The sequence below is a fragment of the Bryocella sp. genome, assembly GCF_058498515.1.
On sequence record NZ_JBMHYI010000047.1, the window covers coordinates 229255 to 286925 of the forward strand.

Below are 57671 nucleotides of genomic sequence, written 5' to 3' on the forward strand. Positions count from 1 at the left end.
GCCCCTTCCACATAATCAAAACATTCGCGCGCAATCTCGTATTTGCGCCCGAATGGAGCAGTTTCGATGCCTCAAAAGTCGGGCCAGCGGCACAACCCAACGAACGCGACTTCGGCCAGCAGTCTCACGCCCGATAACTCCGAGGTCCGTCTCTCCACCGGCATCGAAGGCCTCGACGACATCCTCAATGGCGGCATTCCCAAGGGCCATCTCTACCTCGTCGAGGGCGACCCTGGCACCGGTAAAACCACCCTCGCGCTGCAGTTCCTCCTCGAAGGCGCACGCATCGGCGAAAAGGGTATCTACGTCACCCTCTCCGAGTCGAAGCTCGAGCTCGAGCAGGTCGCCCGCTCCCACGGCTGGGACATCTCCCCCATCACCATCTACGAGATGATCCCCTCCGACGAGGACCTCAGCGCCGAAGCCCAGTACACGGTCTTCCACCCCTCCGAGGTCGAGCTCGCCGACACCATCACCGCCATCCTCAAGCAGATCGAAATCGTCGATCCGCAGCGCGTGATCTTCGACTCCCTCTCCGAGTTCCGCATGCTCGCGCGCGATCCCCTCAAGTACCGCCGCCAGATCCTCGCGCTCAAGCGTTACTTCGCCGGCCGCAACTGCACCGTGCTCCTCCTCGACGACCGCACTGCCGAGGGCAGCTCCAACGATCTCCAGCTCCAGAGCATCGCCCACGGCGTCATCAAGATGCAGAGCCTCGAGCGCGACTTCGGCATCAAGCGCCGCCGCCTCGAGGTCCACAAGCTCCGCGGCTCGCACTTCCGCGAGGGCTATCACGACTACACCATCCGCACCGGCGGCCTCGCTACCTACCCGCGCCTCATCGCCTCCGAGCACATGCCAGGCTTCGAGCGCAAACCCATCCTCAGCGGTCTCCCGCAGCTCGACGATCTCCTTCGCGGTGGTCTCGACTCCGGAACCAGCTCGCTGCTCATCGGCCCCGCAGGCTGCGGCAAATCCACCATCGCTCTGCGCTACGCCTACACCTCCGCGCTGCGCGGTGAGAAGGCCGTCATCTTCACCTTCGATGAGTCCCTGAGCACGCTCATCGCCCGCGCCGAACATCTCGGGATGGATCCCGCCCCGCTCCTCGCCAACGGCACCCTCGAGATGCATCAGGTCGATCCCGCCGAGCTCTCGCCCGGTGAGTTCGTCTCCCGCATCCGCCGCATGGTCGACGAAGACGGCCTCCGTCTTGTCGTCCTCGACAGCATGAACGGCTTCCTCAACGCCATGCCGCACGAGCAGTTCCTCGCCATGCAGCTGCATGAGCTGCTCGCCTACCTCGGCCAGCAGGGCATCGCCACGCTACTCACGCTCGCGCAGCACGGCTTCATCGGCGCCACCAACTCGCCCATCGACGTCAGCTACCTCGCCGATACCGTGCTGCTCTTCCGCTACTTCGAGCGCGCCGGAGCCATCCGTCAGGCCATCTCCGTCCTCAAGAAGCGCAGCGGCTCCCACGAGCGCACCATCCGCGAGCTCATCTTCGCCGAGGGAACCATCCAGGTCGGGCCCCCGCTCGATGAGTTCGAAGGCGTCCTCACCGGAACGCCCACCTACATCGGCAAGAACGGAACAAACGGAAACGAGACCTCTCCTGAACCCGGCAAGTGACAAATCGCTCCGGGAGAGTCGCACCATCATCCTCGCCCCCGTCGGCAGGGACGCCCAGTTGATGGCAAGCTTCATGGAGAAGCTTGAGAAGCCCTGCCGCATCGTCAACTCCGTCGCTGAACTCTGCGAGGAGATCACCGCCGGCGCCGCCGCAGCCATCGTCGCCGAAGAAGCCTTCCGCGGCAGCTCCATCGACGTTCTCCAACCCGTCCTCTGCGAGCAGCCCCAGTGGTCGGACTTCCCGCTCCTCCTTCTCGTCGCCGGTGGCCGCGTCACCGCCGAAAGCGAGCGCTTGCGCAAGCTGCGCCTCCCCCTCGGCAACGTCCTTCTCCTCGAGCGCCCATTGCGCCCCGAAACCCTCGTCAGCACCCTCGACATGGCGCTGCGTGGACGTGCCCGCCAGTACCAGATCCGGGACCAGATGCAGCAGTTCGAGCGCGCCCAGGAAGCCCTCCGCCGCTCCGAAAAGCTCGCCGTCACCGGCCGCCTCGCCGCTAGCATCGCGCATGAGATCAACAACCCGCTCGAAGCCGTCACCAACCTCCTCTATCTCGTCCGCACCGAAGCGCCGTCGGAAGAAGCCCAGCGCTATCTCAAGCTCGCCGACCAGGAGCTGGCCCGCGTCGCGGAGATCACCAAGCACACCCTGCGCTTCTACCGCGAGCCCAATCAGCCCATCCAGGTAGACCTCGTCGCCGTCGTGGACTCCGTCCTCACCCTCTATCAATCGCGTCTCGTCGCGGCCAAGGTTGCGGTTGAAAAAGAAGTGCGCGCCGCATCGCTCTCCATCCTCGCCAGCCCCGGCGAGCTGCGCCAGATCGTCGCCAACCTCGTCGGCAACGCACTCGACGCCATGCGCCACGGCGGCCGCCTTCGCCTCCGCATCGCCGTTGCCTCCAACGCAAAGGACGGCCAGCCCAGGGCGCGCCTCTCCATCGCCGACACCGGCCACGGCATCCCCGCGCACATCCTCCCCACCATCTTCGAACCCTTCATCACCACCAAGGGCGAAACCGGCACCGGACTCGGCCTCTGGGTCAGCGATGAGATCGTGAAGAAAAACGGCTGGTCCATGCGCGTACACAGCCGCACCCGGTCCGGCTGCTCCGGCACGGTCTTCTCCCTGCTCATGCCAGTCTCCCTTGGCTGAAGCCGGTCTTCACGCCTGATGCCGCCATCGCGCCTGCGGCTGCCACGCGAGATCCTGCATCGAACCTCACTGGAGACACGATGCCCGAAATCTTAGACAAGCTCGCCACCAGCCCTTCAACCACTCCCGCGCAGGACGCCGCCCGCATCGCACTCGGCCTCGCACTCACCTTCGCCGGCGTCTCGCACCTCACCTTCGCGCGCAAGGACTTCCAGGCCCAGGTCCCACCCTGGCTGCCAGCCGATCCCGACACCGTCGTCCTGCAGTCCGGCATCGGCGAGATCGCCCTCGGCGTCGCGCTCATCGCTCTGCCAAAACAGAAAGCCCTGCTCGGCTGCGTCGCCGCAGGAGTCTTTGCGGCCATCTTCCCCGGCAACATCGCGCAGTACCGCGGCCGCCGCAACGCCTTCGGCCTCGACACCGACAACAAGCGCCTCACCCGGCTCTTCTTCCAGCCCGCCCTCATCGCCTGGGCCCTATGGTCCACCGGAGCTGCCACCGCCAAGGGCTCCCGCTGACGCACGCGGCCAATCCGGCCGCTACCACGCGTCGTCTTAGATCGCAATCACCAGCCCTTTGCACCACATCCACCTTCAGGGCAGGGAACGCTCCTGACCTCTCAGGCAAAATCAAAGCGGTCGTATTCATCTGGGAGACCGCTGCACAAGCCCCCGTTTTGTCAGGGCGGGACTTCAGTCCCGCCGTACGTGGAGTGGTTGCAATGCGGCTTTAGCCGCTGAGGCAATGCTCGGGACTTGATCAGAGTCTTCCTAAATGCTTACCCGGGGGACAGACCGCAGTGCGAATGCAGCTCGGAAATCTGCTGGTTCTGGCCAACCTGATTACCCCTGCGCAGTTGAACGATGCGCTCGAGCGCCAGATTGGTCAGAGCGGCCGCCTCGGAGACCACCTCGTCGCCGCCGGCTACATCACCGAGCAGGCATTGACTGCGTTCCTCGCTAAGTTCCCCCCCGAGCCCAAGACCGTCGAAGCCACAGGCCTCGAGGCGACGGACCTCACTGAGCTCCTCATCAAGCAGATCTACTCCTTCCGCCTTCGCTCCCCCAGCGAGTTTGGCGACGCCATCAAGCTGCCCGGCTACATGATCACCGACCTCGTCCGTGCAGCCGTCGAGCGCAAGCTGCTCTACGCCAAAGGCGTGCGCTCCGACAACACCGCGATCATGACCTACGACCTCACCGAAGAGGGCAAGCGGTTCGCGATCGATGCGATGCAGCAGTCGCAGTACAACGGTCCCGCTCCGGTAACGCTCGAGCAATTCAACCGGCAGGTCAACCTGCAGAAGATCACGGATGAAGTTGTGACCTTCCAGCTCGTGCGCGAGCGCATTGGCGACCTCAATATCGCCGAAGAACTCCTCGAACAGGCCGGCCCCGCGCTCAATTCCGGCCGCGCCATCCTGCTCTACGGCCCGCCCGGCAACGGCAAGACCACCTTCGCGCTTCGCCTCTCGGACGTCTTCCGGGATATCGTGTACGTCCCCTACGCCGTCACAGTCGAGGGCCAGATCATCCGCGTCTTCGATCCCAGCGTCCACATCGCAATCAAGCTGGGCTCCGACGCAGAGATGCGCGCACCCTCCATCCTTCGCGGCGAGGAAGTCGACGCCCGCTGGGTCGCCTGCAAGCGGCCCTTCATCGTCGCCGGCGGCGAGCTCACGCTCGAAATGCTCGACCTCCGCTACGATCCCGTCTCCAAGCTGTACGAGGCCCCGCTGCACATGAAGGCCCTCGGCGGCTGCTTCGTCGTCGACGACTTCGGCCGGCAGCTCGTCAGCCCCGCCAATCTCCTCAACCGCTGGATCGTGCCCCTCGAGAACCGCATCGACTATCTCAAGCTGCATACCGGCAAGAGCTTCAGCATTCCGTTCGACGAGCTCGTCCTCTTCTCCACCAACCTCGATCCCGAAGACCTCATGGACCCGGCGTTTCTCCGCCGCCTCCCCTACAAGATCGAGATCGGTGCTCCCTCCGTGGAGCTCTTCAAGCAGATTCTCGCCAAGGAAGGCCTGCGGCATGGCATCCAGATCGACGAGGAGATGCTCAACGCCATCGTCCATCGCATCCAGGTAGAAAAGCAGCTCGATCTCGCCGCCTTCCAGCCGCGATTCATCCTCGATCAGGTCGCCGGCTCCTGCCGCTTCGCCGAAGAGCCCGTCTCCCTCAACCCGAGATACCTCAAATACGCCATCAACAATCTGCGCGTCACACGCGTAAATACCGAGGGGAGTTGAGATTCTCCCATCGTCACGGGCCTATACGGGGGTTCATCAGAAGAGTCTGCGCCGCAGCCAGAACGCCACGTTGACCAGCCCGATCAGCGCCGGCACCTCGATCAACGGTCCCACCACTCCCACAAACGCCTCGCCGGAATTCAACCCGAACACCGCCACCGCCACCGCAATCGCCAGCTCGAAGTTATTCCCCGCCGCGGTAAACGATAGCGTCGCGGACTGCGCATAGTCCGCGCCCAGCCGCTTCCCCATCCAGAAGCTCACCAGGAACATGATCAGGAAGTACACCACCAGCGGCACCGCGATCTTCACCACATCCAACGGCAGTCGCACAATCAAGTCGCCCTTGAGCGAGAACATCACAAGGATCGTGAACAGCAGCGCAATCAGCGTCAGCGGACTGATCCGCGGCACAAATCTCGTCCGATACCACTCCTCACCCTTCGCCCTGAGGAGCAGGTACCGCGTCACAAATCCCGCCGCGAATGGGACGCCGAGATACAGCCCCACGCTCTTCGCAATCTGCCCGATGCCGATAGGCACCACGCTCCCTTCGAGCCCGAACCACTTTGGGAGCACGGTGAGAAATGCCCATGCATACACGCTGTAGAAGAGCACCTGGAAGACGCTGTTGATCGCCACCAGCCCCGCAACATAATCCGTATCGCCCTCGGCCAGCTCATTCCACACCAGCACCATCGCGATGCAGCGCGCGATCCCGATCAGGATCAACCCGCGCATGTATGCCGGTTCGCCGCGCAGGAAGATCACCGCCAGCGCAAACATCAGTACCGGTCCAATCACCCAGTTCTGCACCAGCGACAGCGCCAGGATGCGCTTGTTGCGAAACACCTCGCCCAGCTTCTCGTAACGAACCTTCGCCAGCGGAGGAAACATCATCACGATCAAGCCGATCGCAATCGGAAGGTTCGTCGTCCCCGATTGAAAGCGGTTCACAAACGCCGCAGAACCCGGCACGAAGTGTCCGAGGCTCACGCCCACAGCCATCGCTAGAAAGATCCACAGCGTCAGGAAGCGATCCAGGAACGATAGCTTCTTGCGCTGCGCCGGCGCGCACACATTGCCTTGCATCGTGACACCCATTAGCAAGCCTCGCAGCACGGCTCAGAGACATCCGCCGGAATCGGCGCACCATCCAGCGCGTATCTCGCAGGCGAGCAGCAGGCCTTCGCGAGACGCGTCCGGTCCGCCTGCATCGCCTTCTCTTCCTTCAACGACTCCAGCGTCTGCCGCAGCACCTGCGCCGCCCCGATGTGTTGCGGCATGGCAATCCTGTAATGCATCCACTTGCCCTCGCGCCGAGCCGCAACGATGCCCGCGTTCCGCAGATACGCCAGGTGCCGCGAGATCTTCGGCTGTGGCGCGCCCAGGATCTCCACCAGGTAACACACACACACCTCCTGCTCTCCCATCAGGTTGAGCAGCCGGAGACGCGTCGCATCCCCGAGAGCCTGGAAGAACTGCGGCAGATCGAATTGCTTGGTCCGTGCCATGAGCCTATGTATACGCCTTGACGAATACGTGCGCAAGACATACATTCACTTTGACGAATATGTCGGAGGCTCACCAATGGCAGAGATTCTCGAATCCGTCCGCTCGAAGTATGGCGCCGTGGCACAAAGCACGCTCTCCAGCAACGACGCTGGAGTGAAAGCCGTGGCGGAAGCCTTCGGCTATACCGCCGCCGAGCTGACCTCCATCCCCGCCGAAGCCAACATGGGCCTCTCCTGCGGCAATCCAACCGCCACCGCCCACCTTCGCCCCGGTGAGGTCGTCGTCGACCTCGGCTCGGGCGGCGGCCTCGACGTCTTCCTAGCCGCCAGCATGGTGGGCCCAACGGGCCGTGCCATCGGCATCGACATGACGCCCGGCATGATTGAACGCGCGCGAGCCAATGCGGTGGCCGGCGACTACACCAACGTCGAGTTTCACCAGTCCACCATCGACAAAATCCCCTTGCCCGATGCTTCGGTCGATTGCGTCATCTCCAACTGCGTGCTGAACCTCGCGCCGGACAAGCCCACCGTCTTTCGTGAGATCGCCCGCATCCTCAAGCCCGGCGGCCGCCTCGCGGTCAGCGACATCGCGCTGAAGAAAGATCTTCCCGAAGCCCTCGCCCAAAGCATGGCCGCGTATGTTGGCTGCATCGCCGGTGCCATCCACATCGACGAGTACCGCGACGGCCTCCTCGCTGCCGGCTTCGAGCACGTCCAGATCGTCGACAGCGGCGCCGACCTCAACGCCTACGCCAAGGTCGAAAACCAGTCCGGCTGCTGCTCTCCTTCGATGTCGGAACGCGCCTGCTGCTCACCGGGTTCAGATCCAACCACGCTGCACGCCGACCTCTACGACCTCCTGAGCAAGCACGATGTAAACGCTGCCGCCGCCAGCGTGAAGGTCTACGCCATCAAGCCCAAAGCAGGAGCAGCGTCAACTGCCACGGCACCCAGCTGTGCCCCAAACTGCTGCTCCTAGCAGGAGACATCATGCTCAACGTAATCTTCGCGTGTGTGCACAACGCCGGCCGCTCCCAGATGGCCGCCGCCTTCTTCAACCAGCTCGCCGATCCTCGGAAGGCCCACGCCATCTCCGCAGGCACCGAGCCCGGTGAGCGCGTCCATCCTGAAGTACAGGCCGTCATGCAGGAGGTCGGCATCGACCTTAGCCAGGCCAGGCCGCAGAGACTCACCGAAGACCTCGCTGCCGGCGCGCAGCTCCTGATCACGATGGGCTGCGGCGACAAGTGCCCCTATGTCCCCGGCCTTCGCCGTGACGACTGGCCCCTCCGCGACCCCAAGGGCCTTCCCCCCGAAGAGGTCCGCACCATCCGCGATGACATCAAGGCCCGCGTGCAGGATCTTCTCAACCGTGAAGCGCTGAGTGAGCCCTGACACGGTCCCCACACAAACATTCGTCCCTCGGGGGCAATGAGAAGTTGGGCCGTTTCAAAGCCCCGTCATCTTCAACGCCGCCTCCGGCAGCCGCGCGCCCTCTACCGGGAGCAGCGCCGCCGCCTCGCTGATCTGAGCAACTTCGCTCGCCGTAAGCTCCACCTCGATCGCGCCGAGATTCTCCTCCAGCCGGTGCCGCTTCGTCGTCCCCGGAATCGGCACGATCCACGGCTTCTGCGCCAGTAGCCACGCCAGCGCAATCTGCGCCGGAGTCGCTCTCTTGCGCTCCGCCGCGGCCTTCACCACCTCCAGCAGAGCCATGTTGGCCTTGCGGGCTTCAGTCGAGAACCGCGGGACCATGTTGCGAAAATCCGTCGGATCGAACTTCGTCGTCTCATCGATCGCTCCCGTAAGAAACCCCGCGCCCAGCGGACTGAACGCCACAAACCCAATCCCCAGCTCCTCGAGCGCCGGCAGTAACTCCGCCTCCGGCCCTCGCCAGAACAGCGAATACTCGCTCTGCACCGCGCACACCGGCTGCACTGCATGCGCGCGGCGAATCGTCTCCACGCCCGCCTCCGACAAGCCGAAGTGCTTCACCTTGCCCTCCGCGATCAACTCCTTCACCGCGCCCGCCACGTCTTCAATTGGCACATTCGGATCCACCCGATGCTGATAGAAGAGATCGATGTGGTCCGTGCGCAGCCGCTTCAACGCGGCCTCCGCCACCGCCTTGATGTGCTCCGGCCGGCTGTTCGTTCCGCTCCGTCGTTCTCCCGTCTCCATGTCGATATCGAAGCCGAACTTGGTCGCAATCACCACGTCCTTGCGGATCGGCTCCAGTGCCTCACCCACCAGCAACTCGTTGGTGAACGGCCCATACGCCTCCGCCGTATCGAACATCGTCACGCCAAGGTCGTGCGCCGCGCGGATCAGCGTCACCATCTCCCGTGTATCCGCCGGCGGCCCATAGCCCGAGCTCATGCTCATGCAGCCCAGCCCCAACGCGGACACTTCCAACCCACCGCTTCCAAGCGTTCGCATCGTCATAGGCTTTCTCCTGGGCTCGACCGTCCGGCTAAACCTCGTCGCGAAAGCTTCCGCTCCCAAAACGAAGACCATACCCGCAGCCAATCGTTCCCCATGGAGTGGGATGCAGTCCACGCCTGCGCGGAACTCTCCGCCTTCGCTCTGCGTCCATTCACTACACCACGCGCCGCGTCTCGCCATCCATGCGCTCGCTGCTGCATCATGGAGCCACCTATGCCGCCCCGTCTCTCCGCTCTGAGTCTGCCCATCCTCGCCCTCAGCCTCGCCGCTGTTGCGGCCGCTCAAGACAGCCGCACCGTCACCGAGCCCGTCATCCCCTCCGCCTGCGCCACGCTCGACGCCCATCTCACCTCCATCAACGACGGCAGCTACAACACGCTCTCTCCCGCCGACGAGCACAAGCTCGACACCGAACGCATCCAGAAGGCCATCGACGCCTGCGCCCACGGCAAAGCCGTCGTCCTCGCCTCCCACGGCGCAGCCAATGCCTTCGTCAGCGGCCCCCTCGAGCTTCGCGAAGGTATAACTCTCGTCGTCGCCCGCAACACCACCCTCTTCGAAACCCTTGACCCCGCGATCCTCGAAACCTCGCCCGGAAGCTGCGGCGTCATCAGCGCCGACAAGGGCCGCGGCTGCAAGCCCCTCATCTCCGTCAGCCATGTCAAAGACGCCGCCATCATGGGCGATGGCGTCATCGACGGTCGCGGCGGTGAGTTCATCCTCGGCACCAAAACCTCCGCCTGGGACCTCGGCCAGATGGCCACCGCAGGAGGCCCCGGCGTCAGCAACGGCGGCGGTCAGAAAGTAAGTCGCCTCATCGTCGCCGACCATGCTGATAACTTCACCCTCTACCGCATTACTCTGCGTAACTCGCCTAACTTCCACGTCAGTTATAACGCCGGCGACGGCTTCACCGTCTGGGGCGTCAAGATCGACACCGTCCATCGCATCGCGAACTCCGCCCACCCGCTCTCCCGCAACACGGACGGCATCGATCCCGGCAACGGCGCGCGCAACGTCACCATCACGCACTCCTTCTTCCGCGAAGGCGACGACAACATCGCCCTCAAGGGCGGCACAGGCGGCATCGCCAACGTGAGCATCACGCACAACCACATGTATTGGGGCCACGGCATGTCCATCGGCTCCGAAACCAACGGCGGCGTCAGCAAGATCCGCGTCTCCGACCTCACCCTCGACGGCACCGACTCCGGCATCCGCATCAAGTCCACCGGAGCCCGCGGAGGCCTCGTCCACGACGTCCTCTACGACGACGTCTGCATCCGCAACTCCCCCCGCCCCATCGACATCACCGCCGCCTACGCCGCCAACGGCCCCGTCAAAGGCAACTCCCCACCCACCTTCCAGGACATCACCCTCCGCAACGTCACCGTCTCCGGCGGAGGCCACATCTTCCTCGATGGCTACGACGAAACCCACCGCGCCCAGCTGACTCTCGACGGAGTCTTCCTCACCGACGCCGCGAATCCCCCAAACTACACCTACACCTTCGACCACGCCGATATCACCTTCGGCCCCCACGGCAGCAACCTCCATCTACCCGAAGGCGTCGACGCCACGGTCAAAGTGTTGCCCTCAGACAGCGCACCCAGACCTGACAACTGCACCGCTCGCTTCGTTCCCTTCCCCGCGAGCTAAACAGGCGCGCATTTGGCACAATACATGGAGCATGCCACTCGACCTCACATCGTTCGCCATCAAGTGGCAGCAGACGCAGCTCACAGAGAAGTCCGCGTATCAGCAGCACTTTCGCGATCTTTGCGAAGCCCTTGGCGTGCCGCATCCCACAGAAGACGACATGGTGGGTGGCAATTACACCTTCGAAAAGCACGTTACCAAGGTCGGCGGCGGTTCCGGCTTCGCCGACGTCTGGAAGCGTGACGCCTTTGCCTGGGAGTACAAGCTCCCAGGCGGAGACCTCAAGAAGGCATACAAACAACTCAACGAGTACCACGAGGACCTCGGTAACCCGCCGCTTCTGATCGTCTGCGACTTCAAGCGCTTCGAAGTCCACACCAAGTTCGACAGCCAGCGCACCCGCATCTACGCCTTCGATCTCGAAGAGCTTCGCCTCAACAAGCCAGTTCCAACATCCGCCGTGCTCCCGCAGGATGTCCTCCGCTACGTCTTCGGCGACCGCAACATGCTACGTCCCGAGGCCGTCACCGAGCGCGTTACCCGCGACGCCGCCACCGACCTCCTCAAGCTCGCCCAGCAACTCGAACTCGAGCGCGCCGCCAGCCCCACGCCGCACACCAAGGAGCAGATCGCCCACTTCCTCATCCGCATCGTCTTCTGTCTCTTTGCGGACTCCATCGGTCTCATCCCCAACAACGTCTTCCGCAAGCTCGTCGAGTCCAGCCGCACCTCCCGCATCAACTTCAATAAGAAGCTCCCCATCCTCTTCGAGGCCATGGGCAACGAGGGCAGCTTCTTCGGTGCCGACGACATCCCCTGGTTCAACGGCGGCCTCTTCGAGCAGACACCCGAAGCCATCGAGCTCAACAACGCCGACTGCGACATCCTCCGCCGCGCCGCCAAACACGACTGGTCCCAGATCGAGCCCTCCATCTTCGGCACACTCTTCGAGCGCTCCCTCGACGCCGCCAAGCGCTCCATGATCGGCGCGCACTACACCTCGCCCGAAGACATCCTCCTGCTCGTCGAACCCGTCGTCATGACGCCGCTGCGCCGCCAGTGGGCCTCCACGCAGGCTGCGATCGAAGACGCACTCAACACAGAGCAAGCACCGTCCGCCGCTGCAACAGCTTCGGGTGGCCCATCCTTTCCGGCATCATCGGAAAGGGTGGGGTCGGGAGCGGCGAAAACGGTTGGCAGCCGACGCATTCAGACCGCCCTCCGTGCCAATCGCCCCGCCAACAAGCTCCTCACCGACTGGGCGGCCGAACTCCAGAAGGTCCGCGTCCTCGACCCTGCCTGCGGCTCCGGCAACTTCCTCTACATCGCCATGAAGCAGCTGCTCGACCTCTGGGAGACGGCCCGCGCCTTCGGCCTCAAACACGGCCTCATCCTCCCGGTCGAATCCATGCCCACCCCCGCCCAGCTCTACGGCATCGAGCTCGACTTCTACGCCCACGAAATCGCCTCTGCCGTCGTCTGGATCGGCCTGCTCCAGTGGAAACGCGACCATAGCTATAACGATCAGCCCAAACCGATCCTCCACAAGCTCGACAACATCGAGCATGACGACGCCATCATGCGATATGACGAGGAGAACAAACCCTACGAACCAGAATGGCCGAGCGCCGACTATATCGTCGGAAATCCGCCATTCCTTGGAGGTAAGCGGCTACGTACCGAGCTAGGACTCGTTTATGTGGACGACCTTTTCTTACTCTACGAAGGCGAGGTGCCTAAAGAGGCGGATCTTGTGTCCTACTGGTTCGAGGTGGCCCGGCGACAAATAGCGTCCAAGAAGGCAAAGCGCGCAGGGCTACTCGCTACGCAGGCGATTAGAGCGGGAGCTAATCTTCGCGTTTTGGAGCGAATAAAGAATTCAGGTGACATCTTCTTTGCATGGAGCGATAGACCCTGGGTTCTTGCAGGCGCGGATGTACGTGTCTCAATGATTGGCTTCGACGATGGTGCGGAAAAGGTTCACTTGTTGAACGGGGCGATATCTGAGGTCATCAATGCGAATTTGAGTTCGGAAGCAAATGTGGCAAGTGCGTTTCGACTCACGGAAAACCGTCCGTTTTCGTTTATGGGAACGACGCAGGTCGGAGCGTTTGAACTTTCAAGCGACGACGCTCGGAAGATGTTGAATGCACCGTTGAATCCTAACGGCAAAGCTAACTCTGATGTAGTCCGGCGTTGGGTTAACGGAATCGACGTGACCCGCAGGGATCGGGGACTTCACGTCATCGATTTCGGGGATAACATGAGCGAATCTGCGGCCGCTTTGTACGAACTGCCGTTTGAATACGCCAAGCACCATATACGTCCCTCACGCGAGAAGAACAATCGCGAAACCTACCGAAAAAAATGGTGGCTTCATGGTGAAGCTAGGCCACAGCTCCGAAAAGCAATCAAGCCTCTCCATAGATTCATTGTTACACCGGGAGTGGCGAAGCATCGGATGTTCGCATGGCTGTCAGCAGACGTGATCCCCGACCACAGGCTTTTCGTTATAGCCCGTGAAGATGATTATTTTTTCGGAGTCCTCCATTCGCGTATCCACGAGACTTGGAGCCTCGCGTCTTGCTCTTGGCATGGAGTCGGAAACGATCCGACATACAACACCACAACCTGTTTCGACACCTTCCCCTTCCCCTGGCCACCGGGCAACGAACCCACCGAAGCCGACTCCCCCATCGTCCGCGCCATCGCCGACGCCGCCCGCGAACTCGTCCGCCTCCGCGACGCTTGGCTCAACCCTCCCGGATCCTCCGAAGACGAACTCAAGACGCGCACTTTGACCAAGCTCTACAACGCCCGCCCCCAATGGCTCGCCGACGCCCACCGCACCCTCGACGAAGCCGTCTTCGCCGCCTACGGCTGGCCTGCAAGTCTCTCCGATCAGGAGATCCTGGCCCGCCTCCTCGCCCTCAACCACCAGCGCGCCGCCGCGCAAGCGACGTAGAGGCATATACTGGTTTTAGAGGCAAGTGATGGCAAACGAGAGAATCATCGCGAACGATGCCGTGTGCAAGCTGGATCAGGGTAGCGATCTATTCCGCAGCCTGAATACTCTCCGCGTCGAACCCAACGCCCCCAATCCTTTCGTTTCGACCCAGACCCCCGCCCCGGCTGCTACGCAGCCTACAGTACCTGCGAGAGATCGCCAGTAGTGGGGAGATTAGCTTTACGGGAACCTCCGATTAAGTGGCACGAACGGCAGGTCACGGCTTCAGCCGTGACAATAAAGTCTCCGAAATCAATGTGGCTTTAGCCACTGAGGGAATGTTCGGGACTTAATCAGACCTTCCTTAGCCGGGAGATGATCCGTGAAGCTGGACTTATCGACTGTCTTTCTTGTCATTCTGTGCGTCATCCCTGGCCTCTTCGCTCAACGCGGTCGAAACCTCGTCCGTCCGCGCTCCTTTGAAGATCAGGGAGCCGCTGCGGAGCTCGGCGAACTTGTTGCGCTGGGTGTCTGCACCCATGGCTTCCTCTTCCTCCTGTTCGCCGCGGGGCTTGTCCTGCTCGGGGCGGTCCTCCACTGCCAGGGCTTCCTCTATCTGCACCGCCTCGACACCTGGCAGGCGCATTCCTGGGCCGAAAGCCACACGGTCGAGGCTCTCTCCCTGGCCTCGCTCTACGTATTCCTGTCGTTCGCGGTCAGCCATTGGCTCGGCGTGTTCTATGGAACGTGGCAGCCACGGCTTACGGCCTTCGGAATCCGCCGAATTCCCTATCTGAAAACCCGGGTCCGTAGCCTCATCGGCGAACGGCCGATCATCTACGAAGCCTTCTCGCCAGCCAGGAGCACACCGGAAGCTCTGCCCAATCTGGTGTTCGTAGAAATCGAAATGAAGGACAACCTGGGTTTCTACTCAGGACAACTCAATCAATTCGCGATTTTGCGTGATGAAGAACCCCATAAGCCTGTGTATCTCATCAACGTTTACTTCAAGACGACTCGCGAAGCGACTTACGCCCAAGTAGCTGCGGATGGCATTCTTATCGACCTGAACGACGCCGCGACAATCAAGGTTCAGCAGAGCCCGCCATCACCTTCTGCACCCGCGTCCTGAGCCGCTTTTAGGCCCCCAGAACTGCTAAAATAGAGGGTGATGGCAGACGATCAGAACCAGCTTCCTCTAGGCCCCGACGGCCAAAACGATCCACCCTCCCCCCAGGACGCCAACTCCAACAATCCGCCCCCCGGCGGCGGTGCGGGAGGTCCCGGTGCGCCCATGGGCCCTGGCGCGCTCAATCTCATCTCCATCAACATCGAGGAGGAGATGCGCCGCTCGTATCTCGACTACTCGATGTCCGTCATCGTCGGCCGCGCCCTGCCCGACGTCCGTGACGGCCTCAAGCCCGTTCATCGCCGCATCCTCTACGGCATGCAGGAGATGGGCCTCCAGTACAACAAGAAGTACACCAAGAGCTCCAAGGTCGTCGGCCACGTGATGGGTAACTTCCATCCCCACGGCGACTCCGCCATCTACGACACCCTCGTGCGCCTCGCGCAACCGTTCTCGCTCCGCTATCCGCTCATCGACGGCCAGGGCAACTTCGGCTCCATCGACGGCGATCCGCCTGCCGCCATGCGTTACACCGAGGCCCGCATGGCCCGCATCTCCGGCGAGATGCTTGCCGACATCGACTCCGACACCGTCGACTTCGTCCCCAACTACGACGAGTCCACCTCGGAGCCCTCGGTGCTGCCCTGCCGCTTCCCCAACGTCATCGTCAACGGCAGCGCAGGCATCGCCGTTGGCATGGCCACCAACATCCCGCCGCACAACCTCACCGAGGTCCTCAACGCGGCCATCGCCCTCCTCGCCAAGGACAAGAACGACACCCGCGACAACCTCAGCATCGTGCTCGAGACCGTCCAGGGGCCCGACTTCCCCACCGGCGGCTTCATCTACGGCAAGAGCGGAATCCCTAACGCCTACAAGACCGGCCGTGGCCGCTTCATGATGCGCGCCAAGTGCAAGAAGGAAAACATCACCGGCGGCCGCGAAGCCATCATCGTCGAAGAGATTCCCTACCAGGTCAACAAGTCGAACCTCATCAAGCGCATCGCCGAGCTCGTCACCGAGAAGATCGTCGACGACATCTCCGACGTCCGCGACGAGTCCGATCGCGACGGCATGCGCATCGTCATCGAGCTCAAGCGCGGCGCACAGCACGAGATCGTCCTCAACCAGCTCTACAAGCACACCCAGATGCAGGAGAGCTTCTCGATGATCTTCCTGGCCGTCCACAACGGCCAGCCCAAAGAATTTCCATTAGACCAGGCCATCTGGGCCTTCCTCGATCACCGCATCGACGTCGTCCGCCGCCGCACCGCCTTCCTCCTCAACAAGGCCCGCGAGTTCGAGCACATCCGCCTCGGCTACCAGATCGCCCTCGATCATCTCGACAACGTCATCCGCATCATCCGCCAGTCCAACTCCCGCGCCGACGCCCGCGAGAACCTCTTCGGCTACTTCTCCAACCGCCGCATCAATCTCCGCGGCACCGAGCTCCAGGGCGTCACCCTCGATCCCACCAAGTACGGCATCGATCTCGCTGGCGGCAGCGTCTCCGCACAGCTCGCCATCGCGGGAGCAGGAGCCGGAACGCTCATCCTCTCCTACCGCCAGATCGACGCCATCCTCGAACTGCAGCTCTATCGCCTCACTCAGCTCTCCATCGACGAGATCATGAACGAGCTGCGCAAGGTCCGCGAAGACATCGCCGAGTACGAGTCCATCCTCGCCAGCGAGAAGAAGCTCCGCAAGGTCATCGCCAAGGAGCTCGAAGACGTCCGCGACAAGTACGGCGACGAGCGCCGCACCGTCATCCTCGACGAGTCCACCGAGCTCACCCTCGAGGACCTCATCGCCGACGAGCAGGTCGCCGTCACCGTCTCCAACACCGGCTACCTCAAGCGCACACCCATCACCACCTACCGCCAGCAAAAGCGCGGCGGCACCGGCCGCATGGGAATGAAGACCCGCGAGGAAGACTTCGTCTCGCAGCTCATCATCGACTCCACCCACGCCTTCCTGCTCTGCTTCACCAACTCCGGCCGCGTCTACTGGCTCAAGGTCTACGAAGTCCCCGACGTCGGAGCCGCCGGCAAGGGCAAGGCCATGGCCTCCCTCATCGACCTCCAGCCCGGCGAGAAGGTCGTCGCCATCCTCCCCGTCCGCAATCTCGAGGAGGAAGGCAAGTTCGTCTTCTTCGCCACCCAGCAGGGCACCGTCAAGAAGACCGCACTCAAGGACTTCTCCAACGTCATGGCCCGCGGCATCATCGCCATCGGCATCGACAAGGACGATGAGCTCATCGCCGCCCGCATCACCGACGGCGAGCAGGTCATCTTCCTCGCCACCCGCGAAGGCCTCGCCATCCGCTTCCACGAAGGCGACGTCCGCTCCATGGGACGCCCCGCCGCCGGCGTCCGAGGCATCTCCCTCAAGAAGAACGACTACGTCATCGGCATCGCCGTCACTCCCTCCTCGGAAGCCCGCAATAAAGAACGTATGGCCCGCGCCGCCGCCGCCGGTCTCGCCTCTCAGGCCCAGGCCGTCATCGACGAAGCCACCATGAACGCGGGTGGCCCATCCTTTGCGGCCGTATCGCAAAGGGTGGGGTCCGATGCCCCCGACGGCCAGGAAGTACTAGGCGCCGACAACGAGCTCTCCCCCGAGGCCGCCCTCAAACTCGCCAAGCTCGACGAAAAGCTCGGCCTCACCCCCTGCCTCATCCTCGCCGTCTCCGAAAACGGCTACGGCAAACGCACCGACGTCGACGCCTACCGCCTCCAGACCCGCGGCGGCAAGGGTGTCATCGGCATGAAGACCACACCCAAAATCGGCAAGGTCACCTCCATCCAGCTCGTCGACGACACCACCGAGATGATGGTCATCAGCCAGTTCGGCAAGATCATCCGCATCGACACCAAGACCGTACGCGGCGCCGGCCGCAACACCTCCGGCGTCCGCCTCCTCAACCTCGAAGCCGACGACAAGGTAGCCAGCGCCACAGTAATCCCCCCCGAAGACCCCAAAACCAACGGCGACGGCGGAACCCTCCTGCAATAACTGAAGCACTCCAACAACACAAAGGCCCGGACAATCGTCCGGGCCTTTGCCTTTGTCTTCCGCCGTCATCCCGAGGAGCAACGCGACGAAGGACCCCCGCCTTTGCCTTTGCCTTTCTTGTTTGTCATCCCCGAAGGGGATCTGCTTCCCCCGTATTGCCCCAGCTCCCAAAGCCCACCACGAACGGAAGGGCCCGGTTTCAACCGGGCCACAAAAGCCCAATAAAATAGCAAGGGCGCGAGCTCGCCCCTTACCCCACAGTGGCCCGATGGAACGCTTGTGGGGCAGCCGTCATCAAACAACCGTGGGAGACAACCGAAGCACAGCCAGCCGCAGCGCGTTGATGTCTAGGATTCGGGGAAAAGACACAGCCCCCGAGCTCACAGTACGACGGCTGCTCCATGGCATGGGATATCGATACAGACTCCACGGGCGAAACCTTCCCGGAACCCCAGACCTAGTCTTTCCGGCGCGGCGAAAGGCGATCTTCGTCCATGGCTGCTTCTGGCACGCCCACGGCTGTCGCATCGGACGCCCTCCGAAGTCTCGAAGCGACTATTGGGAACCCAAACTTGTAGGAAACCGCAAACGGGATCGGCGCAATGTTCGCGCCCTGCAGAAACTCGGATGGAAGAGCCTGACGGTGTGGCAATGCCAGCTCAAGAGCGAGACAGCCCTCGTGACTCGACTCGTGGCATTCCTCGGTCCCTCCGGACCGATAGGCTAAGCCATGCACGCTCTTTTTGAGTAAGCTTGGAGGGAGGTCATATGCCACGCCCTATTGCAATCGATCTCTTCGCAGGCGCGGGAGGCATGAGCCTCGGGTTTGAACAGGCTGGATTCAAGGTCGCTGCTGCCGTCGAAATCGACCCAATCCACTCTGCTGTTCACCTCTTCAACTTCCCTGAATGCGCGATGATAGCTAGCTCGGTCTCTGCGCTCACCGGTCGCGAGATCCGTCGCCTAGCGAAGATCGGACAGGAACCGGTCAACGTCGTGTTCGGAGGTCCCCCGTGCCAGGGCTTCTCTTTAATCGGGCATCGGGCGATAGAAGACCCGCGGAATTTGCTGGTTCGCGACTACCTTCGCCTCGTCAGCGAACTTGACGCCAGTTATTTTGTATTCGAAAACGTCAAGGGGATTACCGTAGGCAAGCATCGGCTCTTCCTCGAAGAATTTATCGAAGATGCAGATGAGCTTGGATATAAGGTCACCTTGCCTTGGAAGGTTCTCAATGCCGCCCACTTTGGCGTCCCTCAGTACCGTGAGCGTCTGATTCTGTTCGGAGCGAAGAAGCAGCTTCGCTCCGCGCAATATCCGAACGCAATTACTGGGATAGCGGGGCGGGCCAACCCAGAACGTCTCCCGGTCGGACCTACATGCGAGGATGCGTTGAGCGATCTGCCAAACGCCGAAGATTTCGATGCGCTGCTTGAATCGGACTCCGTGAGGGTACGAGGCTGGAGACCGCGCGTCGCGTTTTCCAAGGAGATGCATTGCGAGAGCGATACATCTTGGCATTTTGGAATTCCCCGCAAATGGGATGCCGACGTCCTAACGTCGAGTGCGAGAACAGAGCACACGGCGATCTCCAAGAGGAGATTCGCCGAGACACCGAACGGGGAGGTTGAGCCGACATCGAGATTCTTCAAATTGCCGCCTCGCGGAGTCAGTAATACGTTGCGAGCTGGCACAGATTCTGCACGTGGCGCGTTTACTAGCCCACGCCCAATCCATTACAAGTGGCCCCGTTGCGTAACCGTGAGAGAGATGGCCCGCCTCCACGGCTTTCCTGATTGGTTCAGATTTAACGAGACAAAATGGCACGGTGCAAGGCAGATCGGCAACGCCGTTCCTCCGCCAATGGCTCGTGCAATTGCGGCAAGTGTCATGGCTGCGCTTGAAACAAAACCGTCTAGATCGAATGGAATTTTGGAATTGGGAAATCCGCGCCTCCTTGCGATGAACATGGCCTCCGCTTCTCGCTACTTCGAGATTGATGTTCCCATCAAAGGCAGAGACCGCAAGAGCGGCACTAAGAAGCGTAAGCAAACTCCGCGTGACGAGGCGGAAGCAGCCTTACATAGCAAAGCTGGCTATCTGAATTTTGCGGGGGCAATAAGTGTCTGAGATTCTCGAAAATAGATATAAGCAGATCCTCGACCACATATTCTTCGATGCGGACTTTGGAGGCTACGAGCAAGGCGATATCGAGGTCGAATTCACCCGCGAACAAATCGTGGGAGCCGCAAAGGCACTCGGCGTGGAACTGCCTAAGAACCTGGGGGATGTAGTTTATTCGATTCGTTATCGCACCCCGCTGCCTAAGCGGATCATTGCAACCCAACCCAAAGGGCTGGAGTGGGTGATCGAAGGTGCGGGCCGGGCCAAATACGCCTTCCGATTGGTTTCCGCGAATCGCATCAGCCCGAATAAGAATCTCCGCACGATCAAGCTCCCAGACGCGACACCGGAGATCATCGGCGCTTATGCGCTCAACGACGAGCAAGCGCTCCTAGCAAAGGTCAGATACAACCGGATTATCGACATCTTCCTTGGTCTCACAGCCTTCTCGCTGCAGAGCCACATGCGTACGACTGTCGCCAAAATCGGTCAGATCGAAATCGACGAGATATATGTCGGTATTGACCGGCAAGGGATTCAGTACGTGATCCCAGTTCAGGCGAAGGGTGGTAAAGACCAACTTGGGATCGTCCAAGCAAAGCAAGATCTGGCCTGTTGCGCAGAGAAGTTTCCTGGCTTGGTTTGTCGCTCCATCTCAACCCAATTTCTCGAGGATGATCGGATCGCGGTCTTCGAAGTCGGTATACAGGAGGATCGCGTAGTGGTTCTCGAGGAACGTCACTACGTCTTGGTCCCAGCCAGCCAGATCACCGACAGCGATTTGGCAGCGTATAGACAAACGTCGCATCCGCTTTAAGTCCCGTTCCTTGCGTAATCAGCACCCCGCCACAATCCCACCATGCGCCCCTCGCCCGGAGCAGCCGACGCCGTCCTCGCCGCCGAGCGACTCTTCTGGACCAACTACACCTCCGGCAACACCGCCGGGCTCGCCAAACAGTTCACCCCGGACTTCCGCGCGTAGTTCGGGACGGACCGAGTTGGAAGCCGTAGGTCGGAATTCAGAGGCTTAGTCTCACGCCGCCTTCGTCTCCACCGTCCATCCCCGCACAGCATCCACGCGAGCAATAATCCGCTGATCCGGCCCAACATGCGAGGACCAGGTCTGATTCGCAACCCGCTCCATCAGCTCCGGCTTCTTCAGCGCCTCGATCATGCTCAGCGTGATGACCAGAAGCCGCGCAAGTTTGTCGTTCGAATGTGTAATCGGCACCACTCCGTTCTCCATGCGCGAATACTGCTCGCTTGTCAGGTCGAGCAGTTGAGCGAAGTCCTTCGACGACTTGCCCACCCGCTTCCGCAGAAACCGCAACTCGTCGCCCGTCAACGGAGCATCCTTCGAGAGTAACGTCACCGCAATCCACGTCAGCAGATCAGGCAGGCGAGGGATCGCCGCGCGCTGCTCCAGCGTCTCGCGATCCAACTCGTACTCCACCCCCACCAGGTACACATTCGGCAGCCCCGAACCCACAAAGTGATAGGGCTTCCTGTTCGTGGAGGTCTTTCTCTCGATCTTTCGCGCTCTCAACTTTTCCGCCGCGCTCATACTCCTGCCTCAATACTTCGTAATCACCAGAATCTCGACCAGCTCGTCACGCACCGCAACGACCAGCGTCAACTCGTCATCCTCAAGGTCTTTGCCATCGAGCTTGTACTTCCAGTTGCCGTGGTCATCGCTCCACTCTGGCTTGCCCCTGAGCTTCCACTCGCTCCGCAGCATGTGCTGGATGTCATCCATGCTGACGTTTCGGTAGCTGCGGTCGTTCTTCGAGTGCCACGACTCCCGAATAGTTCCGTAAAGGACGATCCTTTGCACGCAGACGCGCAACTCATCCGCGCTGAGCGCTGCTGGCCGCCCCGCGGGACTTGCGTTTATATCAATTTTAGCCGCAGAACCCGGCGTCTGCGCAACACCCTTCTTCGGAAAGGGATCACCTTCGTTCGCGATCGACCCAAAGCGGACACTCCTCAACGCGCCTGGAATGCCGCCAAGTCTACCAACTTCCACCTCCACACCGAGTACGCCATCCCTCCCCAGTAGCCCACGCCATGGCCCCGCACAAGAAAAGAGGCTCCCCAAACGGAGACACTCTCCGCCTGCGAAGCCTCCAACCGGAGCACCCCTCCGATTAGCGGACCTCCGCCCAACTCCCGATACAACGGAATGAGCCCCGACCAGAGCCCGACGCCGCACTCTGAGCCCTGAGCCCTGAGCCCTGAGCCCTGGGCCCTGGGCCCTAAACCCTTGGCCCTTGGCCCTACTCCCTTGGCCCTAATCCCGATCCCCGAACATCCCCAGCCCCCGCCCGCTCATCCACTTAAGAGCAAGCGAAGGGAAGTACTCATGTCCAAGCACGACAGCAACGAGCACGAACAGAAGTCCAAAGAAGTCCAGCCCCACACCATCCACGAAGATCACCTCAAGGGCCCCCACGATCCCAAGGAAATCAACCCCAAGATGGCCTCCGACATCGCGTACTGGGCGAAGGAGTTCCACGTCACCGGCGACCAGCTCCACGAAGCCATCCGCACCCACGGCACCCACGTCGACAAGGTCCGCGCCGCCCTCCACCCCCACGCCACCGCCTGAGCGGCTGGTGCCCGGGCGCACCCGAGCAACTTGGCAGAATGTCCGTCCGAACTCTCTACAATGGAATAAGGGTGGGCACAGCTCTGCTTCTACCTTGGCCCTAGACCCTTGGCCCTAATCCCTTGGCCCTAAACCCTTGGCCCTAGACCCTTGGCCCTAATCCCTTGGCCCTAGACCCTTGGCCCTAATCCCTTGGCCCTAAAACAGAGGTCCACCCCTAAACTACCTGCAATGAACACTTGCGCAAATATGGGGGAGGGGGGGTACTACACCCTCCCCAGGACCGCAGTCATCAGAATCTTCTCCGCACCCTCATTCCCCGCCTTGTCGAACCCCGGACCATCGACCGTGATCAGCAGCAGGTGATGCGCCTTCATGGCATACAGCGCCGCGCTCGAGCCATGGCTGGAGACATAGAACGCGTCCTCCGCCAGCCCACTCACCGGCGCCAGCTTCCCCGTAGCCATCATCGAGTCCCGGAAGCTCTTGTAGTCCGGTCCCGCATCCTTCACCTGTAGGTAGACCCGGTCCTCACCCTTGAGGCTCTTCCACGTACAGTCGCCATCCCCCGCGACCCCCGCCGATACCTCCCCCGCCACCCCCTTGATCTGTTCCAACGTAAGCAAAGAACAAGGACTCACTGCCCGCGCGGACAGCGCAGCAGCAAACAGGACAGCAGCGAACGACGAAGTGAAGACGGAAACGCGCATCCCTATACGATGCCGCCCAGCCCCACCCCTGAAGTAAACTTGCATCAAGGAGAGTTGGCAGAGTCCGGTTGAATGCATCTGACTTGAAATCAGACGTCGTCGAAAGGCGATCGGGGGTTCGAATCCCTCACTCTCCGCCATAGATTCCGGTCTCGCGAGGCCACACAAGACCCGCTCGGTTGGCGGGTCTTGCCGTCTCTGGCGCGATCTGCGTAACTTCACTGCTCCGCGCAAACCGCGATGCTATAAAGGGGTTGCTGCCTGGTATGTCAGCGGCCGAACAGCATTCCGGCTCGTCTATCGGGACAGGACAACTGCGTACACCTAGAGGGAAGACGTGATGAAGCGGTTCGTGATGAGTGGACTCCTCGCCTTGGCGGCAATCCAGGCCGGCGCACAGATCAATGCAGGCGAGCAGAAGCCGGAAGCCAGCCTGCCGTTCACCATGACCCAGGTGACCACCATGGCTCTCCCGTGGCGCATCGCCTTCCTGCCCGACGGCCGCATGCTGATCACCGAGAAGACCGGCGGCCTCTGGCTGGTCACCCAGCAGGGCGCCAAGACGCAGGTCAAGAACGTGCCTCCCGTGCTCTGGCGCGGCCAGGGCGGTATGCTCGGCGTCTATCTCTCTCCCTTCTATGCCAAGGATCACAGCATCTACCTCACCTACTCGGAGCCGGGTGATCCGGGTGGCTCGAGCCTCGCGCTCGCCAAGTCCGAGTTGAAGATCGCGGGGGACGACGTGAGCCTCGAAAACCTCAAGGTCATCTGGCGCGACGGCGAGCGTGGCAATGGTGGACAGTTCGGCGCGCAGGTCGCCTTCTCTCCTGACAAGAAGTACCTCTTCCTGACAGTAGGCGACCGCCAGCGCATGACGCCGGCGCAGGATCCCAACCAACCGCTGGGCAAGATCCTCCGCCTGACGCTGGACGGCAAGCCTGCTCCGGGAAATCCGATGGCAGGCAAGATTGGTGCGCCAACCGTGCCCGTGATCGACCCTCCTGCGAATACAGAAGAGGCCAAGACGGCTCCCGTGGTGCGGACGTACAGCTTCCCTGGTCCGAACCTGACGCTGGAGGAGACCTGGACCAGCGGCCACCGCACGCCCTATGGCCTCGCCTTCGCTCCCGACGGCCGTCTTTGGGAGGTAGAGCACGGCCCGCGCGGTGGCGATGAGCTGAACCTGATTCTGCCCGGCAAGAACTACGGCTGGCCGCTCGTCTCCTACGCCGTCAACTACGACGGCGTGCCGATCCCCAGCCCGGACACGCGGCCTGACCTCGAGAAGCCGATCATCTACTGGACGCCCATCATCGCGCCCGGCAACCTGATCTTCTACAACGGCAAGATGTTCCCGCAGTGGAAGGGGTCCGCCCTGATCAGCGGCCTGGCGAGCCAGGCCCTGTTTCGCATCACCTTCGACGGCAAGGGCGGAGCGAAGCCCGCAGAGCGCTGGTTCGTCGGTCACCGCATCCGCGACGTCGAGGTTGCTCCTGATGGAGCGCTGTGGATGCTCGAGGACAACAAGAACGGCGGCGTCTTCCGCGTGACGCCGAAGTAAGTCGCCAGTTACGGAACCGGAAGCAACGGTTCAAGCCAGCTGAGAACGTCAAAGCATCTCTCACTCATCTGAGAGCGGATGGCTAGTTTGCGAATCCGGAAGTCTCAGGCGAACGTCTGAGGAAGGGAGTAGCAGCAGTCGCGCTTGGGCTGCGATACTGAGATTCTTGTCCGGCGACGGCCGGAAAACCTCCACATGGCCACGACCACCGCATCTACCTTCGACAGCACGCTGCGCAGTGCGCGCACCACCATTGCCTTCCGCGAGGTTCTGGCGCAGGCGCTCGACACCTTCTGCGCCTCGAAGATGCGCTTTCTGCTCACGATGCTGGGCATGGTCATCGGCTCGGCGTCGATTGTCCTGGTGGTGACAGTGGGGCTGACCGGGCGGCAGTTTGCCCTGGACACGCTGAACGGCCTGGGACCCAACAAGGTAGAGATGCAGTACTCCGGCGGGCAGGTAATGGGACCGAACAACGTCTCGACGCCGGATTCGATGACCCGCGAGGACATGGTGGCAGTCGATGAGCAGGTGCCAGGTATCGTCGCCTCATCTCCGATGCTGGAGTACGACGACCGCGTCTCGCTAGGCAGCGGCAAGACGCAGGAGACGGCAATCCTGGGCGTGAGTCCGGATTACAAGATCATCCGCAACCTCAAGATCAAGGCCGGGCGCTTCTTCGATAACCTGGATGCTTCCTCCCACGCGAACGTAGCGGACATGGTTGGTCCGATGGCGATCGAGCTCTTCGGCAGCTACGATAACGCCATCGGCAAGACGGTCACCTGCCGCGGCATTCCGTTCACTATCGTCGGCGTCTTCGAAGAGAGCATCAACACCGAGGGCCTGTCCGAAATCTCCGAGCACACCATCCTGGTGCCGTACGAGGTCGCACGCTACTTTACCGGCACCGATACGCTCAAGGAGATCTTCTTCTCGATGTCGTCGGCCAATCAGGTAGAGCCGGCCGCAAAGCGGATCACCCAGATCATCCACTCCCGGCACTACGCCACCAGCGTTTACCATGCCATGACTCTCACCGACATCATCACCACCGCCGGCAAGATCGCGAGCATGCTCACGCTGGTCCTGTTGTTCGCATCCATGATCACGCTCGTCGTATCGGGTGTGGGCATCATGAACTCCATGCTGTCCAACATACAGTCGCGCATCAAGGAAATTGGCATCCGCAAGGCGCTGGGAGCAACGAGCCGCGAGATCCGGCTGCAGTTTCTTACGGAGAGCGTTCTGCTCTCGCTCTCGGGTGGACTGGTGGGGACGGTGATCGGCATCGCGATTCCGTGGAGCGTGCACTTCTTCACTGACTTCGTGATCCCCTTCACGTGGTGGAGCGCCTTCGCCGCGCTGGTGACTTCGGTGGGCGTCGGCGTGATCTTCGGCACGCTGCCTGCGAACCGCGCTGCCAAGCTGGATCCTGTGTCGACGCTGAAGTACGAGTAACGCCGCTCACTTTCTGCTCACATCCGCATCGTAGACTGGCCTGGAGAACGGGTGTGAGCCTTCGCTCCTATCCTTGTGTATCCTCCAGCGAATGCCAGGAGCCTGCATGACGACACGCCGCAATTTCCTAAAGGTCTCCGCTGCCTCCTTCGCCGCCAGCGCGGCATTGGCCCAACGCGCGCCGGGTCTTGCGCAGAGCGCAGACTCGGAGGCGGCGTACTTTGGCGCGCTCTATGACGTGGATCGCAGCGTCATCAATCTCGAGAATGGCTACTGGGGTTTGATGACGATCCCGACGCAGCAGGCGTACTTCGAGAAGCTAGCCTTTGTGAATCGGCACAACAGCGTCTTCGGGCGCGGCGTCATGCCTGGCATGGCGCTGGGTCCGGAGATCGATAAGGCGCGTAATGCAGTGGCAGCACTCATCAACGCCGAGCCTGAAGAGGTAGCGCTGACGCGGTGCGGGACGGAGGGGTTGCAAGATCTGATCACCGGGTACAAGCACCTTGGACCCGGCGATGCAGTGGTCTTTCACGACCTCGACTACGACGCGATGCAGGATGCGATGGTCTTCCTCAAGGAGCGGCGCGGCGCGGAGGTAGTCACCTTCGTGATGCCGGAGCCTGCGACGACGGACGCGATCCTTGCGGCGTATGAGGATGTGTTGAAGCGAACGCCGCGCGCGAAGCTGATGATGGTCACGCACCTGTGTCATCGCACCGGGTTGGTGACGCCGATCAGGGAGATTGTGGCGTTGGCGCGCCGGCATGGTGTCGACTGCATTGTGGACGCGGCGCACTCGGTGGGGCAGATGCCGCTCGACGTGCGTGCGCTGGACCTGGACTTCGTGGGCTTCAGCCTGCACAAGTGGGTAGCCGCGCCTCAGGGAACGGGCGCCATGTTCATCCGCAAGTCGAGGCTCGCGGATGTCGAGCCGTGCAATGGCAACACAGAGAATGCGTTGACCGACGTGCGAGCGAGAGTGTTCTCAGGCACTGTGAACTTCGCGGCGATGCTGACGATTCCGAAGGCGATTGACGTGCATCATCAGATCACCGTGGAGCGCAAACGTGCGCGGCTGCAGTCGCTGCGCAACTACTGGGTGGAGCGGGTGCGCGACCTGCCTGGCATGGAGATTCTCACGCCTGACGACCCTGAGCGCTATGGCGCGACCACTTCCTTCCGAACGAAGGGGATGAAGAGCGTCGAGCAGGCGACGCAGATGCAGCGAACGCTCTTCGCGAAGTACCGCGTGCACACGATCGCGCGAAAGGGCATAGCACGAGGAGCTGCAGTCCGCGTGACGCCGGGGCTCTACAACACGCATGAGGAGCTGGACGCACTGGTGATAGCGCTGAAGAACGAACACGCGATGTTCGCCTGAGTGCGCAAAAAGAAATGGCGCTGCAACCGAAGTCGCAGCGCCATTCGTATTGTTCGCCAACGCGAAGCCGCAGCCTAGTCGAAGTCCGTATCGAACGGGCCGTCGTAGGTCGATTTGAAGCCGGTGTCCTCAGCAGCTGCCTCGGTGGTGATCTCCGGGGCGTCGCTCTTGATGGTCACCTGCACGTGGGCCGTCACCTCGCGGTGGAGCTTCACGGGCACATGGAACTCGCCGATGGTCTTCAGCGGCTGCTCCAGATGAATGCGGCGGCGATCGACGGTGAAGCCCTGCTTCTCGAGCTCGTGCGCGATGTCGCCCGAGGTGACGGAACCGAACAGGTGTCCGCTCTCGCCGGTCTTGCGCTCGAAGGTCACGACGACCTCGTTGAGCTTGGCACTGAGCTCTTCCGCTCCGCCCTTCTCCGAGGCAGCCTTGCGAATCGCGGCGCCCTTCATCTGCTCGATGACGACCTTGTTGGCAACGGTCGCTTCGATGGCCAGCTTGTAGGGCAGCAGGTAGTTGCGCCCGTAGCCGTCAGCCACCTTCACGACGTCGCCGGCGTGGCCCAGCTTGTTTACATCCTCTTTCAGAATGACTTCCATAACTTGTCTCCAATCCTGCGTGGCCGCTCGTAGCGGCGCATGCGCCCGAAACCGCGTCTGCGGCCCGGGCGACGGGGCTAGAACTTCGCGGCGTACGGCAGCAGGGCGATCGATCGAGCCTGCTTGATGGCCCTGGTCAGCTTGCGCTGGAACGGTGCCGAGGTGCCGGTGAGGCGGCGCGGGATGATCTTGCCGCGATCGCTCACGAACTGCTGCAACAGGCGCACGTCGCGGTAGCTGATCGTGTCGATCTTCTCCACGGTGAACTTGCAGACCTTCTTGCGGCGGAAGAACTTGCGGCCGCCAGGACCGCCGGGACCACCGGTGCGGGGAGGACGCGAACCGCCGGGGCGAGGACCGCCGGGACCGGAGGGACGCGGTGAGCCGCCTTCGGAACGTGGGGAACCACCTTCGGGACGCGGCGAGCTGGTGCCTTCGGCGCGCGGAGTCTCGCTGGCGGGTGCCGGCGCTGCTGCTTGAGTCGTTTCGTCAGCCATGATGCTGCTCCTTCTTTCGTGGCCAGCGCTTGTGCTGGCCGGTTCTGCCGCTCACGCTCCAGACCCATTGCGGGCCTGTGGACATTGCACTGCTTCGGTCGATGCGGGCGTCTCGCTGGCTCAGCCCGGTCGTGAAGCAGGATTGGAAGCGTCCTGCGGCGTTGGTGTCGATGCCTTCTGTTCGGATCTCATGCGCCGAAGCGCAGGGAAGCCTTACGCGGTGACGGTAGCGGGCGCAGCCTCTTCGGCAGCCGGAGCCTCGACAGCAGCAGGCGCCGCTTCGGCCACGGGTGCGGCGACTGGAGCTGCGGCCGGGGTCGCGGCAACGGCCTCAGGATTGACCTGCGGCAGCGCCGAGCGCTTCACGTGCGCATCGCGGTGCTTCTTGATCTTGGCAACGCGCTTGTCTTCCTCGTCGGTGCGGACGGTGATGAACTTGATCACCTGCTCGGAGACGCGGAGGCGGCGCTCGATCTCGGAGATCAGCGACGCGGGAGCCTCAACGATGAGCAGGATGTAGATGCCGTCGTTGAACTTGCGCACGGTGTAAGCGAGCCGGCGACGGCCCATCTTCTCGACCGTCTTGATCGCGCCGCCACCGGTGGTGATGTAACCGGAGAAGGTCTCGATCAGCTTGTCGGTCTCGGCCTCGTCGACATCGGGCCGGACAATGAACATGATTTCGTAGCTGCGATTCATGGATATTCTTTCCGCGGGGTTTTGCCCCGCACCGTGTTGAGCGAACTCGCTACGGCTTGGCGTTGTCTCGTAGTGAATAGTGGTTAGTGAATAGTGAAGAAAAAACGATGTGAGGCAAACTCTTCTGGATTAGCCGGCCATCTGTCTTTCTTCACTATTCACTCTTCACTACTCACTTTCTTATTGAACTCACTCATCGCCGCACTGACCCCTTTGGTCAGCACAGCCTCGACGGCGCGTACTGCTTCGTCGAGCACTTCATCCAGCGTGGCCAGCTCTCTCTTCGTCATCGGAGAAAGCAGGTAGTCTTTACCGCCGGCCTTGATCTCGCGTCCGGTCTCGAGGGGCGGTTTGCCGACCCCGATGCGGATGCGCTTCCACTCTTCCGTACCGAGCACGCTGATGACCGATTTGGCCCCATTGTGCCCTCCCGCTGACCCTCGCTCGCGTACGCGAATCGAACCCAGCGGAATTGCCAGCTCGTCGTAGAGGACGACCAGGTCCTCAACGTTGAGTTCCAACTCCTTCAGCAGGGCGGCGATTGAAAGGCCGCTCAGGTTCATGAAGGTTTCGGGTTTGGCGAGCAGGACTTCTTCGCCTGCCAGCCTTGCCTTCCCCGTCAGAGCCCTGCCCCTCCGGTTGGTGACCGAAACACCCGCTACGATTGCCAGGCGATCGATCGCCAGAAACCCGGCATTGTGCGGGGTGAACTCGTACTCCGCTCCGGGATTGCCGAGGCCTACGATCAGCTTCATGCGTTCGCTCCCGGAAAGAGCGAGTGAATAGTGAATAGTGAATAGTGAATAACGCTGCAAATCCCGTCGTTCTTACTCTTCTTCACTATTCACTTCTCACTATTCACTGACTGCTGTTACTTCTTGTCAGTCTTCTCAGCTTCCGGCTTGCCCTTCTTGGCGACGACGGGCTCGGCCGGAGCGGCCACAGCGGCCTCTTCGGCTACCTCAGCCTTGGCAACCGTCACATGGGCGACCATCGCATGCTCATCGCCGATGAACTTGTAGCTGGCGATGTGCGGGAGCTCGGCGATGTGAATCGCCTGGCCGATCTCGAGGCTGGAGATATCGATGTCGATGTGGCTCGGGATGTCGTCCGGGAGGCAGTCGATCTCGACTTCGTGCATGACCTGGCTCAGGATGCCGCCGCCAGTCTTGACGCCGGCAGGAACACCGATCAGCTGCACGGGAACGCTGACGCGCATGAGCTTGTCCATGGCGATGCGCTTGATATCGATGTGCAGCAGGTGGCCCTTGATGGGCTCGTTCTGCCAGTCGACGATCATGCCCTTGGCTGCGGCTGCACCCTCGATGGAGAGATCGAAGAGGGTGTTGTGGCCGGATTCGGAGTGAAGGATCTTGGTGATGACCTTGGGGTCGACCGTGACAGCCACCGAGGGCTGGCCCGCGCCGTAGACGACAGCCGGGATCAGGCCCGAGACGCGCACGCGGCGCGCGTGATTCTTGTTGAAGGTGCCGGTGCGCGGGGTCGCAACCACCGCTTCGATCTTCTTCTTGTCTGCCATTTTGCTTTCCTTTCGGGCGCGAAAAGCGAGCTCTCAGCTTCTAGCCTCTAGCTCTTAGCTAACGGCTGCTGCCTCAAACTTCGCTCGACTCCCTTTGCGGCCTTCGCCGCTGTTGTCGTCTTTGGCTAAGAGCTAATAGCCAAGAGCTTGCTTTAGGTGAAGAGCGTCGATACCGACGTCTCCAGGTGGATGTTCTCGATGGCGCGACCCAAAAGGCCGGCGATGGAGAGCACCTTGATCTTTTCAACCTTCTGCGCGGCATCGCTGAGCGGGATGGTGTTGGTAATCACCAGCTGCTCGAGCCGCGAATTGGTAATCCGCTCCACGGCTGGGCCACTCAGCACGGCGTGCGAGGCGCAGGCTAGAACGCGTTCCGCGCCCTGGTCGAGCAATGCCTCTGCGGTCTTCACCAGCGTTCCTGCCGTATCGACGATGTCGTCGAGGATGAGGCAGGTCCTGCCTTTGATGTCACCGATGATGTTCATTACTTCGGTGACGTTGATGTCGGTCCTGCGCTTGTCGACGATGGCCAGCGGCACCTCGAGCTTCTTGGCGAAGAAGCGGGCGCGCTCGACGCCACCGGCGTCGGGGCTGACCACGGTCAGATTCGGCAGGTTCATATCCCGGAAATAGCTGACCAGCACGGGGCTGGCAAAAAGGTGGTCGACAGGGATGTTGAAGAAGCCCTGGATCTGGGCCGCATGCAGGTCGACGAAGAGCGCTCGCTGGGCTCCGGCACTGACCATGAGGTCAGCAACCAGCTTCGACGTGATCGCCACACGGGGCTTATCTTTGCGGTCCTGACGGGCATAGCCGTAGTACGGAACCACGGCGGTAATACGGCCGGCCGAGGCACGACGGAGCGCGTCAATCATGATCAGCAGCTCCATCAGGTTCTGATCGACCGGATGGCAGGTGGGCTGGATGACGAAGACATCCACACCGCGCACGTTTTCAAGGAGCTGGAAGTGGGTCTCGCCGTCGGAGAAGCGCACCAGGCGCGTCTCACCGACGGGTACACCGAGAAACTTCCCGACCTCCTCCGCCAGCGGCCGATTGGCCGAACCGGAGAAGATCTTGAAGCGCTTGTCGTCGACTACCTTCGACACGCGCTTCTTGTCTGCCGCTTTGCCTGCCTGAGCAGGGGCGGCTGCATCCGCAGCCGGCTTCGCCGGGTCATTCACACCCGCGCCGTCACTGGTTGCGCTCGTAGAACTCTGGGTTGGAACCGCAGTCGTGTCTTTTTGGCTCACGTTCGAGAAACCCTCCAGGTTGGTTGACCTGATGTTTGCTCAGCTGCTTTGTCTCGCTCTCATGTCGCATGCGCCTTTTTCTGCGCCACGACCCTCTTGCTAGAACTCGGTTCCTTCACCGGCCTCCGTGCGTATGTTGCTCGCTGTTCGGAGGCTCAGAAACTCTTCTTCTTACTTTCTCCGCCATGGCTGGATGTTCCTCCTGCCCGGCGGCATACCGCAAAAACTTCCCGGCGCCTCACGTTGCTTCCGCGCCAAAAATCAAAAGTCCCGAAACTACATTTCGCGCGGTCCCAAGTTGCTGAATGGGCCTGGCGAGCGGCTAAGGTTGGTTGGGCGACCAGGATTCGAACCTGGACTGAGTGCGTCAAAGGCACTTGACCTACCGTTAGTCGATCGCCCAGTACTCCCGGCCTGAACTTGCTGTGCCGGCGAAGCTACTCTGCGAACATCGTGTCGAAATAAGCTTTGCGATCGAGGGTCTCCGCAAGGAATGCCTTCGTGCCAGCCTGTTCGACCCGCTGTTGAGCCTCTCGCGCCGCTGCCTGGCTGGAGTACAGACCAAACAACGCCGATCCCGAACCGGAGAGCGCTGCGTACAGCGCCTGGCTCGAGCCGCTTCCCAATAACTCACGCTTGGTTGAACGCAGGGAGGGATGCTGTGAGAAGACGACCTCTTCAAAGTCGTTCTCGATCCCGGTGCGGACAAGCGCGAGAAGTGGGTTCTCGGCCAGACCACCCTCGAACTGCCCGCCCGAAGGCGGAATCCCGGAATCATTTTCCGGGGAAACGGTTGGGGTAGTACCGGAGGAGTGCGGCGCAGTCCCATTCGCAATGCCATTGCAGGCCCAAATGGAGGCTGACGCGCAGCTCAACCTTCTGAGTCTATCGTTTTCCACACCGGAGGTCAACAAAGCTGCCGCTTCCCCTCGCTGATCGAGGTCGGCAAAGGCCTGTTTCGTCGAAACCCCGACGCCAGGCGTGGCGATCACGCAGGGTGTAACTCCCAGATCTGGAAGTGGATAGACTTCCTCTCCGCGGCTGACCCCCAGGACCGTGCCGCCCAGCAGGAAGAGCGGAACGTCGGAGCCGATCTCGGCGGCAAGCTGCAGGCGCTCCGGCCCGGGAAGAGCGACGCCGAGCTCCCGCTCTAGGCCCATGAGCGCGGCGACGGCGTTGGCGGAGCCTGCTCCCATGCCGCCCTGGACCGGCAGACGCTTGTCGATTGCGAGCGTGACCTCGGCGGTGATCTTCAGTAGAGCGAGAGCCGACGCCACCATCCGCCAGGCGGTGTTCTTCTCCGCATTGCCGGTCTCGGTGCAGGGCACGCCGGGATGATTGGCGGTGAGGGTGATGCGGGTCTCGGGAGCGCGTCGCGCGGAGACGGTGACGAAGTCATGCAGCCCGATCGTCTGGTAGATGGTGGAGAGCCCATGGAAGCCATCCGGCCGGAGTGGGCCGACCGCCAGGCCGAGATTGATCTTCGCAAACGATCGAACGCGCGTTGCCATGCAAGAGCCATTCTAGCGAGAGGCTTGCTTCTCAGCCGATACCGGCTCGCACAGGTCGTCGGCGTCTTTGCGCTCCACCAGTTCCACGGGCGAGCGGTCGCTGCCCATCAGCCAGCAGATGCGGCGGCCACCGAAGGCAACGGCAGGCTTGGGCTCGGCGATGAGGATCATCTGCGTGGCTTGCAGGTGCGCGATGGCCTCCTCGAGCGGGCCAGAGATGTAGCAGAGATGATTGAGCCCGCCGCCCTTGGCGACTGCGTTGGCGAGGACGCTCGTGGGGCCGTCAGGCGCCACGAACTCCAGGTAGGCAGGATTGCCGGGGATGCGGAGAAACTGGACCAGCGCGGTCTGCAGGGGATCGTGGATGACGGGCGAGGCGACCTGGTAGCCGAATCGCTCGATGTACAGCGCGGCCATGGGCTCGATCTCTTTCACCGCATAACCGACGTGATGCAGGACCAGGTTGGGCACGACGATCAGAAGATGCTCCTCTTGCCTTGATCTGGCAGGGCTAAAGTCCATGGCAGGGCTACGCCTATGCCAGGACGGCGCTCCGTGTCTCGGCGGTGGTCACTAAGATCCGCATGGGGACGTCGTGAGGCTCGTAGCGCGCGAGTTCCAGCGTCCAGCGCGTCTCTCCTGCGTCCGATTCCCTGTGCTGGGTGAATCCGAGCCGGGGGTAGAGGTCTGCGACCATTGCGTTCTTTGGCGTAGGCCGGTAGGTGCCGACGAGGCGCTCGATTCCCCGGGCGCGAAGTTCGTCAACCAGCAGGTTCAGGCAGGCCTCCTCGACGCGGCGACCAAGGACGCGGCAGCTCATCAGCCACAGGTCGATTTCGGCTTCGCGTCCGCTCGTGCGGGCGATGAGGACGGCGATCATGCCGTTGTCGCCGAAGCGATCGGCGAGCCGCACCTGCAGCGTGACCACGTCGGGATCGCGCATCGCGGCTGTGACCTCGGTCTCGCTCATGCGCCTGGTGGTCAGGTTGAACTGGTTGGTCTTGTTGATCAGCTGCGTCGCGCGCGCGAGGCTCATGGCATCGATGGGGCCGACGGTCACCGTCATGTGGAGCGAGGCTAGATAGCCTGCCATGTCTGTTGTCGAAGATTCCTTCAGCCGTTCGCGCTCGACATTGGCCTGGTACATCGCGGCGCGCTGGCGGTCTTCCGCGGTCACGTGCAGGCCCTCGAAGTAGCCGGCGGCGGCGAGCGTGCTGACGTACTCGACGGGGTCTTCGCCTATCTCCGGCACCCTCACCATGGGAAGCTCGCGGCGGATGAGCGCGCGTTCGACGGGATTGTCGTCGAAGAAGACCATCGCGTCCAGGCCGAGGTTGAGCTGCGCGGCGATCTGTCGCAGGTTGGCAGCTTTGTCTTCCCAGTTAGCGACGAAGCAGGCGATGTCCTCCAGGCGCAGCACCATCTCGGGATGGCTCTCGAAGGGCTCGCGGGCATCGGCGTCGTCATTCTTGGAGCAGATGGCGAGTACGACGCCACGCGTGGTCAGAGCCTTGGCGTAGTGCTGCAGCTCGATGTGGGCCTCGCCGGCAGCGCTGCCCTGACCGAGCAGGATGCCGCTGATGCCATCATCGCCGATGATTCCGCCCCAGAGCGTGTTGTCAAGATCGAGCACGAGGCACTTGGCCGAACGCCCACGAGCGGCAGCAACGAGCCGCGCGACATGGTCGCCGTAGAGCTCCGCAGCACGCGGGTGGACTTCGTACTTGGCGCGATGCCACAGGGCAGGATCGTGCCACGCGCGGAGACCGTCGATGGCGGCGAAGCGGTCGACGGCGAGGAGGTCGATACCTTCGGATTCAGCAACGTCGCGCAGGCGATGGTTGATCTCGTGCAGCAGCGCGGCCGGCGAAGATGCCATGCGTTCTTCGTTGTCACCGAGGAGAGGCGGTAGCACAGGCAGCAGCGTCTGCTGGATGACCTGGCAAGGGAAGCTTTCGCGCGCCTGTCGCCAGCAGCTGCGCATGAGGTCGATTGCGGCGTCGACGCTCGTGCCCTCTGCGCCGACGATATGGCGGGCGTCGAGAGCGAGCAGGATCGCGTCGGGTTGGAACTGCACGAGACCGGAGTCGGGGCTCAGCAGCTCCTGGCGATACATGCCGTAGGGCGCCTCGTAGACCTCGACCGCAAGGCCGCGACGCAGACCGCCGATGCGGATGGCGGCGGGCAGGTGATTGGTCGTGGAGGAACCGAGGATCGCCAATCGCAGGGGCTCGAGTCCGGGCAGCGGGCCTGCGGCAAGCGCCATCGTGAACACGCGATCCAGCTTGCCGAGCTGGGTGAACTCCATCTGCGAGAGTGCGAGCGAGCGCAGGAGGGATACGGCATCCCCGGGCGCGGCAGCCTTTGCCACGCGGAGCTGCGCGTCCCAATCCTCAGCTGTCGGCAACCATGTCAGTCGCACGTCGCGGCTCCGCTCTTCAAGCTCATGCCTTGATTCTACGGCGCGCAATTCGCCGGGAACGCAGTTTGGTCGCCCCGGCGTTCAGCTCCCCGCCGCTAAGCCTTTGGCGCGGTCCACGAGCACATAGCCCAGCAGCACACCACACAGAAGACCGCCGATATGGGCCGCAAGGTCGATGCGGCCGCTCATAAAGCCATAGATCAGGTTGATGCCCAGGAAGGTGGTCGCTGACCGCGTCATCGCCTTCATGGCCTGAGGGGCAATCACATGACGCCGTACATACAGGAATCCCAGGAAGGCGCCATACACTCCGAAGATCGCTCCCGAAGCTCCCGCGCCCACGACGTCTGGATGCACCCAGAGGCTTAACAAGCCGCCAGCCAGCCCTGTCGCGACGTAGAGGATCACGAGCCGGGCGCGGCCGAACAGCGCTTCGGTGATCCGGCCCACCGAATAGAACACGTACATGTTCATGCCGAGGTGGATGATGCCGTAGTGCACGAACATCGACGTGAAGAGCCGCCACCACTGGCCGTGCAGCGTGGCGGGGCCGTAGTTCGCGCCCCAGTTGAAGGCGTCCTGCGCCGTGGGCTGGACGGCGGAGACGCCACTCGCGACCATCAGCGCGAAGACGGCGACGTTGACACCGATCAGGGCGTAGGTGGCGATGGGTTGAAACCGCGGCCGCGTGGGCCGCGGTGCCGGGGGTTCGGCAGGCGACTCCACGCGGTCGAAGTTCAGTGTGGAAGGGTGTTCGGACATCAGGACTCCTCAAACCATCATGACGCCCGCCAACCCCTGGGCCGTTTACTTTGCGACTTCGTTATCGAGAATGAACTTCGCCGTCGTGTCGTGCAGACCTTTCAGCGCGTCCTCGTTGACATAGACCATGTGGCCGGTGGGGAAGAACTTGTACGAGATATTCTTCTGCAGCTCCACGGGCATGGGCAGGTGCTTCATCTCATAGGTCGCGCCGAAGTACAGCGTGCCCATGTCATAGTAGCCACCCATCAAAAGCACGTGCATCTTGGGCACGGACTTCATCACGTAGGCGAGGTCGGGGGTGACGTTGAGTGTCTTGCCACCACCGCCGCCACCGCCTCCAAAGCCACGGCCCGGAACGCGATGTCCCATGTCCCAGTTGAAGCCCTGCTCACGCGCGCTGGGCTTGTAGGTCATCTGCTCGCCGAAGTGCAGCGTCTCGTGCGCGTACTGGTTCATCGCTGCGAGGTAGGCGGAGTCGATGGACTCGGTGAAGGGATCGTAGCCGGTGCCGGCGGAGAGGGGATCCATCGCCGGCCCCTGGTAGCGAGAGTCCAGGCGGCCGGTGGTGATGTTGTCCGAGTCCTGCACGTACTTTGCGAACTGGCTGCCGGTCATGCGCAGGTTGGCCTTGAGCCACGTGGCGGCGGGGACGCCGGTGTAGCTCTCCAGCTTGGCAGCCACGGCTGCCTTGCGCGCCGGGTCGAGGTCCGCACCCTGCAGCAGCGCTGAAGCGTATTCGCCGAGGGAGAACTTCTCCACCTCATGGAGGAAGATCTCAAGGTCCGCCGGAGCGTTCGCCACCTTGTGGTGATACCACGCGGTCGCGGCGAAGCTGGGCATGGCGAGGAAGAAGCCATTCTCCATGCCGGGGCTCGAATCAGAGCCGTCCGCCGAGTTGTCGAAGCCGAGGATCTGGCTGAGGAAGACCACGCCATTCAGATCGACGCCATGGTCATGCAGCACGGCGCTCAGCACAGCGTCGCGGGTGGTGCCGTAGCTCTCTCCGAAGAGGAAGCGCGGCGACTGCCAGCGGTTGAACTTGGTGAGGAAGCGGCGGATGAAGCGGTCAAACGCGGCGGCGTCCTGATCCACACCATAGAAGGCCTTGAAGGCGTCCTTGCCCTGCACGCGGCTGTAGCCCGTGCCTGGGGCGTCGATGAAGACGATGTCGGCGACATCGAGCAGGCAGTAGGGGTTCGAGTTGATCTTGTAGGGACCGCCGGCCGGGTGGTCGAGGTCCTGAACCGCAATGTGCATGGGGCCGAGCGAGCCCATGCGCAGGTACATCGTCGCCGAGCCGGGACCGCCGTTGTAGAAGAAGACGACCGGGCGGGTGCCAGCGTCCGCACCCTTGGCGAAGTACGCGGTGTAGAACATGCGGGCGGTGGGGGGCTGGTCCTCGGTACGGGCGGGAAGGTCCACTCCGGAATCCGGGAGCGGCTTGCCGTCGAAGCCGATGGTCGCATCCTGCGGATCGGTGGCGCCAACAGTGAGCATGCCGGCAACGGCCTTGTACGCAATCTCCTTGCCACCCACGCGCACCGAAGCCTCGGTGGTGGAGTCAGCCGGCAGCATCTGCCCACGACGCGGGGCCTCGGGAGCGGTCGTCGTGGTGGTCGTGGTGCGCTCGCCGCGCGCGGGCGTCTCCTGCGCAGCCATTAACGAAGGCAGGAGGGAAGGCAACATCACAGACAGGCCAAGGCCTGCCAATGCAACTTTGAAGCGCATGTGTTTCGTCTCCGAAAAAAGCTGGGTTATGGGAATAGTACGGCGAAAGCGGTCTTCAGGACGCAGCGAAGCGCGATTTGGCGAGCCGGGATGCTCCGTAGCCGGCTAAATCGCCTCGGGCGAAAGGCGGACTACTCCATCAGCTTCTTCGCGAGATAGGTATAGGTGATGGCCCAGGTGCGGGCTTCTTCCTTCAGGTCGGCTCCTGCCGCGTGGCCGCCTTCGATCTCTTCGTAGTAGTAGAAGGGCAGGTGGAAGCCTTCCATCTCGGCGGCGAACTTGCGTGCGTGTTCGGGACCCACGCGGTCGTCCTTGGTGGTGGTGAAGATCAGCGGCTCGGGATACTTCACGTCGGGATGGAGGTTCTGATACGGCGAGATCGACGCGAGAAAGGCGCGTTGCTCCACGTTCGAGACGCTGCCGTACTCGCCTGCCCAGCTCGCGCCAGCCTCGATGTGCTCGAAGTTGAGCATGTCCAGCAGCGGCACCTGGATGACGACGGCCTTCCACATCTGCGGATGCTGCTCGAACTCCACACCCATCAGCAGGCCGCCATTGGAGCCGCCGAGGATGCCGAGCTTCGCCGGACTCGTGACCTTGCGGGCCTGAAGGTCCGCAGCGACGGCGAAGAAGTCGTCGTAGATGCGCTGGCGATGGACGTTGAGGCCGGCCTCATGCCACGCGGGGCCGAACTCTCCGCCACCGCGGATGTTGGCGACCACGTATGCGCCGCCGCGCTCCAGCCACAGCTTGCCGACATTGGCGGAGTAAGTTGGCGTCATCGCGACCTCGAAGCCACCGTAGGCGTCGAGCAGCGTCGGGTTCGTGCCGTCGAGCTTCATGTCCTTGCGGTGCACGAGGAAGTAGGGAACGCGGGTGCCATCCTTCGATGTGGCGTAGCGCTGCTCGACGACATCCTGCGAGGCGTCGAAGCGCGGGGGTTGCGATTTGGCCACCGTTAGAGTGCCATTCACGGCATCGCCTTCGTGCAGCGAAGGAGGGGTTAGGTAGCCCGCGATCTGGAGGTAAAACGCGTTGTCCTTGTTGCTGGTGTCCACGATATCGACAGTCACGTTTTCGGGGATATCGAGCCGATGCTTGGTCCAGCCAGCCGCCGTCGGAGCGTAGAGATACGCCCGCCCCTGCACGTGGTCCATGGTGGTGAGCACCAGGCGATCATGCGTGGTGGAGACGTCGCCGAGGAACTCCTCCGCGGTGGGCGCAAAGACTACGGTCGGCTTGAGGTGCTCAGGGTCGCGCAGCACGTCAGCGACCTTGACCTCCAGCAGCGAGCCTTTGACGAAGCTGACGACTGGCGTGCTCCAGTCCTCGCGCACGGTGATGAGCAGGCGGCCATCGAGCATGCCGGAGAGATCGGCCTTCTTCGGAATCGCCAGCTGCTTGAGGCCGCCGGGAGTCGCCACCCAGGTTTCGGCCTCGAAGAACGTCGGCCTGCGCTCGATGACTACCAGGGCGTGGCCCTGCGCGTCGTGCACAGTGCTTGGACCAGCCGCCATGTCGCTTGGTTTGCCGCGGAAGATCTCCTTCGCGCTCTCCAGCGGCGTACCGCGCTTCCACTCCTTCACCACGAATGGGTAGCCCGAAGTGGTCATCGTGCCGGCTCCCCAGTCGCGCGCGATGAGCAGCGTGTCCTTATCCTTCCAACTAATGTCCTGCTTGCTATGGGGCAGCGTGAAGCCGCCTTCGACCCATGTTCCGGTCTTGAGGTTGAACTCGCGCAGCGTGGCGGCATCTTCGCCGCCGGCGGAGAGGTCGACCATGCAGTACTCGTCGCCGGGATAGAGGCAGTGCATGCCGTGCCAGACCCACTTCACGCCATCCTTCGCGCCCAGCGCATCGACGTCGATGACGGTTTGCCAGTGTGGGGATGCGGTCGCGTAGTCCGCTCGCGTGGTCTTGCGCAACAGGCCGTGCGGGTGGGCCGCATCGCGCCAGAAGTTGAAGACCACGTCGCCGATGAGCATCGGCAGCGGGAGCCGATTAGGATCTTCCGCGTTTTTCAGGGCATCGTTGAAGAGCGACTCATAATGCGGGTCGGCTTCGAGCATCTTCATCGTGCGGGCGTTCTGGGACTTGACCCAGTCCATGGCTTTGGCGCCGTTGACCTCTTCCAGCCACTTGTACGGATCGGCAGGATTGACGGGGTCGATGTTGAGGTCGGCCATCTTCGGATGGTTGTAGCTCGCCATCTCGAACTCCGGCGTCTGCGCAGCAACCTGGCCCTTGGCGTTGTAGGCCTTCACGACGAAGCAGCCGCCGGGCTGCACTTCGGCGAAGTGATAGATCCCCTGCGTATCCGTTGTGGTCTTGAGCACCACGTTCGCGGGGCCCTTCATGATCTCGCAGGTATTTTCCAGCTCCACGCGGGCATTGGCTACTGGAGTGGACTCAGCACCTGCGACAACACGGCCATCGACGAAGTCCAATGGATCCGACTGCGCGTGGGCAGCTGTCGCCACAGCGGAAAGAGCAAGCACAGCGACGCGAAACGAAGATAGAACGGCCATCCTGTAGACCCCCACAACTCGACACTGGATGGGCGAAGTTTACAGGATGGCGTCCGCTGAGGGACCAGCGCTCGATCAGAAGATCTGGAACCCTACGTCGACGTACATCTCCACTTCGACGGGCTTGCCGTTCTGGGTAGCAGGCTTGAACTTGTACTGCTTCACCGCTTCCACGGCCTTTTCATCGAGACCCATGCCGACGCCGCGAATAGCGCGAACATGCGTTGGATTCCCATGCTGGTCCACGATGAGATAGACCTGCACATTGCCGGAGAACTTGGCCTTACGCGCCTCTTCGCTGAACTCCGGTTCCACCTGGGTGACCAGCAACGGCGCCTTTACCGAGCCGCCGACATGCATCACCCCCCCGCCAGTGTTGCCTGCGGAGCCCGGACCGATGCCTGCGCCGTAGCCCGAACCGAGGCCGATCCCCAGGCCATTGCCGAGCGAGCTGCCCTTCAGCGTCGAGCTGGGCATGCCGAGGTTGGGCAGCGGGTTGTCGGCCATCTTCAGATCCCTCTGGACAACGACGGCCGGCTCGATGGTGATCTTTGCGGCCTGCGTCGGCGGAGCCTTAGGGGGCATCAGCTGTTGCTGCGCGAGCCGGGGAAGATGACCCTCCGTGACCGGGGCGAGATCGTGATGGCCACCACCGCCGCCAAGACGATCGGCTCGTGGAAGCACGGGAGGCGGTGGTGGGATCGTCAACGAGATCGCCTGGTTCGCTTTCTTCGGAGCGAGAACCTGCACGGCGCTACGTCCGACAACGGCCAGCACGGCCAGCAGCACGAAGGAATGAGCCGCGAAGGCGGTCCAGAGCGAGGCCGCGCTGCGTTTCGTGCGGACGCTCTCTGCGAAGCCAAAGCGTGGAGCGACAGGCGTCAGTGCTGCCTCGTGCTCGTCTGCCGCCTGTCGCAGGCGCGCCAGCAGCCGCTGCTCCAGCCCGGCGGGCTGCGTGTGCGCTGCGCTTTGCGCGGCGAGCACGCCTTGCAGCATCGCCTCGAAGTTGTCGTTCGTGTCAGTCATGGTTTCTACGCTGTCGATCATCGTCTGCCTCCTCTGCCGGCCGCGACCTCCCGGCCAGCAGCGCAGCGTGTTTCGAACATTGTTTTCAACTGCGCGCGGGCCCTCATCAGGCGCGTGCGGACGGTACCTTCGGGGACGCTCATCACCTCGCCGATCTCGCGCGAGGTAAGCTCCTCGATTGCCGAGAGCAGCAGCGTCTGGCGCAGCTCCTCGGGCAGATCGTCGATCAATTCCGCCAACAGGGCCCGTTCGTCGCTCTCTTCCGCGGCGCGCTCCGGGGTAGGCCGCGCGTCCGGCATGCGAGCCGCGCCGTCGTCCTCACTGAGCCCGACGACCCGCGCCGCCTGGCGATCCAGCGCCGTTCGCCAGACCACGCGGGCCAAGAACACGCGCTCATTCTCCATGGCGCGCCAGCTCTCGCCGCGGACGAGCTTTACCAGCGCGTCCTGCACGGCATCTTCGGCGTCCTCAGCGTGACGGAGCACTCCGTAGGCCACGCGGTAGAGCAGCCGAGCGTGTTCGGCTGCAATCCTCGCCAGAGCGAGGTCGCGGTCTTCGTTCCGTGTTCGTTGTCTTGCCGGTCCGGCTTCGAGCATTCGCTATCCCACGTCCTGCCCTACATACCGAAAGACCGGCAATCGGGGGAAAGTGTTCATGACTGGAGGAAGATTTCTGCGAAGTTGCCCGGTTCCCATCAGGAACGTTGAGGCCGGTTTCATTGGCTTGGCCTGCGCCACTCCTGTAGCCGCGATTCCCGGTATTCTCATCCATGCATCCAGCGGTGCGTTTCCCTCCGCCGCCCGAAGGAGAATCTCCCATGCGTGTAGGCCTGATGACCCGCGAATACCCTCCCTACGTCTATGGCGGAGCGGGCGTTCACGTCGAGTACCTTTCGCGCGAGATGGCGCGGCAGATCGAGGTGGAGGTGCACGCCTGGGGAGAGCAGCCCAAGGAGGAGCAAAGCGATCCACGCGGCGAGCCTTGCGAGGAGCCTCCGGAGGGCCTGGAGGTTCACTTCGAGCAGCCCTGGGAGGCGATCAGCAACGGCACGACCCAGAAGTTCAAGGGCGCGCTGGAGGCGCTTTCGCTGAACCTGCTGGAGCAGCTGCATCTCGACAAGCTGGACGTGATTCATACGCACACCTGGTATGTATCGATGGCTGGCTTCCTGGCGAAGAAGCTCTACAACATCCCCTTTGTGCTGACGACGCACTCGCTGGAGCCGCTGCGGGCGTGGAAGGCCGAGCAGCTGGGCTCAGGCTATGCCTTGAGTTCCTGGATGGAGCGGACGGCGATCCTCGACGCCGACGCGGTGATCGCGGTGTCTCAGGGGACGAAGGCGGACATCCTGAAGGCCTACCCGGACGTCGATCCGGCGAAGATTCACGTGATCTATAACGGGATCGACCTGCAGCAGTATCAGTACACTCCGCGCCAAGAGGCGCTGCTGAAGTACGGCGTGGACCCGATGAAGCCGTATGTGCTCTTCGTCGGCCGGATTACGCGGCAGAAGGGCGTGACGCACCTGGTGGACGCGATCAAATACCTCCCGCCGGGGACGCAAGTGGTCCTGTGCGCGGGAGCGCCAGACACCCCGGAGATTGCGGACGAAATGCGGGCCAAGGTGGAGGCCGCGCGGGCGACTACGCCAGGCAGCCAGCCGGCGATGGTCGCGGTGGAGAGCGATGGCGTCAGCAACCCTCCTGGCCACGCCACGGCCAGCGGCGACCCCACGGGGACGGGCCACAACATCGTGTGGATCGAACAGATGGTGTCCAAACAGGAGGCGATCCAGCTCTACTCGCATTGCGCGGTCTTTTGCTGTCCCAGCGTGTATGAGCCCTTCGGAATCATCAACCTGGAGGCTATGGCGTGCCGCGCCCCGGTGGTGGCGTCGGCGACGGGCGGCATCCTGGAGGTGGTGGTCGACGATGCGCGGGCCGCGAAGGACTCGATCGAGCAGACGGGCTACCTTGTGCCGTTTGAGGCCGATCCGGCGACTACGTTTCCGGCGGAGCCCGAGCAGTTCTCCCGCGACCTGGCCGAAAAACTGAACGAATTGTTGGCCGACCCGGCGAAGGCGCGCGAGCTGGGCGAGGCGGGCCGTCGGCGCGTGGAAGCCCAGTTCAGCTGGAAGGCTATCGCGCAGCAGACGATCGATCTCTATGGGAAGCTAATCGCCGAGCGGGGGTAAGCCCAAATCGAGCTGGTTCCGGGCAATGCCATCTCGTCACGCGAGCGTAATGCGAGAGGCATCTATAATGGGGGAGACGCGCTGTTTGCGCCTAAATTGACGCCGCAGGAGCCCTCCATGGCCAATCTTCTCGATCAACTCAAGAGCATGACAACCGTGGTCGCCGACTCCGGCGACATCAACTCCATCAAGAAGTACAAGCCGACCGACTCGACGACCAACCCCTCGCTGATCGCCAAGGCCGCGACCATGCCGGAGTACCAGTCGATCATCGACGACGTGCTCTCGCAGGCGAAGTCGTCGCTGGGCGAGTCCGCCGACGATAAGGCGATCGCCGCCGCCGCCTTCAAGACACTGGCTGTGGCGTTTGGCCGCAAGATCCTGGAGATCGTTCCGGGCCGCGTCTCGACCGAGGTCGATGCTCGCCTGAGCTACGACACCGAAGGCACGCTGGCGGCCGCACGCGACATCATCGGCCAGTACCATGCCGCCGGCATCACCAATGACCGCGTGCTGATCAAGATTGCCTCTACGTGGGAAGGCATCAAGGCCGCCGAGATCCTCGAGCAGGAAGGCATCCACTGCAACCTGACACTGCTGTTCGGCCTGCACCAGGCGATTGCCTGCGCCGAGGCGAAGGTGACGCTGATCTCGCCGTTCGTCGGCCGGATTCTCGACTGGTACAAGAAGAACGAGCCCGCCGACTACGAGGGTGCGAACGATCCCGGCGTGAAGTCGGTCACCGAGATCTACACGTACTACAAGAAGTTCGGCTACAAGACCCAGGTGATGGGGGCGAGCTTCCGCAATATCGGTGAGATCACCGAGCTTGCCGGCAGCGACCTGTTGACCATCTCGCCGGACCTGCTGGAGAAGCTGCAGACGACCGAAGGCACGCTAGAGCGCAAGCTCGATCCGGCCAAGGCAGCGGCCGCCAACGTCGAGAAGATCACCATCGACAAGGCGACCTTCGACAAGATGCACACCGAAAACAAGATGGCGCATGACAAGCTGAAGGAAGGCATCGAGGGCTTCTCCAAGGCGCTCGAAGACCTGGAGCAGCTGCTCGCCAAGCGCGTGGCGGAGCTCAAGGCCGAGCCGGTCAACGCGTAAGAATCTTCTGTTCGTCATCCGGCGGACCGGCCCGCGAGGCAACCGGTCCGCCGTTTTGTTTCGTCTGAAGTCTTTAGCCCCACCACTTCTTAGGCGAGAGCGTCTCCATGGCAGAACCGAACCCGACTGAAGCGGCCTCCGTGTGGGCGGCGCGCTTCGCGCGGCTTGCTATGGCGCTGTCGGTGCTGATGCTGTTGTTGTTTCTCTACACGGCGCTACGCCGTCTGCGGTACCCCTTCGAGCTCGATCGGATGGAGTCCGCAATGATGACCTCCGTGTGGAGGCTCGCGCATGGTGAGCCGCTCTACACCAGGCCTTCGCTGGACTGGACCCCATTCCTCTATGCTCCGCTGTTCTTCTATGCTTCGCTGGCATTCAGCAAGATCGTCGGGCTGAGCTATGCGGCGCTACGCGGCGTCTCGCTCCTCGCGACGCTGGGCACCATCGTTGTGCTGTACCTGCATGTTCTGCGCGAGACGCGCGATCGCACCGCCGCCCTCTGCGCTGCCGGTGTGTACCTCTCGCTCTACAGCTGGTGCCTCGGTTGGTACGACATCGGGCGCGTTGACTCGCTTTCGGTCTTCTTTTTTGTGCTGGCGCTGTACTGCATGCGCTTTGCACCGACGCCGATCGCGGCAGTAGTGTGGGTGCTCGCCTTCCAGACCAAGCAGGGCTTCCTGCCGATCGGGCTACTGGTGTTCCTCGCTTACTGGCGCACGCCGAAGCGCATGGTGCTGAACATGGCCCTCTATGCCGTGCTGGCCTTCGCGAGTATCCGGTTGATGCAGCACACGAGTGGAGGATGGTACGACTACTATGTCTTCGGGACGGTGAAGCAGTTGGCCGCGTCCCGCCGCATTGCGATCCTCTACCTGCCATTTGACTTGTTGAAGCCGTTGGGGATCGCGGCGATGCTCTGCGTGCTGGCGGTGCTGCTGCGTCCTGTGCGCTGGATGCAGGCTACGGGCTTCTTCTATGCGTGGATCACCGTGCTGATTGTGGGGAGCATTGGTTTTGCGCGCGCACATGATGGCTCGAACCTCAATACGGTGATGCCGGTCTACGCGTGGATGGCGGTGCTGCTGGGGCTTGCTCTAGCCAGATTAATGACGCTGGAGACCTCGCCCGTTCTAGCCTGCCTGGTGTGGCTGATGGTCCTCGCCCAGATGGCCCAACATCTCTACCGGCCCGTTCAATTTGATCCTGGCTCCGATACGCTGGCGCGACGCGAAGCCTTTCTGGACATCCTGCGTGCGACACCCGGCGATGTCTGGCTGACGAATCACAGCTACGACTCCGTGATGGCCGGTAAGGCGCCGCATGCGGAGATGGACGCGCTGGACGCTGCGCTCGACACCGATCCCGCGCTGGTGGCCGATGTGCGCGCGACGATCGCTCAGCGGCACTTCACTGCGATCTTCCTCGATCGCGTCCCAGATTCCTACAGCCCGCACTGGCTCTTCAACGAAGATCCCTTTGCAGAGACCTATGGCAGGGAAACGCTCGCGCCGATGAGCCGGGTCGATACATCCGCGGACCAACCCGCGCTTGTCTATCTGCCATGCGACGTTCCTGCGAGCACGCTCGAGCAACTTCAGCTCACAGGCAGCTTCGCCCGCCAGGGCGTATGTCCTTCCGGGGCACGATGATAGCCTTGGTTGACGACATGGCCAACACACCTCGCATCGCTGTTCTGGTGCCGTGCCGCAATGAGGCGGTTTCGATCTCGCGGGTCGTGGATGACTTCCGCGCAGCATTGCCGTCGGCAGACATCTTCGTCTTCAACAACAACTCGACGGACGAGACCGAGGAGATTGCCCGGGCGCATGGTGCGATCGTTCGCCGCGAAACGCTGCCGGGTAAGGGCAACGTGGTGCGTCGCATGTTCTCGGACGTGGAGGCGGACATTTATGTGCTGGTCGATGGCGACGGCACCTACGATGCGAGTTATGCTCCGGCGATGATCGAGCTTCTGCTCAACGAGCATCTCGACATGGTGAATGGGGCACGCATCACGAACATCGAAGCTGCGTACCGTCCAGGCCATCGGCTTGGGAACTCGGTGCTGAGCGGGCTGGTGGCGAATATCTTCGGCAGCCGTATTCGCGATCTGCTGAGTGGCTATCGCGTCTTCTCGCGCCGCTTCGTCAAGAGCTTCCCTGCGGCTTCGCATGGGTTCGAGATTGAGACGGAACTGACCGTGCACGCGCTCCAGCTGCGCATGCCGCTGGGCGAGATCGACACGCCGTACCGCGACCGCGAAGAGGGCAGCACCTCCAAGCTGAATACCTATGCCGATGGAGCTCGGATCCTGCGCACGATCGTCCTGCTCGTGAAAGACGAGCGCCCGCTGCTGTTCTTCTCCATGGCCTCAGCGCTGCTGTTCTGCCTCAGCATCGGTCTGGTGTTTCCGATTGTGCTCGAGTTCCACCGCACCCACCTGGTGCCGCGCTTCCCCACCGCCATCCTCGCAATGGGCATCATGGTGCTCTCGTCGCTGTCGCTGTTCTGCGGACTCATCCTGGACTCGGTAGCCCGGGGCCGCGCGGAGACGCGACGCATGCGCTACCTCGATATCCCCTCGTTCGAGCCATAGCCGTCTTATCGATTCAACGGATAGAGGAAGAAGTTCGTGCCTGGCACATGTTCCCATCCGGCAGGCGCCGCGGAGTTCGTGGACGAGTACGCCACGATGGCCACGGCGCCATTGCGCCGCGCGGTCTCTAGCACCTGCCGCTGGTTCGAGAGCGAGTTCCAATAAGCCATTGGATCCCCCTCGTTGGGCACCTCGATCTCTGTGTCGATGGACGTGTCGGCGAGCCTTGCCCAGTAGTGATCGACATAGCAGGCCTGGTCTCCGAAGCAGGCGACGTAGCTACCGGGACTGGTGCCCAACGCACGCAGCGCGGCGGCTGCGGGATAGATCTGTTTGCTGTAGGCACCCCCTGGCTGGCCGGTCACATTGTCGATACGCCGCGTCTGCGCGATCTCTCGCAGACTCTGCCCCAGCAGAACAAAAGCGAGCGCGGTACATGCGACCTCGACGCTGGCGGAGAGCACCGGGGCATCGCCAGTGAGATTGCCAATACGCAGCATGGTCGCCAGTGGGAACAGAAGGAACATAAACGCGAACTGCACATAGCGGTCCTGCAGATCGACGGGCATATAGATGGCGAGCAGTAGTGCACCCCAGCCCATGAGCACGAGATACGGCAGCGCCTCACGCCAGCTCGATGGCAGACGTGCCCCGAGCAGAACGAACAACAGCAACACCACGAGCGGCTCCGGCCGCTCCAGAAGGAAGCGCAGCAACAGCTCGGTGGTGCGAATCAGCCGCTGTACATGGCCCGGCAGGTAGACCTTGGGCTTCAGCCCCTGGGTCCAGTAGGAGGGATCGAACCAGAGCGGATACGTCCCAACCTGGTGCGCGCGATAGCTGTACACCGCGGGCGCGTCGAGCAGCAGGTCCTCGTGGTGCGCCCAATTTGCCGTGGCGTGACCAAGGTCACCGGTGCGCCACTCATGCCAGCGTGCGGTGCTATCGACGAAGTACGCGTAGTTAATGCGAGCGCTCTCGCCGGTCGTGAAATACCCCCGCTGCTTCGAGATGCCGTATACGTACGGCCCCGCGAGCGCGGCATAGACAACACCCGCCAACACAACACCCACCAGCATGCGCCGCTCGCGCAGCATGGCATACGCTGCAAGACCCACGAGCAGCAGCACAGAAGGGATCATCGCGAAGGATTTGGTGAGATACGCCAACCCAAGCCAGAGCCCGAGGAGAGGGAACAGCCACAGCCTGCGCTCCACCTGGATGCGCAGCAGCGTTCCAGCGGCTAGCAGGAAGAGCGTGCACATCAGGGCGTCGCTGCGGATCTTGCCCAGCGAGAGCTCGCGCAGAAATGAAACCAACAGCGTGGCAAAGCTGAAGAAATATAGCGCCGTCGCGGAGAACGCGTGGTTCGCCGTGGGATCCTTCCTGGTGCGAAGTTGAAGCAGGCCGGAGACCATGTAGGCGCACGCGGCGAGCGCGCAGCAGTACAGGAAGAAGTTGCAGTAGTAGAAGACTCTCAGCTCATCCACGCGCGCAGGATGCGTTAGCTTGAGGCCGGCTGCCAGCACCACTGCGTATAGCGGATTCCAGTAGCCATTGATGGCCATGGCCCAGTGGTGCTGCAGAATCGCGGAGCCCATGTCCATGAATGCGACCGCGTCGCCATCGAGCTGATAGGTATCGTACTTCGCCAGGCCGATGCCATTGAAGACGAGGAGGACGAGGTACGCGATCAGAAGACGCCGGGCCCAGGTCCCCATGGATGCGGTTGTCGCGCGCTGCATAGGCCCAGCATAGCGCAGGCGGGGCGGCAGGTTGTGAGCGGGTCAGGCTTCGTCGTAAATGACGTGAAGCAACTCGGCGGCCATGCGATGCATCGGGCGCAGGAGGGGCACTTGCGCAATCTTCAGCGTGAGCAACAGCATCTTCATCGTCTGATCGAAGAGCACCTTGGTGCGGCGTGCGTTCGGGGAGCGGTCATAGACCCAGAAGAGGATCAGGCCCATCTGATACATCCAGAGTAGCCGCGGAAGGTACGGCGCAATGTCCTTGGGCAGCTTCACGCCGGAGTCCGCGACCGCGCGTTCGAAGAAGGCCATGTCTTCATCGCGGATAGCCTGGGTCTCGCGGCCGAAGGGGCTCAACGGGTGCTCGGGATCCGCATGGGCGGAGAGCGCGCCAAGCAGACGTTTGTTGGGCGCGAAGTACTCCAGCTTTTCCCCTACGATGATGCGCAGACGCTGCTCCAGCGTCTTTGCGCGCGTGAGCTTCACCTCGAGGTCAGCGCACATCTGACGTTGCGACTGCTCGTAGAACGCCATCACGAGCGCGTCCTTGGAGTCGAAGTAGTAGTACGCCGCGCCGGTCGCGACGCCGGCTTCGGTTGCGATCTCACGCATGGTCGCGCGCTCGAAGCCGTGCTCTCGGAAGACGGCGAGGGCTGCGGTGAGGATGCGGGCGCGCGTCTCTTCGGATTTGGTGCCGGCGTCGGCCCGGGCGGCCTTGCGGGCTGGATTCGCGCCTTCGTTTGGCGTCTTCGACTTTTTGCTAGCTGCGCAGATGGTATGGATCTCCTAGAACCTGCGATGGCCGGTGGACGGCGCGTCGCTGATGTTTCCGCACTGGTCCTCGGCGATGCTTGCTTCCGGTGCAGAGCCACAGGCTGGCTGCGGCGGCCAGGCTCAGGATGAGGATACTCGTTGCGGGGTTGAGCATGATGCCCTCCGGTGTGAGGCGAAACGGGGACGCTTGTGAGGCCGCCTGGACTCCGCCGTGAGGCGGCCCCGCGTACTACGCCGTAGCGGGGTATGGCCGGGGCGGAGCCTCGGCGGTGCCGCGGCGGCGAAGCCTGGTGAACAGCAGAATGTTGAACATGTGCATAATGCCCAGGATTACGAGGACCAGGCCGATTTTCACACTTTCGACCTCGATGATTTCGCGGGTCGATGCGAGCGCCTGGGCTGTCCGCAGCGCCAGCGTGATGTAGCCGACGTTGATCAAGTAGAAGCCGACAACGAGGAGGTGGTTCACTGAGTCGGCGAGTTCGTGGTTGCCATGGAAGGCGTCCACGAGGAAGACCCTGCCGTTCTTGTGGAGGGTGCGCGCGACCCAGACGGTGAGGGCAATCGAGATAGCGAGATAGCTGAAGTACACACTTGCAATATGCATGGTCAGGCTCCGAATTACCGTTCGTTGAACATGTTCAAAAGTAGTAATACTCCTGCGCCAGCTTCCGCACAAGAGAAAATTGAACGGGTTCAATTTTTATTGCGCCCCCACTTCATAGGAGCGTGTTCGGTGCAATCTGCTGGCCTGGCCCGCTCGCAGAGGCAGGACGTGGCACTGTACCGATCCAGGGCAGCGCCCCGGCCGGCTCATTTCCGGCGAAATCCGGCCGATAAAGACCTGCTCGGACCACCATGCTCGTCCGAGCCGACCACCTGTCGGTGTATGCCGAAAGAGTCATCCGGCGTGCGCCTTTTCTCAAACAAGAGATGGCACGCCGATGCACGCCTCTCGGCAACGAGAGTAGCCGCTCCATACCGCGACAGATGCCGAGCTGCCTGTCCCGCCACGAGGACCCCATGAACTTCAGCACAATGACCATCAAACGCAAGCTCTATCTCAGCTATGGCCTCCTGCTCTGCGCAGCCATCGCCATGGGCGTCTCTTCGATTGTGATTCTCACCAATCTGGGTACGGAGACCGCTCAGCTGGGCGTTGTCCGCGCTGGGAAGTTGTTCCATGGCGGCCAGACCAATACCGGCGTCGCCACCATGATCAGCTCCCGTCGCGCGATTCTCTCCAGCGCTCTCAGAAAAGACATGACCGCCTCAGCTCGCTACCAAAAGGATTACCTGGCCGCGGAGCAGCTCGTTCGCGACAACATTGTCGCTACCCGTGCGCTGGGAACGGACCCCACGGGTAAGCCGATGATCGACCAGATACTCGCCACGCTCGATGAAGCCGCCCCCATTCACCAGCGCTTCTTCGACCTCCTCAGCTCCGGCCATGTCGAGGAGGCGACGGCCATGAATCTTGCCGAACTCGTCCCCGTCATGAAGAAGGCGCAAGAGGCCTCCGACAAGTTTGTGGTTTACCAGCGTGACAAGATGGCCACTGCCAGCGAAGCCGCTCAGTCCGAAGTCAGTTTCTCCCGCTGGCTGATGAGTATTTTGCTGGTCGTGGGTCTGGTCATCGGCGGCGTGCTCATTTTCGTCATTCGCGGCCTCGACGCTCAGCTGAGACAAAGCGTCATCGAGCTCAACGAAGGCGCCAACCAGACCACCACCGCTGCCACGGAGGTCGCCTCCTCGAGCCAGTCGCTGGCCCGCGAGGCTTCCGAGCAGGCCGCGATGATTGAAGAGACCTCCGCCTCTGCCGCGGAGATCAACTCCATGGCCCAGCGCAACGCACAGAGCGCGAGCAGCGTCACCGCGCTCGCCCTCCAGGCTGTCGAAACGACCGTCGCTTCCAACCGGGCCATTGCCGAGTGCGTTCTCGCGATGGACGCAATCGCGGATTCGAGCAACAAGATTTCGAAGACCCTCACCGTCATCGATAAGATCGCCTTCCAGACCAACATTCTCGCGCTGAATGCTGCGGTTGAAGCAGCCCGCGCGGGAGAAGCCGGAATGGGCTTTGCCGTTGTCGCCGAAGAGGTCCGTAACCTCGCTCAGCGATGCGCCGAAGCTTCACAGGAAACCTCCGGTCTCGTCGAGCTCTCGCTCAACAACTCGAATGCAGGCAGGTCCAAGATCGGGGTTCTCGTTCAGTCCGGCGAAAAGGTCGACCAGGTGTTTGCGGAGATGAAGGTCCTCGTCGAACAGATTGGGGAGAGCAGCCAGGAGCAGGGCCGAGGAATCGATCAGATTGGCCGAGCGATCGCCAAGATGGAGCAAGGCACCCAGAAGAGCGCTGCCAATGCCGAAGAAAGCGCCGCCGCGGCAGAACAACTCAACGCTCAATCCGAATCCCTGCGCCACACCGCCTCGACGCTCAGCCTCATGGTAGGAATCTCCGCCGGGCCGACTGGCAACCGCCGGTCAGCCTCCACCAGCCGACAGACCTCCCCGAGACCCAGCGTCACACACATTCCGCCCAGCGCCCCGCGCACATTCTCTGCGCCGCGAGCACAGCAGCCCGTCCATGCCGCGCATCACGTTGAGAACGACGACTCGAATTTCATGGAATTCTAGCTGTCAGGAAGACGGACCGCCGGATCGCTACAGGATGTAGCGGCTCAGGTCTTCGTTCTTGACTATGCTCTCCACTTGCGTGGCGACATAGGCGCGGTCGATGGTGAGGACTCGCTCGGTTGTGCTCTCGCCGTTGTCACGCGGCACAATGCGGTCGACCAGCACGGGGACGCCTTCGATGTTGGGGTTGGTCCCCTGTTGCGCGGCGCGGACCATGTCCGGAGCGGAAAAACTCACCTCGTCCAGCACCTTCTCGAGGATGGTGTGCAGACGGCGGGCGCCGATGTTCTCGGTCTGCTCATTCACCGCGAAGGCGAAGCGGGCCATCTCGGCGAGCGCTTCCTCAGTGAACTCCAGCGTGAGGCCTTCCGTCTCGAGCAGGGCGCGGGCCTGCTTTACCAACGAGGCGCGCGGCTCAGTGAGGATGCGCAGGAAGTCGTCGATGGTCAGCGGCTTGAGCTCCACGCGGATGGGGAAGCGGCCCTGCAGCTCGGGGATGAGATCGCTGGGCTTGGAGACGTGGAAGGCTCCCGCGGCGATGAAGAGAATGTGGTCCGTGGTGACGAAGCCGTACTTCGTGTTCACGGTGGTGCCTTCGACGATGGGCAGGATGTCGCGCTGGACGCCTTCGCGGCTGATGTCGGGGCCGTGGCCACCCTCGCGTCCGGCGATCTTGTCGATCTCGTCGAGGAAGACGATGCCTGTGTCTTCGACGCGCTCGATGGCGATGCGGGTGATCTGGTCCATGTCCAGGAGACGGCCTTCCTCCTCCTGCACGAGGTAGTCGAAGGCCTCTCCGAGCTTCATGGGACGGCGACGGGTGCGCTGCCCGAACATGCTGGAGAGCATCTCCTTCATGTTGCTGGATTCCACCTCATCAGGCGGCTGGTTGGAGAAGATTTCGACGGCGGGCTGATTACGGTCGCGGGTCTCAATCTCCACCATACGATCGTCGAGGCGGCCTTCGCGGAACTGCTGACGCAGGCGCTCGCGCTCGCGGGCCCGGTCAGATTCGGGACTGACCGGAGTCTCCACCGCGTGGATGCCGTTGGTGGATCCTACAATTTCGGATCCTTGAAGATCTTCTTTGGGAGCGATCGAAGACTCAAGCGGAGCGTCTGGCTGGCGGTCGCCCTGCGCCATGACGAGGTCGAGGATGCGATCCTCGGCGGCGAGCTCGGCTCGGTCCTCGATCTCGTCGAGCTTCTCCTCGCGCACCATGTCGATGGCGGTCTCGACGAGGTCGCGGACGATGGACTCGACGTCGCGGCCGACGTAGCCGACCTCGGTAAACTTCGAGGCTTCGACCTTGAGGAAGGGCGAGTTGGTGAGTTTCGCAAGACGCCTGGCGATCTCGGTCTTACCCACACCAGTCGAGCCGATCATGAGGATGTTTTTCGGCATCACCTCGTCGGCGATGTCGGGTGAAAGCTTCTGGCGACGGGTGCGATTGCGCAGGGCGATGGCCACAGCGCGCTTGGCGGCGGCCTGTCCGACGACGTATTTGTCGAGCTCGGCGACGATCTCGCGAGGCGTCATCTCCTCGAGGGAGACGGCCTGGTCCTCTGCGGTTGCGGGTAAATAAATTGCCACTCGAACTACCTCGCGCCAAACTTGCGCAGTTGATCTGCGTCAACGAGGTCTTTCGGACGCCCCGACGCGAGCTTGTTTCTGATTAGGTCCTCACGGGAGATGATCTTCACGTCGTGACCGCCTATCTGAACGGTCTTTGCGTTACTCCAGGCCTGCTCGAACGAGACAGCCGAGATGCTCTGCATGACGTCGATACGCGCGGGAGGAAGACCAATCTGGAAGTATTGTCCGGGCTTGTCGATGAAATCCTGTGGCGTTACGTCTTCGAGAGGCGCTCCAAAAGCAGCAAGGGCCCGGTATACCGCAAGCCCGTTCGTCTCGTCCCCGCTCACGAAGATGTCAACATCACCCGTGTAGCGCGGTTCGGTATAGATGTTGACGGCGTGGCCGCCCACAATCAAGAACTTAACTCCATGAGCAAGGAACGCGGACAAGAGATCGAGTTGATCCGGAAGTAGTTCCATGATTCGTCGCCATGCGTCCCGACCGAAGGATCAGCTCCGTGGTGCATCGTAGCTTTTCTTCTGCCGTCCGAGTGTTCCAGTAGCGGATCGTTTCCTCTTCCTGCTCCTCGAGGCTGCTGAAGAACCGAATTTGCCGACTCAGAGGAACATTACCCGTACTTGCCATCGTCGGTACCCTCCGTTCAGTCTAACCGCTCCGGCCAATCCCCGTTGAAAAACGAGGTAGCGTGTCCGGGTTTAGAACTTATTCCATTCTTATTCCGCCTTCAACTCCTCAAACGTCACGTTTTCATTGGAGTAGATACAGATCTCGGCGGCGATCTTCATGCTCTTCTCGACGACCTCGCGGGCGGAGAGATCGGTGTTCTCCAGCAGCGAGGTAGCGGCGGCGAGGGCGTAGTTTCCGCCGGAGCCGATGGTGGCGATGTAGCCGACGGTCTCGCCGGCGGCGTTGCGCACAGGGTCGGGCTCGATGACGTCGCCATCGCCGGAGAGGACGTACATCTGCTTGGTGTCGGCGACGATGAGCAGGGCCTCGAGCTGGCGGAGGAGCTTGTCGGTGCGCCACTCGCGGGCGAGTTCCACAGCGGAGCGGCCGAGGTTGCCACCGAACTGTTCCAGCTTGGCTTCGAAGCGAGTGAAGAGCGCGAAGGCGTCGGCGGTGGAGCCGGCGAAGCCGGCGAGGATGCGCTCGTTGTAGAGCCGGCGCAGCTTCTTGGCGCCGCGCTTCATCACGGTGGCTCCCAGGGTTACCTGGCCGTCCGCGGCGATGACGGTATCGACTCCGCGGCGGACGCAGAGCACAGTAGTGGAGCGCACGCGGCGACCGTCAGCCAGATCTAGCGGGTGGTCGAGCTGGGTGCGTGCACGGCGTGGCAGGGTTGCGGGAGTCATCTCCGGTCGCTTCATGATCCTCTTCGGCACAGCCTCAAAGTATATGCCTCCTTCTACGAGCCTTTGGCGCACGAGCGCACCGGGCTGCGCTATGCTGGCCTCAAGACCCCTCGGGAACCCTGAAGTGAAGCCTTTCCTCCACAAGCTGGTGCAGCTGCTACAGCGGATCGACCTACGTGTGGTGGGAGCCATCCTCGGCGGTGTTGTGCTGGTGGGCTTCGGCGTCTGGCTGTTCTTCCGCCTGCGCCGGCCCTCGGCGGAGGAGATCGAGCGCCGCCGCCGCGTGCAGCTCTCCGAGAAGGGCCGCATCACCGACGGTTTTATCCTGGATGCCCGGACGCTGGCTGGCGAAGAGAGCGTCTCCGACGAACCCGAGGTGCTGGTCTACAGCTACAGGCTGGCGGGTGTGGTCTACAACTGCGCGCAGGATGTCTCCGGACTCGCGGATCGCGTCCGCGGCTTCCGACTGGACCAGCCGGTACAGGTGCGGTATGACCCTCGCAACCCCGGCAACAGCGTCTTGGTGAGCGAGGTCTGGAGCGGGTTGAGAGCACCCTGGAAGCAGCAGAACAGCTGATTGCTCTAGCGGCCTTTGGCGATCAACGCCATCTGGTACTCGTTGTAGCGGTCGCCGACGACGGCGTCGGGAGGGATGGCGGCTTCCAGTTCAGCGATGTCGCCGGGAGTCAGCGTGAACGCCGCCGCTGCGGCGTTCTGCTCGAGATAGGTGCGCTTCTTGGTGCCGGGGATGGGCACAATGTCGTCTCCCTTGGCGAGGACCCATGCGAGGGCGAGCTGGGCCGGCGTTGCGCCCATGCGGTCGGCGATGCGGCCGACGTTTTCGACCAGCTGCTCATTGCGGTCCCAGGCCTCGCCGAGGAAGCGCGGCATGCGGGTGGCGCGTGGATCGGTGGGCAACAGATCTTCCTTCTTCACCGTGCCGGTGAGGAAGCCTCGGCCCAGCGGGCTATACGCCACAAAGCCGATGCCGAGCTCGCGGCAGACCGGGAGCACATCCTGCTCCACGTCGCGGCTCCAGAGTGAGTACTCGGTCTGCAGGGCGGTGATGGGGTGCACGGCGTGGGCGCGGCGGATCGCGTCCGGCCCAGCTTCGCTGAGGCCCAGGTACTTCACCTTGCCGGCGGCGACCAGCTCAGCCATGGCTCCGACGGTCTCCTCGATGGGGACGTTTGGGTCGACGCGGTGCTGGTAGTAGAGATCGATGGTGTCGATGCCGAGCCGCTGCAGCGAGGCGTCGCAGGCTTGGCGGACGTACTCCGGCGTGCCGGTGGTGGTCCACTTTGGGGGCGTGTCGCGGGTGTACCACTGGCCAAATTTTGTGGCGAGGAAGACCTGATCGCGCCGACCTGCGATCGCCTTGCCGATCAGCTGCTCGTTGTCGCCGATGCCGTAGACGTCAGCGGTGTCGAGAAATGTCACGCCGAGGTCGAGGGCGCGCTGGATGGTGCGGGTGGACTCTTCGTCGTC

At 62.4% G+C, this 57671-nt stretch carries 51 protein-coding genes and 2 tRNA genes (1 of these 53 running past the window's edge); 25 read left to right on the forward strand and 28 right to left on the reverse strand.

Annotated features, from left to right (window positions below; translation table 11 throughout):
- The first annotated feature begins 66 nt into the window (after window positions 1-66).
- From AC5E6W_RS14380 to AC5E6W_RS14395, 4 genes are all read left to right on the forward strand, one after another.
- On the forward strand, window positions 67-1635 hold the full coding sequence (locus AC5E6W_RS14380) for a DUF7125 family protein (protein ID WP_491753004.1): 1569 nt from the start codon (window positions 67-69) through the stop codon (window positions 1633-1635).
- 61 nt (window positions 1636-1696) lie between these two features.
- Window positions 1697-2785: a sensor histidine kinase gene (locus tag AC5E6W_RS14385; protein WP_491753005.1), complete on the forward strand. Its 1089-nt coding sequence runs from the start codon at window positions 1697-1699 to the stop codon at window positions 2783-2785.
- Window positions 2786-2865: 80 nt separating this feature from the next.
- Window positions 2866-3303: a DoxX family protein gene (locus AC5E6W_RS14390; protein ID WP_491753006.1), complete on the forward strand. Its 438-nt coding sequence runs from the start codon at window positions 2866-2868 to the stop codon at window positions 3301-3303.
- Between the two features lie 287 nt (window positions 3304-3590).
- On the forward strand, window positions 3591-5039 hold the full coding sequence (locus tag AC5E6W_RS14395) for a cyclic di-GMP-binding domain-containing protein, MshE-related (protein WP_491753007.1): 1449 nt from the start codon (window positions 3591-3593) through the stop codon (window positions 5037-5039).
- 36 nt (window positions 5040-5075) lie between these two features.
- Here the strand turns inward: AC5E6W_RS14395 and arsB are convergent, their stop codons facing one another.
- Window positions 5076-6143, reverse strand: coding sequence for an ACR3 family arsenite efflux transporter (arsB, locus tag AC5E6W_RS14400; RefSeq protein WP_491753008.1), 1068 nt, complete (start codon window positions 6141-6143; stop codon window positions 5076-5078).
- On the reverse strand, window positions 6143-6553 hold the full coding sequence (locus AC5E6W_RS14405) for an ArsR/SmtB family transcription factor (protein WP_491753009.1): 411 nt from the start codon (window positions 6551-6553) through the stop codon (window positions 6143-6145). The genes arsB and AC5E6W_RS14405 overlap by 1 nt, the downstream gene beginning before the upstream one ends.
- A gap of 76 nt (window positions 6554-6629) precedes the next feature.
- Between AC5E6W_RS14405 and arsM the strand changes: the two genes are divergently transcribed.
- Both arsM and AC5E6W_RS14415 read left to right on the forward strand, forming a co-directional pair.
- Window positions 6630-7535 carry an arsenite methyltransferase gene (gene arsM, locus AC5E6W_RS14410; protein ID WP_491753010.1) on the forward strand — a complete coding sequence of 302 codons (906 nt, stop codon included), beginning with the start codon at window positions 6630-6632 and terminating at the stop codon, window positions 7533-7535.
- An 11-nt stretch (window positions 7536-7546) separates the two neighbouring features.
- Entirely contained in the window at window positions 7547-7951 is a 405-nt protein-coding gene (locus AC5E6W_RS14415; RefSeq protein ID WP_491753011.1) for an arsenate reductase ArsC, read from the forward strand.
- A gap of 54 nt (window positions 7952-8005) precedes the next feature.
- Here AC5E6W_RS14415 and AC5E6W_RS14420 read toward each other — a convergent pair whose 3' ends face one another.
- Window positions 8006-9001, reverse strand: coding sequence for an aldo/keto reductase (locus AC5E6W_RS14420; RefSeq protein ID WP_491753012.1), 996 nt, complete (start codon window positions 8999-9001; stop codon window positions 8006-8008).
- Between the two features lie 213 nt (window positions 9002-9214).
- On the opposite strand from AC5E6W_RS14420, the gene AC5E6W_RS14425 reads away from it, so the two are divergent.
- From AC5E6W_RS14425 to AC5E6W_RS14460, 8 genes are all read left to right on the forward strand, one after another.
- Window positions 9215-10660 (forward strand): glycoside hydrolase family 28 protein, encoded by a 1446-nt coding sequence (locus AC5E6W_RS14425; protein WP_491753013.1) that lies wholly within the window; start codon window positions 9215-9217, stop codon window positions 10658-10660.
- A 31-nt stretch (window positions 10661-10691) separates the two neighbouring features.
- Window positions 10692-13625 carry a class I SAM-dependent DNA methyltransferase gene (locus AC5E6W_RS14430; protein WP_491753014.1) on the forward strand — a complete coding sequence of 978 codons (2934 nt, stop codon included), beginning with the start codon at window positions 10692-10694 and terminating at the stop codon, window positions 13623-13625.
- A 364-nt stretch (window positions 13626-13989) separates the two neighbouring features.
- Window positions 13990-14739 (forward strand): DUF6338 family protein, encoded by a 750-nt coding sequence (locus AC5E6W_RS14435; protein ID WP_491753015.1) that lies wholly within the window; start codon window positions 13990-13992, stop codon window positions 14737-14739.
- A 39-nt stretch (window positions 14740-14778) separates the two neighbouring features.
- Window positions 14779-17751 carry a DNA gyrase subunit A gene (gyrA, locus tag AC5E6W_RS14440; RefSeq protein ID WP_491753016.1) on the forward strand — a complete coding sequence of 991 codons (2973 nt, stop codon included), beginning with the start codon at window positions 14779-14781 and terminating at the stop codon, window positions 17749-17751.
- Between the two features lie 268 nt (window positions 17752-18019).
- Window positions 18020-18478: a very short patch repair endonuclease gene (locus AC5E6W_RS14445; RefSeq protein ID WP_491753017.1), complete on the forward strand. Its 459-nt coding sequence runs from the start codon at window positions 18020-18022 to the stop codon at window positions 18476-18478.
- 41 nt (window positions 18479-18519) lie between these two features.
- Window positions 18520-19881, forward strand: a complete 1362-nt coding sequence (locus AC5E6W_RS14450) for a DNA cytosine methyltransferase (RefSeq protein WP_491753018.1) — start codon at window positions 18520-18522, stop codon at window positions 19879-19881.
- Window positions 19874-20692, forward strand: coding sequence for a hypothetical protein (locus tag AC5E6W_RS14455; RefSeq protein ID WP_491753019.1), 819 nt, complete (start codon window positions 19874-19876; stop codon window positions 20690-20692). The genes AC5E6W_RS14450 and AC5E6W_RS14455 overlap by 8 nt, the downstream gene beginning before the upstream one ends.
- Before the next feature lie 42 nt (window positions 20693-20734).
- Window positions 20735-20857, forward strand: a complete 123-nt coding sequence (locus AC5E6W_RS14460; protein ID WP_491753020.1) for a hypothetical protein — start codon at window positions 20735-20737, stop codon at window positions 20855-20857.
- Window positions 20858-20908: 51 nt separating this feature from the next.
- Here AC5E6W_RS14460 and AC5E6W_RS14465 read toward each other — a convergent pair whose 3' ends face one another.
- A complete protein-coding gene (locus tag AC5E6W_RS14465; protein ID WP_491753021.1) occupies window positions 20909-21421 on the reverse strand; it encodes a hypothetical protein in 513 nt (170 codons plus the stop codon).
- Between the two features lie 27 nt (window positions 21422-21448).
- Complete coding sequence (locus AC5E6W_RS14470) at window positions 21449-21631, reverse strand: hypothetical protein (protein WP_491753022.1); 183 nt, start codon at window positions 21629-21631, stop codon at window positions 21449-21451.
- Between the two features lie 606 nt (window positions 21632-22237).
- On the opposite strand from AC5E6W_RS14470, the gene AC5E6W_RS14475 reads away from it, so the two are divergent.
- Window positions 22238-22483 (forward strand): DUF3606 domain-containing protein, encoded by a 246-nt coding sequence (locus AC5E6W_RS14475; protein ID WP_491753023.1) that lies wholly within the window; start codon window positions 22238-22240, stop codon window positions 22481-22483.
- 266 nt (window positions 22484-22749) lie between these two features.
- Here the strand turns inward: AC5E6W_RS14475 and AC5E6W_RS14480 are convergent, their stop codons facing one another.
- Window positions 22750-23109, reverse strand: coding sequence for a hypothetical protein (locus AC5E6W_RS14480; protein WP_491753024.1), 360 nt, complete (start codon window positions 23107-23109; stop codon window positions 22750-22752).
- A 132-nt stretch (window positions 23110-23241) separates the two neighbouring features.
- On the opposite strand from AC5E6W_RS14480, the gene AC5E6W_RS14485 reads away from it, so the two are divergent.
- From AC5E6W_RS14485 to AC5E6W_RS14500, 4 genes are all read left to right on the forward strand, one after another.
- A tRNA-Ser gene (locus AC5E6W_RS14485) sits at window positions 23242-23333 on the forward strand.
- Window positions 23334-23533: 200 nt separating this feature from the next.
- The gene (locus AC5E6W_RS14490) at window positions 23534-24754 is read left to right on the forward strand and encodes a PQQ-dependent sugar dehydrogenase (RefSeq protein WP_491753025.1); all 1221 of its coding nucleotides are present in this window, start codon (window positions 23534-23536) and stop codon (window positions 24752-24754) included.
- A gap of 195 nt (window positions 24755-24949) precedes the next feature.
- The gene (locus tag AC5E6W_RS14495; protein ID WP_491753026.1) at window positions 24950-26215 is read left to right on the forward strand and encodes an ABC transporter permease; all 1266 of its coding nucleotides are present in this window, start codon (window positions 24950-24952) and stop codon (window positions 26213-26215) included.
- Window positions 26216-26321: 106 nt separating this feature from the next.
- Complete coding sequence (locus tag AC5E6W_RS14500; RefSeq protein WP_491753027.1) at window positions 26322-27599, forward strand: aminotransferase class V-fold PLP-dependent enzyme; 1278 nt, start codon at window positions 26322-26324, stop codon at window positions 27597-27599.
- Window positions 27600-27673: 74 nt separating this feature from the next.
- Here the strand turns inward: AC5E6W_RS14500 and rplI are convergent, their stop codons facing one another.
- The 15 genes from rplI to AC5E6W_RS14575 form a co-directional block, all read right to left on the reverse strand.
- Window positions 27674-28201: a 50S ribosomal protein L9 gene (gene rplI, locus AC5E6W_RS14505; protein WP_491753028.1), complete on the reverse strand. Its 528-nt coding sequence runs from the start codon at window positions 28199-28201 to the stop codon at window positions 27674-27676.
- 77 nt (window positions 28202-28278) lie between these two features.
- Entirely contained in the window at window positions 28279-28698 is a 420-nt protein-coding gene (rpsR, locus tag AC5E6W_RS14510) for a 30S ribosomal protein S18 (protein ID WP_491753029.1), read from the reverse strand.
- A gap of 213 nt (window positions 28699-28911) precedes the next feature.
- The gene (rpsF, locus tag AC5E6W_RS14515) at window positions 28912-29397 is read right to left on the reverse strand and encodes a 30S ribosomal protein S6 (RefSeq protein WP_491753030.1); all 486 of its coding nucleotides are present in this window, start codon (window positions 29395-29397) and stop codon (window positions 28912-28914) included.
- A gap of 158 nt (window positions 29398-29555) precedes the next feature.
- Window positions 29556-30152, reverse strand: coding sequence for an aminoacyl-tRNA hydrolase (gene pth, locus AC5E6W_RS14520; RefSeq protein ID WP_491753031.1), 597 nt, complete (start codon window positions 30150-30152; stop codon window positions 29556-29558).
- A gap of 116 nt (window positions 30153-30268) precedes the next feature.
- Entirely contained in the window at window positions 30269-30937 is a 669-nt protein-coding gene (locus tag AC5E6W_RS14525) for a 50S ribosomal protein L25 (protein WP_491753032.1), read from the reverse strand.
- A gap of 152 nt (window positions 30938-31089) precedes the next feature.
- The gene (locus tag AC5E6W_RS14530) at window positions 31090-32121 is read right to left on the reverse strand and encodes a ribose-phosphate diphosphokinase (protein WP_491753268.1); all 1032 of its coding nucleotides are present in this window, start codon (window positions 32119-32121) and stop codon (window positions 31090-31092) included.
- A 398-nt stretch (window positions 32122-32519) separates the two neighbouring features.
- Window positions 32520-32593: transfer RNA gene (locus tag AC5E6W_RS14535), tRNA-Gln, on the reverse strand.
- Window positions 32594-32627: 34 nt separating this feature from the next.
- Window positions 32628-33701, reverse strand: a complete 1074-nt coding sequence (locus tag AC5E6W_RS14540; protein ID WP_491753033.1) for a 4-(cytidine 5'-diphospho)-2-C-methyl-D-erythritol kinase — start codon at window positions 33699-33701, stop codon at window positions 32628-32630.
- A 12-nt stretch (window positions 33702-33713) separates the two neighbouring features.
- Window positions 33714-34172, reverse strand: coding sequence for a VOC family protein (locus tag AC5E6W_RS14545; RefSeq protein WP_491753034.1), 459 nt, complete (start codon window positions 34170-34172; stop codon window positions 33714-33716).
- Between the two features lie 64 nt (window positions 34173-34236).
- Window positions 34237-36123, reverse strand: coding sequence for an HAD-IIIC family phosphatase (locus AC5E6W_RS14550; protein ID WP_491753035.1), 1887 nt, complete (start codon window positions 36121-36123; stop codon window positions 34237-34239).
- Window positions 36124-36204: 81 nt separating this feature from the next.
- Window positions 36205-36885 (reverse strand): rhomboid family intramembrane serine protease, encoded by a 681-nt coding sequence (locus tag AC5E6W_RS14555; protein ID WP_491753036.1) that lies wholly within the window; start codon window positions 36883-36885, stop codon window positions 36205-36207.
- A 45-nt stretch (window positions 36886-36930) separates the two neighbouring features.
- The gene (locus AC5E6W_RS14560) at window positions 36931-38616 is read right to left on the reverse strand and encodes a S10 family peptidase (RefSeq protein WP_491753037.1); all 1686 of its coding nucleotides are present in this window, start codon (window positions 38614-38616) and stop codon (window positions 36931-36933) included.
- Between the two features lie 131 nt (window positions 38617-38747).
- On the reverse strand, window positions 38748-41144 hold the full coding sequence (locus AC5E6W_RS14565; protein ID WP_491753038.1) for a prolyl oligopeptidase family serine peptidase: 2397 nt from the start codon (window positions 41142-41144) through the stop codon (window positions 38748-38750).
- Window positions 41145-41219: 75 nt separating this feature from the next.
- The gene (locus AC5E6W_RS14570; RefSeq protein ID WP_491753039.1) at window positions 41220-42191 is read right to left on the reverse strand and encodes an energy transducer TonB; all 972 of its coding nucleotides are present in this window, start codon (window positions 42189-42191) and stop codon (window positions 41220-41222) included.
- Entirely contained in the window at window positions 42188-42766 is a 579-nt protein-coding gene (locus AC5E6W_RS14575) for an RNA polymerase sigma factor (RefSeq protein ID WP_491753040.1), read from the reverse strand. Before AC5E6W_RS14575 ends, AC5E6W_RS14570 begins: the two co-directional genes overlap by 4 nt.
- 221 nt (window positions 42767-42987) lie before the next feature.
- On the opposite strand from AC5E6W_RS14575, the gene glgA reads away from it, so the two are divergent.
- From glgA to AC5E6W_RS14595, 4 genes are all read left to right on the forward strand, one after another.
- Complete coding sequence (gene glgA / locus AC5E6W_RS14580) at window positions 42988-44364, forward strand: glycogen synthase (protein WP_491753041.1); 1377 nt, start codon at window positions 42988-42990, stop codon at window positions 44362-44364.
- Between the two features lie 117 nt (window positions 44365-44481).
- Window positions 44482-45477 carry a transaldolase gene (locus tag AC5E6W_RS14585; protein ID WP_491753042.1) on the forward strand — a complete coding sequence of 332 codons (996 nt, stop codon included), beginning with the start codon at window positions 44482-44484 and terminating at the stop codon, window positions 45475-45477.
- Window positions 45478-45584: 107 nt separating this feature from the next.
- Window positions 45585-47126: an ArnT family glycosyltransferase gene (locus AC5E6W_RS14590; RefSeq protein ID WP_491753043.1), complete on the forward strand. Its 1542-nt coding sequence runs from the start codon at window positions 45585-45587 to the stop codon at window positions 47124-47126.
- Between the two features lie 17 nt (window positions 47127-47143).
- A complete protein-coding gene (locus AC5E6W_RS14595; RefSeq protein WP_491753044.1) occupies window positions 47144-48073 on the forward strand; it encodes a glycosyltransferase in 930 nt (309 codons plus the stop codon).
- Between the two features lie 5 nt (window positions 48074-48078).
- Here the strand turns inward: AC5E6W_RS14595 and AC5E6W_RS14600 are convergent, their stop codons facing one another.
- The 3 genes from AC5E6W_RS14600 to AC5E6W_RS14610 all read right to left on the reverse strand — a co-directional run bounded on the left by AC5E6W_RS14600 (window position 48079) and on the right by AC5E6W_RS14610 (window position 51202).
- Window positions 48079-49818 (reverse strand): hypothetical protein, encoded by a 1740-nt coding sequence (locus AC5E6W_RS14600; RefSeq protein ID WP_491753045.1) that lies wholly within the window; start codon window positions 49816-49818, stop codon window positions 48079-48081.
- 42 nt (window positions 49819-49860) lie between these two features.
- Window positions 49861-50604: a TetR/AcrR family transcriptional regulator gene (locus AC5E6W_RS14605; RefSeq protein ID WP_491753269.1), complete on the reverse strand. Its 744-nt coding sequence runs from the start codon at window positions 50602-50604 to the stop codon at window positions 49861-49863.
- A gap of 220 nt (window positions 50605-50824) precedes the next feature.
- Window positions 50825-51202, reverse strand: a complete 378-nt coding sequence (locus AC5E6W_RS14610) for a hypothetical protein (protein WP_491753046.1) — start codon at window positions 51200-51202, stop codon at window positions 50825-50827.
- Between the two features lie 416 nt (window positions 51203-51618).
- Between AC5E6W_RS14610 and AC5E6W_RS14615 the strand changes: the two genes are divergently transcribed.
- Window positions 51619-53232 (forward strand): methyl-accepting chemotaxis protein, encoded by a 1614-nt coding sequence (locus AC5E6W_RS14615; protein ID WP_491753047.1) that lies wholly within the window; start codon window positions 51619-51621, stop codon window positions 53230-53232.
- Between the two features lie 27 nt (window positions 53233-53259).
- Here AC5E6W_RS14615 and hslU read toward each other — a convergent pair whose 3' ends face one another.
- From hslU to hslV, 3 genes are all read right to left on the reverse strand, one after another.
- Window positions 53260-54825 (reverse strand): ATP-dependent protease ATPase subunit HslU, encoded by a 1566-nt coding sequence (gene hslU, locus AC5E6W_RS14620; RefSeq protein WP_491753048.1) that lies wholly within the window; start codon window positions 54823-54825, stop codon window positions 53260-53262.
- Between the two features lie 5 nt (window positions 54826-54830).
- Window positions 54831-55289 (reverse strand): nucleotidyltransferase, encoded by a 459-nt coding sequence (locus AC5E6W_RS14625; protein WP_491753049.1) that lies wholly within the window; start codon window positions 55287-55289, stop codon window positions 54831-54833.
- Between the two features lie 255 nt (window positions 55290-55544).
- A complete protein-coding gene (hslV, locus tag AC5E6W_RS14630; RefSeq protein ID WP_491753050.1) occupies window positions 55545-56198 on the reverse strand; it encodes an ATP-dependent protease subunit HslV in 654 nt (217 codons plus the stop codon).
- A 109-nt stretch (window positions 56199-56307) separates the two neighbouring features.
- On the opposite strand from hslV, the gene AC5E6W_RS14635 reads away from it, so the two are divergent.
- Window positions 56308-56760, forward strand: coding sequence for a DUF3592 domain-containing protein (locus AC5E6W_RS14635; RefSeq protein WP_491753051.1), 453 nt, complete (start codon window positions 56308-56310; stop codon window positions 56758-56760).
- A 5-nt stretch (window positions 56761-56765) separates the two neighbouring features.
- On the opposite strand, the gene AC5E6W_RS14640 is transcribed toward AC5E6W_RS14635, so the two are convergent.
- Window positions 56766-57671, reverse strand: the 3' portion of a protein-coding gene (locus AC5E6W_RS14640) for an aldo/keto reductase (protein ID WP_491753052.1). It continues 120 nt past the right edge of the window; only the last 906 of its 1026 coding nucleotides appear in the window; the start codon falls outside the window, past its right edge; the stop codon is at window positions 56766-56768.

What these genes read in the sequence shown, in the direction of transcription:
- AC5E6W_RS14380 (WP_491753004.1), top strand. Translation starts at nt 67, where the DNA reads ATGCCTCAAAAGTCGGGCCAGCGGCACAACCCAACGAACGCGACTTCG.
- AC5E6W_RS14385 (WP_491753005.1), top strand. Translation starts at nt 1,697, where the DNA reads ATGGCAAGCTTCATGGAGAAGCTTGAGAAGCCCTGCCGCATCGTCAAC.
- AC5E6W_RS14390 (WP_491753006.1), top strand. Translation starts at nt 2,866, where the DNA reads ATGCCCGAAATCTTAGACAAGCTCGCCACCAGCCCTTCAACCACTCCC.
- AC5E6W_RS14395 (WP_491753007.1), top strand. Translation starts at nt 3,591, where the DNA reads ATGCAGCTCGGAAATCTGCTGGTTCTGGCCAACCTGATTACCCCTGCG.
- arsB (WP_491753008.1), bottom strand. Translation starts at nt 6,143, where the DNA reads ATGGGTGTCACGATGCAAGGCAATGTGTGCGCGCCGGCGCAGCGCAAG.
- AC5E6W_RS14405 (WP_491753009.1), bottom strand. Translation starts at nt 6,553, where the DNA reads ATGGCACGGACCAAGCAATTCGATCTGCCGCAGTTCTTCCAGGCTCTC.
- arsM (WP_491753010.1), top strand. Translation starts at nt 6,630, where the DNA reads ATGGCAGAGATTCTCGAATCCGTCCGCTCGAAGTATGGCGCCGTGGCA.
- AC5E6W_RS14415 (WP_491753011.1), top strand. Translation starts at nt 7,547, where the DNA reads ATGCTCAACGTAATCTTCGCGTGTGTGCACAACGCCGGCCGCTCCCAG.
- AC5E6W_RS14420 (WP_491753012.1), bottom strand. Translation starts at nt 9,001, where the DNA reads ATGACGATGCGAACGCTTGGAAGCGGTGGGTTGGAAGTGTCCGCGTTG.
- AC5E6W_RS14425 (WP_491753013.1), top strand. Translation starts at nt 9,215, where the DNA reads ATGCCGCCCCGTCTCTCCGCTCTGAGTCTGCCCATCCTCGCCCTCAGC.
- AC5E6W_RS14430 (WP_491753014.1), top strand. Translation starts at nt 10,692, where the DNA reads ATGCCACTCGACCTCACATCGTTCGCCATCAAGTGGCAGCAGACGCAG.
- gyrA (WP_491753016.1), top strand. Translation starts at nt 14,779, where the DNA reads ATGGCAGACGATCAGAACCAGCTTCCTCTAGGCCCCGACGGCCAAAAC.
- AC5E6W_RS14445 (WP_491753017.1), top strand. Translation starts at nt 18,020, where the DNA reads ATGGAACGCTTGTGGGGCAGCCGTCATCAAACAACCGTGGGAGACAAC.
- AC5E6W_RS14450 (WP_491753018.1), top strand. Translation starts at nt 18,520, where the DNA reads ATGCCACGCCCTATTGCAATCGATCTCTTCGCAGGCGCGGGAGGCATG.
- AC5E6W_RS14460 (WP_491753020.1), top strand. Translation starts at nt 20,735, where the DNA reads ATGCGCCCCTCGCCCGGAGCAGCCGACGCCGTCCTCGCCGCCGAGCGA.
- AC5E6W_RS14470 (WP_491753022.1), bottom strand. Translation starts at nt 21,631, where the DNA reads ATGGATGACATCCAGCACATGCTGCGGAGCGAGTGGAAGCTCAGGGGC.
- AC5E6W_RS14475 (WP_491753023.1), top strand. Translation starts at nt 22,238, where the DNA reads ATGTCCAAGCACGACAGCAACGAGCACGAACAGAAGTCCAAAGAAGTC.
- AC5E6W_RS14490 (WP_491753025.1), top strand. Translation starts at nt 23,534, where the DNA reads ATGAAGCGGTTCGTGATGAGTGGACTCCTCGCCTTGGCGGCAATCCAG.
- AC5E6W_RS14495 (WP_491753026.1), top strand. Translation starts at nt 24,950, where the DNA reads ATGGCCACGACCACCGCATCTACCTTCGACAGCACGCTGCGCAGTGCG.
- AC5E6W_RS14500 (WP_491753027.1), top strand. Translation starts at nt 26,322, where the DNA reads ATGACGACACGCCGCAATTTCCTAAAGGTCTCCGCTGCCTCCTTCGCC.
- rplI (WP_491753028.1), bottom strand. Translation starts at nt 28,201, where the DNA reads ATGGAAGTCATTCTGAAAGAGGATGTAAACAAGCTGGGCCACGCCGGC.
- rpsR (WP_491753029.1), bottom strand. Translation starts at nt 28,698, where the DNA reads ATGGCTGACGAAACGACTCAAGCAGCAGCGCCGGCACCCGCCAGCGAG.
- rpsF (WP_491753030.1), bottom strand. Translation starts at nt 29,397, where the DNA reads ATGAATCGCAGCTACGAAATCATGTTCATTGTCCGGCCCGATGTCGAC.
- pth (WP_491753031.1), bottom strand. Translation starts at nt 30,152, where the DNA reads ATGAAGCTGATCGTAGGCCTCGGCAATCCCGGAGCGGAGTACGAGTTC.
- AC5E6W_RS14525 (WP_491753032.1), bottom strand. Translation starts at nt 30,937, where the DNA reads ATGGCAGACAAGAAGAAGATCGAAGCGGTGGTTGCGACCCCGCGCACC.
- AC5E6W_RS14540 (WP_491753033.1), bottom strand. Translation starts at nt 33,701, where the DNA reads ATGGCAACGCGCGTTCGATCGTTTGCGAAGATCAATCTCGGCCTGGCG.
- AC5E6W_RS14555 (WP_491753036.1), bottom strand. Translation starts at nt 36,885, where the DNA reads ATGTCCGAACACCCTTCCACACTGAACTTCGACCGCGTGGAGTCGCCT.
- AC5E6W_RS14560 (WP_491753037.1), bottom strand. Translation starts at nt 38,616, where the DNA reads ATGCGCTTCAAAGTTGCATTGGCAGGCCTTGGCCTGTCTGTGATGTTG.
- AC5E6W_RS14565 (WP_491753038.1), bottom strand. Translation starts at nt 41,144, where the DNA reads ATGGCCGTTCTATCTTCGTTTCGCGTCGCTGTGCTTGCTCTTTCCGCT.
- AC5E6W_RS14570 (WP_491753039.1), bottom strand. Translation starts at nt 42,191, where the DNA reads ATGATCGACAGCGTAGAAACCATGACTGACACGAACGACAACTTCGAG.
- AC5E6W_RS14575 (WP_491753040.1), bottom strand. Translation starts at nt 42,766, where the DNA reads ATGCTCGAAGCCGGACCGGCAAGACAACGAACACGGAACGAAGACCGC.
- glgA (WP_491753041.1), top strand. Translation starts at nt 42,988, where the DNA reads ATGCGTGTAGGCCTGATGACCCGCGAATACCCTCCCTACGTCTATGGC.
- AC5E6W_RS14585 (WP_491753042.1), top strand. Translation starts at nt 44,482, where the DNA reads ATGGCCAATCTTCTCGATCAACTCAAGAGCATGACAACCGTGGTCGCC.
- AC5E6W_RS14590 (WP_491753043.1), top strand. Translation starts at nt 45,585, where the DNA reads ATGGCAGAACCGAACCCGACTGAAGCGGCCTCCGTGTGGGCGGCGCGC.
- AC5E6W_RS14595 (WP_491753044.1), top strand. Translation starts at nt 47,144, where the DNA reads ATGGCCAACACACCTCGCATCGCTGTTCTGGTGCCGTGCCGCAATGAG.
- AC5E6W_RS14600 (WP_491753045.1), bottom strand. Translation starts at nt 49,818, where the DNA reads ATGCAGCGCGCGACAACCGCATCCATGGGGACCTGGGCCCGGCGTCTT.
- AC5E6W_RS14610 (WP_491753046.1), bottom strand. Translation starts at nt 51,202, where the DNA reads ATGCATATTGCAAGTGTGTACTTCAGCTATCTCGCTATCTCGATTGCC.
- AC5E6W_RS14615 (WP_491753047.1), top strand. Translation starts at nt 51,619, where the DNA reads ATGAACTTCAGCACAATGACCATCAAACGCAAGCTCTATCTCAGCTAT.
- AC5E6W_RS14625 (WP_491753049.1), bottom strand. Translation starts at nt 55,289, where the DNA reads ATGGAACTACTTCCGGATCAACTCGATCTCTTGTCCGCGTTCCTTGCT.
- hslV (WP_491753050.1), bottom strand. Translation starts at nt 56,198, where the DNA reads ATGAAGCGACCGGAGATGACTCCCGCAACCCTGCCACGCCGTGCACGC.